Genomic DNA, 57,347 nt, shown 5'->3' with positions numbered 1-57,347 from the left:
ACGTTTAGATAAAAGCTGAAATAAGGGAAGTCATGAAAAAAATTAAAAACGAAGCAGCCCTAAGTAAAAAAGCCATTCAAGTTGGTGAAAATTATGCATTGAAACGAGGTTACGCTGGCTTTTCTGCAACTATGTCTGCCAATGAAAAAGCGGAAGCCATTTATCGTTTATTAGTCTTAGACAAATTGGTTGTGGCGTTACCTGCGGACAAAGAAGATTTGCCGAGTATGAAGCACAAACTTGCCTTATGGATTCAGAAAGTTTTGCCGAAAGACGATCCATTATTGAAGTAGTTATTTGCTTTAAAACAAAGGCATAAGCATACAAAAAAATCACAACAGGTTTTGAAATACGACAACAGTCAAAAAAGCCTTAACAACAATGTAAATAGAAAGGAAAAACCGATGGATAATAAAGCTCTTGCGATAGAAGCTGTGAATCTTGTCAAGCCAGCCATTGAACAATTGTTTACTAAAACATGCCGTGCAGAATTGCATATCGTGATTATGAATCCACATTTAAAACCATGGGAAGCTTCTTTTGATGATGCCATTTTGTATGAGTGTACATTTGGTACGCCAGAAAATTGGCAAGTTCCTTTTGATGAATTGGCTCGAAATAAAACGGCACAAGCATGGCGTAATTCGGTGGCTAATATTAACCACCATACGATGCATCCTTCGTCATTACGTGAAGGCGATGTGTTGTTTTATGGCTCTTTCGTATACGGCGATATCGTCGTGGGTTGTAGCGGTGTTGAACCTTGGTTCGATATGTTGGTTAGTGGTTGGGTGGCGTTGGCTTTTGAACAACTGTGCATTAGTGACTATCAAGCGACAAAAGCAGAAGACCCAACACGACGTTTTAAAGCCTAGTCCTCTTTCTCTAATACTTCTCAAAAATAACCAAGCAATCACCAGTCGATTGCTTGGTTGTTCCAATCTAGAAATGCAGCCTTATTGTTCATTTCTGCTTTATCTAAAATACCCAGAAGTTGAGACGCGACAAAGTCAGGCGTAAATAATTTGCCTTCTGGTACAGAACGCTGGAAAGGTTTGGATAACGGTGTGTCTGTTGTGCCAGGATGAAAAGCGATTAACTTTACGTTTTTAGCTCTTCTGGCGTATTCAATAGCGCTGTTTTGAATCAGCATATTCAAGGCTGCTTTTGATGCTCTATAACTGTACCAACCGCCTGATGTATTATCTGAAATACTGCCGACACGAGCACTCAATAAAGCCACCTGAGTGTCTTGACCACCTTTTAAAATAGACACCAACTTACTCAACCAAAGCATTGGAACTACTGTGTTGGCGTGAAAAACAGCTTCTAATTGCGCTGTATTAATATCCTCAAGTTTTTTCTCTGGCATCATTGTTTCATTATGCAAAAGGCCGTTACATATTAAAACTTTGGTAATGTTCACTGAATAGGATGAGAGCTGTTGGCACACAGCTGCAATATTAGATTCGCTATTATCACAGACTAACCAGTGTACTTTATTCGTTATCGATTGATCGCTCTCTTGCCCAACATCTGCAGGTAAAGAACGACTGACAGCAAACACACCAAGGCAATCTTGGTTGTGTTCGAATTGGTGAATAGCTGCTTGAGCAATTGTACTGCTGGCACCAATGATTAGAGCGTAAAAAGAAGACATATTAAAGATCCTTTTGACATGATGTGCAGCGTGGTTTACCGCTCGGTTTGCCTGTAATAAAAGACGAAATGGAATGGCGATAGTGAGCGAAGAAAAGATAACCAAAGTCAGCGATAATACGAATCACAGGCCAGCGAAGAATTTGCATCCACTTATGTTTACCAACCAGTTTCCATGCTAAGCAAGTGACATCCAAGCCTTTGATGATTTCGCCATTTTGTAATTGACCATGAAGTATTTTATCGGCTTGGTCTGGATTGATATAAGGAAAACGTTCTTTAAAATCGCTCTGGTGAATGTCTTCTAGTATGAGTTGCTTTTGGCTATCTAAGTGTCGTAACTGATTCATTTCAGCTGCGCAAAGTGGACAATGGCCATCGTAGAAAATTGTTAGCATGATCGTCACTCTTCGGTATGTGATATAGGGTTTTGTATTTTATATAGGGTACAGATACGCAAAAGAAGGGGAGTTAGATCACCTTTATATCATGGTGATTGAATTTCAGTATTTGTTTTATTGATGTGGATATAAAACAAGTAAGTGCAATACACAAACCACAATAGTAACGATAAAGCGCAGATTTAAATAACGAGTATTAACGGATTTACTGTGTTTTAGAGCTCTTGCTTCTACCCAAAAAGTGCTGATGAAGCCAAGTAACAACAAACCAATGGACAACACTGGCACGTCGATCAGTAATGAGAACCAGGCACCAATCGCAAGGAAGTTGCTTGAGATAAGTACATAGCGGCTCAATGCGTCAATATTTTTATGAATGAATTGCCCCCACAAGGTGCCACCCATGAAACTTAAAATAATGGCACTGTAGGTGATGAATAAATTAAGCCCTGATTTTTCAAAAAATACTTGGTTTGACCAACTTAAATAGGTCGCGAACACAAAAGGAATAATACCGAGAGCAGCCAGTATCATAGTGAGAAAAGAAGCAGAAGTTCGCATGTTAAAGTGCCTATTTAAAAAATCGAATGTGCAAATAAGGTGTATGAAAAAGAGTTTTATATGAATAGCACGACGAATGCCAGTTATATGGGCTATTCCTCATATTTTTTACATTCCTTTACTCTATCCACTCAATACGAATCGCCATTGAGGGAAATACAGGCAAAGAGTACAATGTACGGCTATAACAATTGCTTGAACGTAAAACCACTTGGTTTTGTGTCTTTATTTAATGAATTTTGCTTAAGGTGTGTTTAGAAATGCCAGCTAAAACAATGGATGAACTCGTCTCCCTATGTAAACGTCGTGGATTTATTTTCCAAGGCAGTGAAATCTACGGTGGTATGCAAGGTGCTTACGATTACGGTCCGCTAGGCGTTGAATTAAAAAACAACATCAAAGCCGCATGGTGGCGTTCGATGGTTTACGAACGTGACGACGTAGAAGGTTTGGATGCTGCCATCATTCAGAACAAAAACGTTTATAAATATTCTGGTCATGAAGATACCTTCACTGACCCAATGGTAGATTGCCACGAATGTAAATCTCGTCTACGTGCCGACCACATGAAAGACATCAAAGTCTGCGACAACTGTGGTTCAACCAATGTGACTGAGCCTCGTGACTTCAATCTGATGTTCAAAACCAACGTTGGCCCAATGGTGGATGAAGAGTCTTACACTTACCTTCGTCCAGAAACGGCTCAAGGTATTTTTACCAACTTTAAAAACGTCGTCGATTCTACGTCTCGTGCTTTGCCTTTCGGTATTGCGCAAATTGGTAAATCTTTCCGTAACGAAATCACACCACGTAACTTCATTTTCCGTGTTCGTGAATTCGAACAAATGGAACTGGAATTTTTCTGTAAGCCAGGCGAAGACGAAAAGTGGCATGACTTCTGGGTTAACACGCGCAAACAGTGGTGGTTGGATCAGGGTCTAGCAGAAGAAAACATTCAATTTGAATATGTAACCGGTGATGACCTTTCTCATTACTCAAAATCGACTGTGGATATCTTGTACAAGTTTCCACATGGTTTTGAGGAATTAGAAGGCGTTGCTAACCGTACGGATTACGACTTGGGTTCTCACACCAAAGCACAAGACGAATTTGGTATCACAGCAAAAGTGAAAAAGAACGAACACTCTACGGCGAAATTAGCCATTCGTGATCTTGAAGCGAATAAGTGGGAAGTACCTTTCTGTATCGAACCTTCTGCTGGTCTTGATCGTGGTTTGCTTGCGATCATGACAGAAGCCTACACAGAAGAAGAACTTGAAAATGGTTCGACTCGTACTGTGCTTAAATTCAAGCCACATCTAGCGCCGATCAAAGTCGCTATCATGCCGCTGAAAAAGAACAAACCTGAAATCGTTGCCCTAGCAAAAGAGCTTAAAAACAAGCTTCAAAAACTGGGTCTAGGTCGTATTCTTTATGAAAACACAGGTAACGTAGGTAAAGGCTACCGTCGTCATGACGAAGTCGGTACACCAATCTGTGTGACAGTCGATTTCGATTCGATTGAACAAGAAGGCGCACCAGTGACGGTTCGTGACCGTGACACAATGGAACAGATCGTTGTCAACGCAGCGGACTTACCAGCTTATGTAGTGAACTACTTTATTAACCAAGATTAGTTTTTTGGATTAATAAAATAGAGATTAGAAATCCCTTTAAGATTAGAGTCTTAAAGGGATTTTTTTGTTTTCGGGGTTTAAGTTTGGTTGGATATGAGTGATTTTAGTTTCATTTAAAGGCTTTGAATGGGGAGCATTTTTAAGCTTTTTAATTCAAGAAAGGCTGGGCGAGTAACACCCATACACACTGGTTCGCAGTGCGTATTTTTCTATTTTATTTCCTCGTCTATAATCGCGCTTAAAAATTTCTGACTGTATGCGTTTATATGTACCGATAAGTGATGGATTTCGCCCTGTGCATCATCAGTATTATCATTAGAAAAAATTAATAATAAAACCTTAGTGAGAAGTGAGTCGATTAACTTTAAATGCTTAGTTAATCGAATATTTTTTTGAGATAAACTAATTAAAATTTTGACTTGAAGTTTTACTTGGTTGTGGAGCTCATACACTTCAATTTTATTTTTTTTGGTGAAGTCTGGATATTGATTTATTGCAATAGAGTTATCTGCTTGTATTTGTTCAGGTTTATACTCATATAACCTTTTGTGAAAGTATGATTCTAATATATTAGAAGTATTTATAAGGTTCTTGGAGGTATCAAGCATAAGATCTATGTGTTTGTTTTTTTTATTTTAGCTATCCATTCACTGCCCTTAATCCCACCAAAAATCAACAGACCAACAGTACCTAGTCCAGAAAGAAGAGAGCCAATCGCTGTGGTAATATCCCAAGCACTTTTCTCCGTTTCAAGTTGAGCTTTAAAGCTTACATTCCAATCAATGGCGAACCCCAAGCCATAGAGAATGCCGATAAGGAAAATAATATAAGGGATGATTTTTTCAGTTGATGAGAGTTTATTTTTCATGAGTTGAGAAGTCCTTATCTGTTGAGTAGGGTAATAGTCACTGATTACGGTGGTGTGCGCAATTTCAATATTTAGAGTTTGCCGTCACCATGACATCACAAGGTTTCTAGATGGTTTTTATAACCATTTTTTTTTATAATATTGATCAGAGCGAAATTAAATTTGATCTTTTTCATCTCTGCTCAGCCAACCCCTTTCCTCACTTTGTGTGAGTTTTGTATCTATGACGTTCAAAACTTTGCAATTTTCAAATTCTCAACCAGACTGAGTTCAGGCAGCTAATAAAAATTCTAAATAGCTGAATGTCGGGAGAATTCTATGAAACGTTTATTTTATAGCACAAATGATCTTGATGATGCCGAATTGATATCTGATGAGGTTCATAAGCAGGGTGTTGATGATCAGCACTTTTTTGTTTTGTCTCGTGATGATAAGGGGATTCTTTCCCATCATCTTCATGGCGGTAATAGCTTTGACAACACAAGTCTACTTGCCACGGGTAAACGCGCTGGTGTATTCGCTTTTTGTATATTGGCTCTGGTGGCTATTATAGGTATTGGGTTAGTCGATATAACGATGCAAAATTTATTGTGGCTGGCTCTGGTCTGTGGCGTTGCTTTCGCTGCGGCAAAAATGTTGGCTTCTATTGTTTGCGCATCTTTTGATTCCTATTTTAAAGATACTTTTGATCGGCACTTAGACAATGGTGAGGTGATTGTCATAATTGATGTTACGCACGATCAAAGTCCAAAAATCATGTCGCAATTAAAGCAGCATTCCGCTGTTAGTTTTATTGCCGAAAGTTCGAATATTGTGTCACCCATTCCTAATTGATTTTTTGTAAATCTCCCTCTAAAAAATATTTATTTAGAGGGAGGTTTGTTTTAATCAATAGTGTATTTATTATCAATTATTTTAATTCTTTGAGAGTGTCTTGTTGATAATTAGAAATTCCATTAACAATATCTAGTTTAAGATTTGTTGTATTTTTTAAGCTTATTAAGTTTTTATCATCATAATCATCTAAGATAGATAAACTGTCTTCAATGTTTGATTTGGCTAAATAAAAGTGTGGGTCAATAGCACCGATAGATATTTCATAACTTGCAAGTCTAAGAGTGTACAGTGCAAGATTTATGCGTGATTTTTTGTCTTCTTTGTTTTTGTAAGCATTGATGCCGCCATAAATGTCTTTTTTAATATGTATTTTATATCCAGTTAGTCCTACTAATTTATCTGTTGGCAGTTTTATGATTCCATCACTAACTAAAAACTCTTTACGCTGGTCAATGGCATGTTCGTATTGCTGAAATGCTTTATAGTGTGTTGATAGTATTGCTTTTGACATACTCGCTCTGTCATCTTCATTGATTTTATTACGAACACTTTCGTAGCGAGCGAGCTTACTTTCAGCGTCTTTTATATTAGAATCAAATAAGCCAGATATAATCGCTGTGGAACCCCAAATATAAGCATTATTATTGTCGTTTTTCGCAATATAAAGATCCATCAGATCCTGGGATATAGCACTTTTAAACTTCCGAGAGTTGTCTTTTGTAGTCGGTGCAAATGCTAATGTTGTAAAGGCATCGATCGCTTTATCTAACTGCTGGCTGTCACGGTACAGGACTGCCAAGTTACGTTGACTGAAGTTACTACCATTAGATAAAGCTTGTAAGTAAAGTTTTTCCGCTTTATCAAAGTCTTGTTCAACACCTCTTCCATGATGGTAAAGAATTCCTAAGTTATCTTGCGCACCTAGATGATTCTTTTCTACCGCCATTTCATAAAAATGAACAGATTCATCATATTTATTTTCCTTCTGATAAATAAGACCTAAATTAAAAGCTGCAGAAGCATCACCACTTTCTGCTGCTAAGCGGTAATATTTAATAGCCATGTCTTTATCTTTGGCTAGGTCTTTTGTGCCATAAAAATAGCTATCTGCTAGTAACAGTTGATTTTCTATGTCGCCCTCATCAGCTTTAGTCTGATATTTTTCTAATGTACTTTGAGAGGCACATGCGCCGAGTAAGGAGATGGCAAAGAGCAGAGATAATATATTTATAACACGTCGTATTTTGTGGCTTTCCATGTAAGTTGACATAAATATCCTATGAGTCAGTTTTTTTAGAGAGACTAGTATAAGAATAATTCGTGTCAGAGTGAAATAAAGTCTGTTTTACTTATTGAGCTAAGGTGAACAAGTTTATAAATTATTTTTGCTTTCTACATTTTTCCATTCTTCGAGTACCATTATATGAGCAGGTTCTATGCCGCAGCAGCCGCCGATTATGTTGGCGCCTGCGTTATACCATTGCTTAGCAAAGACAAGGTATTCTTTTGGCGTGAGATCGCGGGAACTCTGCGTCGTTAAATTGGCTTCATGACCCTGTGATATAGGTTTAAAACTGTTGGCATAAGCGCCTATATTGAGTGTTTTTGAATGCTTTTCTAATACGTTCTTAGTGTCTCGAATGGCTTTTTCCATGACTTCAGGAATGGAGCAGTTAAAGAAAATACCATCAATTCCTTCTACCAATGTCGCTTCTTTTAAGATCGCTTCTATGGCGTGGGTGACAGATTCTCCAGAACGTAATCTTGCCGTTGCTCCTAGTTCATCGCTTAGAGTAAAAGCGTAATAACAGGGTTTGGTTGAATCTTTTAAAACATGGGCAATGGCGCTGGCTTCTTCGATGCTGGCGATGGTTTCTGCGATCCATAGATCTACGTGTTCGTCTTGTGCTTTATACAGTGTCGTTAAAATGTCGAGCGCTTGATGCTTTTCGAATAAGTCTGGACGATAGGAGCCAAGCGGTGGCGGAAGCGAGCCTGCTACTTGTACGGTTTGAGTGGCTTTACTGGCAACGTCTTTGGCAATGATGGCAGCCTGTCGAGCGAGCGCTGCGCCTTGTTGTTGATAACGTGTTTCACCAAGATGAAAAGGCACACAAGCATAGCTGTTTACCGTGATGATCTCGGCACCCGCATCAATAAAATTCTGATGGGCTTGGGTGACATAATGAGGTGCTTCTAGTAAGGCTTGTGCACTCCATAGTGGTTGTGAAAAAGGGGCTCCAATACGTTTCAGCTCGCGGCCAATACCGCCATCTAATATGGTTAAATTTAGTCTGGTTAAATCGCTCATCACAGCCTTTCGTATGCTTAAATTCAGTTAAAGCTATTCAACCATAATGACAGCAGAAAGATAATGAAATTAGGTCATGATCAAGACAGTTCAGGTCATAATAGAATCTGTGAAGTAAAATTAGTTCATGACGCAAAATGCTCTAAAAAGCCGTTATGATGGTGTCGTAGAGTTTTGTTTCGAATATTTGTAGCTTTAAGCATCTAAAAAGGAGGAAAGCGTTTTGAGTGACGGTGATGTAAAACGACTCTCGCGGTTAGCGGCGATTACGACGCAATTACAAGCGAAATCCTTGGTGACGGCGACGGAGTTAGCGGCTCGTTTTTCGGTCGGTGTCAGGACGATTTATCGGGACATTCGAGCACTGGAAAGCTCGGGTATTCCGATTTATACGGAAGAAGGAAAAGGCTATCGCTTGGTAGAAGGTTATCGTTTGCCTCCGATTATGTTTACCGAAAGTGAGGCGAATGCCTTGGTGATGGTTGAGCAGTTGGTACTCAATAATAAAGATTCCTCGTTGGTAAAGGATTACTCAGATGCCATAGATAAAATTAAGTCGTCGCTCAATAGTGAACACAAGGCTAAAGCCAATCTTCTTTCTGAAAGAACTCAATTCAGTAAGATGAAGGAGCAGGAAAAAAACAGCGATCATTTATCGACGCTACAATACGCGCTAACAAACTTTCTTCTCATCGATATTGGTTATACGGATGAAGCGAATCGATTAACGCAAAGACGTATTGAACCCTTCGCTTTATTAAGTACGAGAAACAGCTGGATACTGGTTGCTTGGTGTCGTTTGCGAGAAGAGTTTAGAAATTTCCGTTTAGACAGAATACAAAGCCTCGATTTACTCTCCGAAAAATTCACTCCTCAAGACATGACGTTAGAAGATTATTTTCGTCAGTACGGTTAATTATCACCGTTATTATGAATGATTAGTTCGCTTACTAGATTTAATAGTCACCCCTGACATAGGGCTGTCACTAGGTCGTCATAGAATGTATTGAAACATTCATTCAAAAGCCTTTATTAAGAGGAGTACATTCTAATGCTAAAAGCAAAAGCTCAGTGTTTATGTGGTGCGGTGGTCATAATGGCCAATCAGATTAATCCTAAGTTTACCGTTTGCCATTGCGATTCTTGTCGTGGGTGGGGTGGTGCGCCTTTCTTTGCCGTGCAGTGTGGCTCTGATGTGGTGATTGAAGGCGAAGATAACATCAAAGAATATGATTCTTCAGCTTGGGCGACTCGGGGCTTTTGTTCAGAATGCGGCACGCATTTGTTTTATAAGCTTAAGGGAACGGGTGCTTATAACATGCCTGTAGGAATTTTCTCAGACCTTGATGGTATTGAAATGGACATGCAATATTTTAGTGATCAACGTCCTGATTATTATTGTTTTTCCAATGAAACGAAAGAAATGACCAAAGCAGAAATTATGACGTATTTTGCGTCTGCTGTGGATTCTGCTTCGAACTCTACGACGGATAAGGAATCTTAAAATGAAAATGAATTACTTCGTACTGGGCACAAATGATATGGCGGCCTCAGTTCATTTTTACGATGCCTTGTTTGAACAAACCGGCTTTATTCAAACGTTCGCAACAGAAAGAATGACCTATTGGCAAAATGATGAGATGGCCTTTGCTGTGGCTATTCCTTTTGATGAAGAGCTAGCTACGAATGGTAATGGCACCATGCTGGGGTTTGGTGTCGATTCCGTGGATGAGGTAAAACGCTTGCATAAAAAAGTGGTTGAATTAGGTGGGCGCTGTGAAGGTAAACCTAAATCACGAGGGCCGTTTTTCTCTGCCTACGTGAGAGACTTGGACAACAATAAGTTATGTTTTGGTAGTGCTTGTATATAGAGCTAATCTTGCGTTTCAATATTATTAGATATCATGCTAACAACCCGGTTGCGACCTTGGTGTTTACCTTTATAAAGAGTCGCATCCGCATCTCTAATCAGTTGTTCTGTTCCATTGATGTTTTGACCGTAAGCACTGGTTACACCTAGGGTTAAGGTTACAGGATCGGTATTTTTTGGCCCATAAGGAATATTCTGTTTCAGAATGATTTTTCGTAATTTTTCTGCAATTTCATTCGCTTCATCAATATTTGTATCAGGTAAAATCAGAATAAATTCTTCTCCGCCGAATCGTCCGACAACATCCTCTGGGCGTAAACCATGATCGCCGATTAATTTGGCTATATCCTTAAGACACTTATCTCCCGCTATGTGGCCGTTACTGTCATTATATAATTTAAAGAAATCGACGTCGGCCATGATAATAGACAGCCAGGTATTGGAAAGTTTTGCTTTATCTATCTCTTGTAAAAGTTTGGTTTCAATTCCTCGACGGTTTAGTACGCCTGTGAGGTAGTCAATATTCGATTGTTGTTCAAGTTGCGACAATAATGTTCGGGAGATTGAAGAGAAATGGGATACAACCCAGGTTGATACTAAACAAAGACATGTGAGTACAAGGTAACGACTCATCAAAAGTAATTCGGGGTCTACTGTGTTTTCAGGAACATATCCATAGACGTCAAGCATAAAGACGCCCACTAGAATTAAACAAACTATTCCAAAGGTAATCCATGCTGCGCGAGCACTAATAAGTAGCACAGTCATAATAGGAATCATTGGAGCGAGTAAAACTACTGATGCATCAATTCCTCCAGTATAGAAACTGGAGAAAGCCAGACCAAAGAGCGTAGTTACTATTAGTATCTTTGCTGCGAGATCTATTGATCCACCGCGTTTAATATAAAGCGCATTAAGAACCCCAACTGTTACAACAAAAAAAGCAGGAGTTGGAAGGTCACTTACCCCTAAAATCATAATTTTTATACTTGCTAAGCTAGCGATAAGACTCGTCAGGACGAGATTTGTAGTTTGAACTAAACCGCGTCGCCCTAGGGGCATTGAAGTAAAAACACTCAAAAGTTTTGTCCTTTAGTACAAATTACTTTTTATAGGATTGGCTAATGAAAAAGCCATCACAGCTTACATAAAAGCCTGTTTTCTATACGAAACTCATTCCAAGTGTTTTGTGTAGATAATCGTATTATTGCTAAATGTAGGTAACAAGTAAGATCAGTTAAATTCTTAAGTGATATGGTGATACACGCTATTAAAGTGGTGGAATTTAATAGTACTGAATTCCTAACTGATTAGTTTATATAGCTTATCACGCTAAATGGTTAGATGGTATTTTTAAGACATTTGAGATGATGCGGGTCAGTATAAAATTAATTTATCAAGCTAAATACATAAGAAACCGTTTTGATTAATATCATAACGGTATGTTGCCTCTTTGTTTTATGAGGTTACTCTATTTTTTTAGCAAGGAGGGAAGGTTATTAATGCTTTGCCTTCATTGTTAAATATAGCAGTGGATATTTGTTTTTCTTTGGTACTTATACTTATGGCTGCATTAGTGATTTCAGAGCCAGATACGCGAATATTACCAAGTTCACTTTTTACCAGAGTGTCATCCACATCAATGGTAAAACTGACAGAATCATTTTTTGCAATGTTTTCAATGTTTAATGAAAGTGTTGAATCTCCGTCTTTTACTTCACTTGCAGAAAGTAGTTTCAAATTACCTTTCTTCACTTCGAAGGGTTGGAAAACCTCAACGCCTGGGCCTGCTCCAGCAGTATCAAATATAAGACGACCAACACTGTTTGATAAATCGAGATTCACCATTAAATTTGCTAATGCACATTGGCTGGTATTGTTTAAAATGAACTGGTCTTTGGGGGCACTTTCTATAAATGAGACTTCAATATTTGCATGAGCAAGTTGTCCTGCAAGTAAAAATACAGAAGCTGAGATAGGCAAACGAGTATTGAGCATAATGCTTTTCCTTCGGTGTTAATTTATTGAACCATAGTTAAATTAACGTTAGAGAGGACTATGTGGATCACTTTTAAGGAAAAGGTAGAAAAATAATTACAGTTATTTTATTAAAAGCTAGTTCTGAAACTTAACAGGATTTTATTTCTATAGGAGGAACCTTGATAAAAATAGAAAAAATGACGTCACTGCATTTAGGTGATGTGATTACATTGAGTGTAGAAGGTGAACAGCTTCAATATGTGGAAACTATTGACAGTATTTTGACTAATGCGAATGCTCAGGTTCGACCTCATGTGATTCTTGTAGATGATCAAGTGGTTGGATTCTTCTTGATCGATACTGTCTATGGGAATGACCATAACTTTGCCAAATTAAATAGTCTTGGACTGAGAAGTTTTTTTATTGATCAAAAATATCAAGGTAAGGGTTATGGAAAGCAAGCATTGCAGGTTCTGCCTACCTACCTAATTGCGAATTACCCAAATCATTCTAATGTGTATTTAACTGTGAATTGCAAAAACAATCTTGCCAAAGAGTGTTATTTGAAAGGAGGATTTTATGACACTGAAGATTTTTATCATGGTGGGGAATCAGGGCCACAGCATATTATGCGTTTGGACTTAGAGCATATTTAGCTTTTTAATGAAGCATGAGCTTAAGAATAACAGCATTATTGATCAATAATGCTGTTCGTAGAGTAGTGTTCTTTGTAAAAGTCATTAATTTGTTGTACACATTCATCGTATTGGGAGGTGCCGCGGTTATAAACATCGCAATCATTTTTTGCTATATTTTGGGCCCATTCTGACGAAACTTTCCGCCAATTTTCTTTTACCTGTGTATTAGAACAAGCACTTAACATAATCATGAGCATAAGTAACAAGCTGTATTTTCTAAAAAAATAAAACCTCACTTTGATTACTCCCTTATTAGTTTGTCAACGCCTAGTTAAACGACAAAGCAACTACAAGCATAACCGGTAGCGTGACAATACAGAGAAAATTACTGAATAATACCATCGATGCGACTTTCTCAGGCTCTAAATCAAAACGCTCTGCAAACATATAATTTAGTACAGCAGGTGGGAACATGGTGAAGAGCAGCATCATTTGTAGATGCAGAGTTGATAAAGGAATAAAGAAATAAATTAATGTAAATGCGATGCTGCCGGTAAAAAGCGATAGCCCAGTGCAGAGTAAGCCTGTTTTTATGCCACTTAACTTTATGTTGCACATTTGAGCACCTAAAGATACAAGCATAATAGGGATTGCTGCTTGCCCAAGTAAAGAGGTCGCATTGTGTAATGGCTCCCAAACACCAATCCCCATTAGGTTTAAAGCTAATGCCAGTGCGGCAGCCAAAAAAATGGGCATACGGATAACTTGTAACAAAGGGTTGCCCTTGCTGATAAGTGCCAAGCCAATACTAAAGTGAAGACAAGACGATACGACAAATAATAATACTGCTGGAGCTACTGCTGTCTCACCAAATGAATAGGTGAATAGTGGGATGGCAAGGTTGCCGGCGTTGCGAAACATCTGTGGTGGCGCCCAGACTTTGTATTTAAGTTTGAATAAATAACAAATAGGTAGCATAAGTAACGCAGGAATAAGCACAGCAAGGAATACGGCGCTTAATAAGGGGGTTTGGCCGACATCAAGTGGCATAACAACAAGGGATGAAAAGGTCAATGCTGGTACAAATAGATCCATATTGACTCGGTTAATAGGTCGAAAGTCGGGTCTTATCCATAGTCCAACGCATAAGCCAGCAAATGCTAACCCTAATACTGGAAATAATATGCTGACAACCTGATTAAACATGCGTTTCCTTAAATTATTGCGGACGTGATTTTCATTAACTTAATAGTATTGTTTTTAGTCTCAATGCAACTTGATAGCACGAGTCTCAGTTTTGATATGGTGTGATGATTTACATAAGTTTTTTGAGAACAGAAATGCTCTTTCTTGCTGTGCTGGTATCATTTGTTACATAGGCTGAAGTAATAGCACCATCTTTCATAATGCAAATTGCATCGAGCAAAATTGCAGAGCTGTTTTTCATTGTTCGGGCAATTACTTGTCTTACTTGGTGTTTATGCTTTCTACAAAGAATAGATATACGATGGTTTGAGTTACTAAATTCGGCTGAGCTTTTAATGAAAAAACAACCGTGAAAATCTCCAAGCATAGGTTCTGAATTCAGAAACCAGCTTTCTAATCCAAGAAATAAGCGATTAACAACATCTTCGTTTGAAATGGATCCTTTGAGCTTATCTTCAAGCCAAGTAATAAAGTTATTATGCTTTTGTTCAAGTGCAGCGATGATTAGCTCTTCTTTGCTTTCGAAGTGATTATATAACGTTTTTTTGGCAACTCCTGATACCTGTAAAATTTCATTTATGCCAACAGTATTAATGCCCTTGTTATAAAAGAGCATTAAAGCAGTATCAATGAGTTGCTGTCGTTTCTTATTCATATTTACCTCTATTATTTGCATGTTGACAGAAGTAGACCATTTTGTCTATTTCTGATTTTAGGTGTGCGCGTCAACTGTTTTAAGGCATAAATATGAAAACATACAATGTAGAGGATGGTTGTTATTTAAAAGCTATTTTTTATTCATTTCTCTATACGTTAAATGACGTATGTCACTAGGGCATTTCGCGCATACCTTTGTAGCCGTAATTTTTGAATACTGAAGTCACTGATATGAGGTTTGGAAAAAAATGTTCTCAAAGCTTCATATTTTAACGTTTCTTACTGCAACGTATAACTCATTCAAAATCACAATAGGACGGCTTCAAACATGAAAATCAAAACGCTTGTTTCTGCGATTGCTCTTTCTAGTGTAACTCTCATCGCGCTTCCTTCCATGGCAGCAGACACGATCAAAGTTGGTGTGTTGCATTCTTTGTCCGGCACCATGGCGATTTCTGAAACGACTCTAAAAGACACTGTCTTAATGATGGTAGAAGAGCAAAACAAAAAAGGTGGCTTGCTAGGTAAAAAACTAGAAGCGGTTGTGGTTGACCCTGCGTCAAACTGGCCTTTGTTTGCTGAAAAAGGTCGTGAGCTTTTAACGCAAGAAAAAGTAGATGTTATTTTTGGTAGTTGGACATCCGTATCTCGTAAATCTGTTTTGCCAGTATTAGAAGAGCTAAATGGTTTGATGTTTTACCCAGTTCAATATGAAGGTGAAGAGTCTTCTAAAAACGTTTTCTACACAGGGGCTGCGCCAAACCAACAAGCTATTCCTGCTGTTGATTATTTGATGAATGATCTAGGTGTCGAGCGTTTTGTGCTTGCCGGAACCGATTACGTTTACCCGCGTACAACGAACAAAATCCTTGAAGCGTATTTAAAAGCGAAAGGCGTCGCAGCAAAAGACATCATGATTAACTACACACCATTCGGTCATTCAGATTGGCAGTCTATTGTTTCTGATGTGAAGAAATTCGGTGGTGAAGGTAAGAAAACCGCAGTAGTTTCTACTATCAATGGTGACGCTAACGTTCCTTTTTACAAAGAATTGGGTAACCAAGGTATTTCAGCGGAAGACATTCCAGTGGTTGCCTTCTCTGTCGGTGAAGAAGAATTATCAGGTTTAGACACAACGCCTCTTGTTGGTCACTTGGCTGCTTGGAACTATTTTCAAAGTGTTGAAAGCGATGCGAATGACGAATTCATTACCCAGTGGAAAGCCTTTACGAAAGACGCTAACCGCGTAACGAATGATCCAATGGAAGCGACTTACATCGGTTTCAAAATGTGGGCAAATGCGGTAACCGACGCTGGCACAACCGATGTTGATGCTGTTGAGCAAGCCATGATAGGTCAGAAAACGGAAAACCTAACAGGCGGTATTGCTGTGATGAATAAAAACCATCACTTGAGCAAGCCTGTTCTGATTGGTGAAATCCAAGACGACGGTCAGTTCGAAGTGGTTTGGGAAACAGATGGTGTTGTTGCAGGTGATGCTTGGTCAGACTTTTTACCAGGTTCTAAAGATCTAATCTCTGATTGGACGGCGCCTATCAAGTGCGGTAACTACAACACGAAAACAAAAGCGTGTTCTGGTCAGAATTACTAAGTTATTTACTTCCCAGTAAACATTGGCTCTCTAACCTTATAGGGTCTGAGAGCCTTTTTGTTTCTCTTTTTTTTAATACATGGAGTATGACCTTGAGACATTTAATTGCATTTTGCTGCTGTCTTTTTGGGCTCTTATCCTTTTCAGTACAAGCCGCTGAAGCTAGCCAACAAGATCCTTTGCTTACCGAGCTTGCTGGCGCAAAATTTAAAGACATGGTGCCTATTTTAGATCAGCTTGCCGAGATTAAAGGTGAAACGGTACTGCCACTTTTTCATACATTATTAGGTGGCGATCTTTATTACATAAAAGCCGATAAATCCCTAGTCGGCCAGTTTGATGAACAAGGCAACGCGGTTTATAAAGATGTGTTTAATCAGACTGTTGTGCCGAATTTAAATAAACGAGATGTGAAAAAAATTCGCGTAAACAACACCTTACGGGGTTATCTACGTAACGCGATTGCTCAAATTCAACTGACGGCGAAGTCACCTAAAATACGTGAGTCAGCGGTTCGAGAACTGCTATCAAAACTTGATGCTGACACAGTGACCTTAATCGAATCCTTGTATGCGAAAGAGACGAATAACAAGGTAAAAGAAGCAATGAGTGTGGCTTTGTCTATGCACACAGCTTCTTCTACAGAATTAACGGCATCTAATAGACTGGGTGCTATAGAGCGTTTATCTACCAGTCTTGAAGGTGACGTACGTAACCTTTTAACCAGGCTAACGAAAGACGATAGTCCCGCCATTGTTACCGCAGCGAATAATGCTTTAGAAAAAATCGCCCAACGAGCAAACCGTTTTGCCTTTGTGGATCAGCTCTTTTTTGGTTTGAGTTTGGGCTCCGTACTTTTGCTGGCTTCAATTGGTTTGGCGATTACCTTTGGTGTGATGGGCGTGATTAATATGGCCCATGGCGAGATGATCATGTTGGGTGCTTATACGACGTATGTGGTGCAGCTGCTGATGCCGAACTACATTGATTATTCTATTTGGGTGGCGATTCCTGCCGCCTTTCTTGTGTCTGGCTTGATGGGGGTTTTGATCGAGCGTTTAGTGATTCGACATTTACACGGGCGACCGCTTGAAACTCTGTTGGCAACTTTTGGTATCAGCTTGATTCTGCAGCAGTTGGTGAGAACCATTTTCTCTCCGTTGAATCGCCAAGTTTCCACACCTAGCTGGATGAGTGGTTCATGGGAAATTAATCCAGTGCTGTCTCTGACGTTGAACCGTTTATATATTTTGGCCTTTGCCTTGTTGGTGTTTTTCGCCTTAGTCATCGTGTTGCGAAAAACCTCGTTAGGATTGAATGTTCGAGCGGTGTCGCAGAATCGAAACATGGCAAAAGCCATGGGAGTAAAAACCCATTGGGTCGACGCGATGACCTTTGGCCTTGGGTCTGGTATCGCAGGCATTGCGGGTGTTGCTCTAAGTCAACTAACCAATGTAGGACCAAATTTAGGTCAAGCTTATATCATCGACTCTTTCATGGTGGTTGTGTTTGGCGGTGTAGGTAACTTATTGGGAACATTAGTGGCGGCTTTCTCTTTGGGCATTGCAACTAAGTTCCTAGAGCCAACGACTGGTGCGGTACTCGCTGCGATTATTGTCTTGGTGTTTATTATTCTCTTTATTCAAAAACGTCCTAAAGGACTCTTTCCACAAAAAGGGAGGGCGGCAGAATGACACGTCTTACAGAATGGTTTTCCGCTGGGCGTTCCTCTGGCAAACACACATTGCCTTTTGTGGTGATTCTTTTAGTGGTTTCTTTATTGGCGTCTGGAGCGAATCTATTATTACCAGAAGATTCCGCGCTGTATGTCAGCACTTATACCATCACCTTGTTAGGCAAATATTTATGCTACGCCATGCTGGCTTTGGCAGTAGACATTATCTGGGGCTATTGTGGGATTTTGAGTCTTGGGCATGGTGCATTTTTCGCCTTGGGCGGTTATGCCATGGGCATGTATTTGATGCGTCAAATTGGCGATCGTGGTGTCTATGGCGATCCGCTATTACCTGATTTTATGGTGTTTCTGGATTGGAAAGAATTGCCTTGGTTTTGGTTAGGTATGGACAATTTTGGATTCGCCATGTTGATGGCGGTTGTGGTTCCTGGGTTGCTGGCTTTTATTTTTGGTTGGTTGGCGTTCCGTTCACGAGTCACAGGCGTGTATTTGTCTATCATGACGCAAGCACTAACTTACGCTTTATTATTGGCGTTTTTCCGCAATGAGATGGGCTTTGGTGGTAACAATGGTTTAACGGATTTTAAAGAAATTCTGGGCTTTGATTTACAAGCCGATGCTACGCGAGTCAGCTTATTTATGATTACAGCCTTCTTATTGGCGGTGTTGTTTGTAGTGAGCCAGCGCATTCTTTCTTCTCGGTTTGGTAAAGTGGTGTTAGCGATTCGTGATGCGGAATCCCGTTCGCGTTTTATTGGTTATCGTACGGATCGTTATAAGGTCTGGTTGTTCGTCTATTCCGCTGTTATCGCCGGTATCGCGGGTGCCTTGTATGTGCCGCAAGTTGGCATTATTAACCCAGGTGAATTTTCCCCGATTAACTCCATTGAAATGGTGATCTGGGTTGCAGTTGGTGGTCGAGGTACCTTAATTGGTGCCGTGATTGGCGCGATTCTAGTGAACTACGCGAAAACACGATTTACCGCGATTTTGCCAGATGCTTGGTTGTTTGCACTGGGTGCCATGTTTGTTTTGGTGACCTTGTATTTACCAAAAGGTCTGATGGGCTTGTACGCACAAATGATGGCAAAACGTCGTCCGCTTGCCGTCAAGGAATCTGCCACACAGGAGACTGAAGCATGAATGCGATAGAAAACACAGTAGAAACTCTGCGTGATACTTTTCGACGCGATCAGGTTTGGCCATTTCTTGCGCCGGCTCAAAGCAAGGTGAACGTAGACAACCAGATGATTTTATACGTTGAAGATTTGAACCTAAGCTTTGATGGTTTTAAAGCGCTGAATAATCTAAACCTGTATGTGAATGATGGCGAATTACGTTGTTTGATTGGCGCTAATGGCGCAGGGAAAACGACCTTGATGGATGTGATTACAGGTAAAACACAATGTGATTCAGGAACGGTTTTCTTTGGACAAAATCATAATTTGTTAAATAAAGACGAGGCCGAAATTGCTCAGTTAGGCATAGGCCGTAAATTCCAAAAGCCGACGGTATTTGAAGAACAAACGGTGTTTGATAATTTGGAATTGTCATTAAAAACCGATAAGGGTGTATTGCCCACTTTGTTTTCACGTTTAACGCCAACGCAAATTGATCGCATTGATGAAGTATTAAAAACCGTTGGTTTAGAAAAGCATCGTTTTATGCTGGCAGGGGCTTTGTCCCATGGTCAAAAACAATGGTTGGAAATCGGTATGTTATTAGCCGCTGATCCACGCTTATTATTGATCGATGAACCCGTTGCAGGTATGACAGCGCAAGAAACAGAGCGTACCGCGGAATTACTCACCTCTTTGGCTGGCGAACGCACTGTGATTGTTGTCGAACACGATATGGAGTTTGTCCGTAGTATTGCGAGAACAGTGACTGTATTGCATCAAGGTTCTGTATTGGCAGAAGGGACTATGGATCAAATTCAAAGTAATAAAGATGTGATAGAAGTTTACCTAGGAGAAGATGCAGGGGAAAGTGAAGTTGGAGAAGAAGCGGTAGAAGAGGGAGTCGGCGCATGATTTCAATTAATAAAGTTGACCAGCTTTACGGTGGCACCCAAATCTTATGGGGATTGGATCTAGATATTAAAGAAGGCTCTATTACCTGCATCATGGGACGTAACGGCGTAGGGAAAACCACCTTACTAAAAGCCATTATGGGATTATTACCCATCAAAAGTGGTGCGATTACTATGGAAGGGGCTGAGTTGAATAAGCAAAGCGCAGAAAAACGTGCTTATTCTGGTATTGGCTATGTTCCTCAAGGGCGAGATATTTTTCCTATGTTGACGGTAGAGGAAAACCTACGTATTGGTTTGCCTGTTCGTAGCAAACGCACCGATGACAACCCAAAAGACATTCCTGAAAAAATCTTTGAATTATTTCCCGTGTTAAAAGACATGTTGTACCGTCGCGGTGGGGATTTATCGGGTGGTCAACAGCAGCAACTAGCGATTGGTCGTGCCTTGGTATTGGAACCTAAAGTGTTGATTTTAGATGAGCCAAATGAAGGTATTCAACCCAATATTGTGAAGCAAATTGGTGACGTCATTCTTAAACTAAATAAAGAAGAAGGCCTGACCGTTATCTTGGTCGAGCAAAAATTGGGCTTTGCTCGACGAGTCGGAAAAGAGTTCCGACTGATGGAAAAAGGACGTATTGTGGCATCAGACAGAATGGAAAATTTGAATGATACTCTGATAAAACAATATTTGGCGGTATAACTTTGACTGTTTCCCAATGGCACGCTTTTCTCACATTAGGTTTTAGTAAGACAGCGCGTGGTACGGTATTGAAAACCTGCGATCATAAAGGGCCTTTGTATGTACAAAAGCCCTTTTATCCTGAAGGTGCAGAGACGGCTCATGTCTATTTGTTGCATCCTCCAGGCGGTTTGGTGTCTGGTGATCAATTAACAATCACAGCCAATTTAGCTGAAAACACTCATGTTCTGATTACCACTCCGGGTGCGGGTCGAGTCTACCGAGCCCGAGAAGATAAATCCTTACAGCATCAAATCACACAATTAAATGTGGCTAAAAATAGCCTGATGGAATGGCTTCCACAGGAAACCATTCTTTATCCTAATGCTCACACTCGACTTGAAAACTGTATTGAATTGGCAGAAAACGCCAAATTTATTGGCTGGGAAATAACCTGTTTTGGATTGCCCGCCAATAAAGAAAACTTTGGTGCAGGCCATGCTGAACAAGGTTTTCAGGTTCGTCAAAATGGACGTTTAAAAGTTCGTGAACGTTTGGTGATAGACGGTAATAGCCAAGACATTTTTACCGCTAAAGCGGGATTAAATGGTAATCCAATTAATGGTTTGATGATTGCGGGGCCATTTGATTTGAATGGCAATCAAGATAGTGATCAAAATGAATTGATCGGCAAACTCCGTGTTCATTGTACAAATCATGCCTCCTTAAGTGGAGCAAGCTTGGTAGGTGAGTACATTATGGTACGCAGCGTGCATGATGATTCAGAACAAATGAAACAGTTATTTACCCAATGTTGGCGTGATATTCGTCCAGCATTAATGAACAAAAAGCCTGTGAACCTAGAATTTGGGCCACTTAGCGAAAGAGTACTTTTTAAAGGTGATTGTATGGAACTGCTCCCAAGAGAAAAAGACAAATTATTAGTATTTACCGCGGCTTTATTGGCGGAGAGACGTTTAAATCGCGGTCTTAAATTGAATTATCCAGAAGCCATGGCATTTATCACGATGGAAATTATTGAAGGTGCTCGTGATGGCAAAACCGTGGCGGAATTGATGAGTTACGGCAAAACCTTGTTGAGTGCTGATCAAGTGATGGATGGTGTTGTGGATTTGATTCATGAAGTGCAAGTCGAAGCCACTTTCCCTGACGGCACCAAGCTGGTGACTGTTCATAATCCAATCAACTAATCCTTTTTTATTCATCAAGAGGGAAGGAGAAACATCATGATTCCAGGTGAAATACACGTTGCTGAAGGTGACATTGAACTTAATGTTGGCCGTAAAACACTGAAAGTTCGCGTTGAAAACATAGGTGATCGCCCTGTACAAATTGGCTCTCATTATCATTTTTATGAAGTGAATCCCGCATTGACGTTTGAACGTGAACCAACCAAAGGATTTCGTTTAAACATCGCTTCCGGTACAGCAGTGCGTTTTGAACCCGGTCAAGGTCGAGAAGTGGAATTAGTAGAATATGCGGGTTCGAAAACCATTTACGGTTTCCGTGGTGAAATCATGGGCACGCTGAAAACGGAGGACGAACAATGAGCACAATGGATAGAAAAAGTTATGCGCAAATGTTCGGTCCAACAACTGGTGATCGTGTTCGTTTAGGCGATACGGATGTCTGGATTCAAGTAGAAAAAGATTTTACTACTTATGGTGACGAAGTGAAATTCGGTGGCGGTAAAGTGATTCGCGATGGTATGGGACAAAGCCAAGTCACCAATGAATTTGCCGTAGACTTGGTGATTACCAATGCGTTGGTGTTGGATCATTGGGGCATCGTTAAAGGCGATGTAGGCGTTAAGAATGGTCGTATTACAAAAGTCGGCAAAGCTGGTAATCCTGATGTGCAAGACAATGTCGACATCATCGTTGGCCCAGGGACGGAAGTCATTGCAGGTGAAGGTTGTATTCTGACAGCGGGCGGCATTGATGCGCACATTCACTTTATCTGTCCGCAACAAATTGAAGAAGCACTCACTTCCGGTGTGACCACTATGATTGGTGGCGGAACTGGACCGGCGACGGGAACCAAAGCGACAACCTGTACACCGGGACCTTGGTATCTTGGCAAGATGTTACAAGCCACAGACAGCATGCCGATGAACTTAGGTTTCCTAGGAAAAGGCAACGCCAGCTTGCCTGAAGCGTTAGAAGAGCAACTAGAAGCAGGTGCTTGTGGTTTGAAACTCCACGAAGATTGGGGCACCACGCCAGCTTCGATTGATTGCTGTTTGTCGGTCGCTGAAGCGTACGATGTTCAAGTGGCTATTCATACCGACACTCTTAACGAGTCTGGTTTTGTGGACAGCACTTTAGCGGCTTTCAAAAATCGCGTTATTCATACTTATCACACGGAAGGCGCTGGTGGCGGGCATGCTCCAGATATTATCCGTGCTGCTGGTTTTTCAAATGTTTTGCCTTCTTCTACAAATCCAACGCGACCTTATACACACAACACAGTGGATGAGCATTTAGACATGCTCATGGTGTGTCATCACCTTGATAGCAATATTGCTGAAGATGTGGCATTTGCTGATTCTCGTATTCGTAAGGAAACCATTGCAGCGGAAGATATTTTCCATGATCGCGGTGCATTCTCGATGATTTCGTCTGATTCTCAAGCCATGGGGCGAGTCGGTGAAGTCGTTACACGGACATGGCAAACTGCTCACAAAATGAAGCAACAGTTTGGTTTGTTACCAGAAGACAAAGAGCTTGGTGCGGATAACTTTCGAGCGAAGCGTTACATCGCGAAATACACAATCAACCCTGCGATTACTCACGGAATTAGCCATGAAGTTGGTTCGATTGAGCCGGGAAAATTGGCGGATTTGGTATTGTGGAAACCGGCTTTCTTTGCAGTGAAACCCTCGATGATTATCAAAGGTGGCATGATTGCTAGTGCACCAATGGGCGATCCTAATGCGTCTATTCCAACACCACAGCCTGTGCATTATCGACCTATGTTTGGTTCTTTTGGTAAAGCGGCAGCAGCGACGTCTGTAACCTTCGTTTCTAAGGCAGCATTGAACAATGGCTTGAAAGAAAGCCTTGGTTTAGATCGTACTTTGGTGGAATGTAAAAATACGCGAAATTTGTCTAAGCAAGACATGATTCACAATGCTTGGATGCCGGATATTAGGGTTGACCCACAAACATACGAAGTACGTGCCGATGGTGAGCTATTAACTTGTGAGCCTGCGGAAACCTTGCCGCTTGCTCAGCTTTATACTCTTTTTTAGAAAGACCTTTTATTAAGGTTTTTTGGAGCTTGAAATGCTAGATATATACGAACGATTAGGCACGCATTGCCATGATGCTGTTCATACAACAGTGACGCTAACTCACGAGCAAAGAGACCGAGGTCGTCTTAAGCTAGTGGGTGAAAATAGCGAAGAGGTTCGTGTTTTTTTAAAGCGAGGTAAGCCGCTTTTGGTGGGGGAATTTCTAAAATCTGAATGCGGAAAAATCGTACAGATAAAAGGCGCAGTAGAAGAGGTGGTTCATGCTAGTTGTGAGGATTGGGTCGCGTTTTCTAAGGCTTGTTATCACTTAGGGAATCGACATACCAAAATTCAAGTAGGCGAACGTTGGTTACGAATCAAACCTGACCACGTCTTAGAAGATATGCTGCATTTACTTGGCTTGGTTGTGAGTCATGAAGAAGCGGTGTTTATTCCTGAATCTGGAGCCTATAGCCATGGCCATAGTCACCACTGAAGCCAGTTTATTGCGTTTGTTACAGCTGAGCAGTGTGAGTTTGCCTGTTGGTGGTTATGCATTTTCGCAAGGCATGGAATACGCCATTGATAAAGGCTGGGTTAAGCGCAAAACCGATGTTTCGGATTGGGTGGGTTTGCAAATGCAACAATCGGTTGCACGGGTAGATTTGCCTATTTTACGTCTTTGTATGGTGGCTGCAGAACAGCAAGATTCAGCACTGTTATCAGCAAGATTAATAGAATTAAACGATTTGGCGTTGGCCTGTCGAGAAACCAAAGAGCTGCGTCTTAACGACACGGCGATGGGCGAAGCGCTGTTTCGATTAATGGGAAGTTTAGACATCGAGACGCCTTTTGAACGTGGTGATGTCATGAGCTTTGTCCCTCTGTTTGCGATTGCTGCGACCCATTGGAAGATAGGATTTGATGTGGCAGCGTTGGGTTTTGCTTGGTCTTGGTTAGAAAATCAAATCGCCGCAGCAACCAAGTTAGTGCCATTAGGGCAGACACAAGCACAGGAATTATTAGGTGAATTACAGAGCGATATTAATCAAGCCATTACTCTGTCATTGATGATTAAAGAAGATCGCATTGGCGCTGGATTACCCATGATTGCCATTGCGAGTGCTCAACATGAAACACAGTATTCAAGGTTGTTTCGTTCTTGACCCCCTCCCAACCTCCCCCTTTGCAGGGGGAGGAGTCTAGGGATGTATGTATTCCCTCCCCTTTTTTAAGGGGAGGGTTAGGGTGGGGTTTAAACGTTAGAATGAACATCGAACTCATTAAATAAGTACAAGGTATAGAAATATGAAAAAACAAACCTTACGTATCGGTGTCGGTGGTCCTGTTGGTTCAGGAAAAACCGCCTTGTTGCGTTCTTTATGTTCAGCGCTTCGTGATCATTACAATATTGCGGTTGTGACCAATGATATTTACACCCAAGAAGATGCGAAATTTTTAACAGAGCATCAAGCTTTGGACGCGGATCGTATTTTAGGTGTCGAAACAGGTGGTTGTCCGCATACTGCAATACGTGAAGATGCGTCGATGAACTTGGCGGCGATTGATCAGTTATTAGCACGTCATGGTGAATTGGATATCGTGTTTGTTGAATCGGGCGGTGATAATTTGAGTGCCACTTTTAGCCCTGAATTGTCTGACCTGACTATCTATGTAATTGATGTATCGGCAGGCGACAAGATTCCTCGTAAAGGTGGACCGGGCATCACTAAGTCGGATTTGTTGATTATTAATAAAACCGATTTGGCACCTTTGGTTGGTGCTTCTTTAGAGGTGATGGATCGTGACGCAAAAATGATGCGTGGCGAACGACCGTTCGTATTTTCGAATCTTAAAAAAGCACAAGGCTTGAATGACATTATTCAATTTATTGTGGCTGAAGGCATGCTTGAAGCAAAAGAGCTGCCACCTGCAAAAGCGGTAGTGTAAAGGCTGCTTAAGAAGCTGATGGCTGAAAAACAAGAGCTCAAAGTTTATGGTTCAAAAACAAAAGCTCAAAAAGTTAGGAGAATAACGATGGTTTTATCTATTTTCAAAGGGTTAACTGCGGCGGCATTAGTATTGGTTTCCGGCATGACGTTGGCTCATTCAGGACACGAAGATGTTTCTAGTTTTATAAGTGGTTTGTCTCATCCTTTAGGTGGTTTTGATCATCTATTGGCGATGCTTGCGATTGGTCTTTGGGCATCAAGCATGGGTGGTCGCGCTTTATGGGCTGTGCCTGCGGCATTTGTGTTAGCTATGTTGATTGGTGGTAGTTTGGCGGTTGCTGGTTTGAATGCTCCTTTCGTCGAACAAGGTATTTTGCTCTCTGTTATTGTGTTGGGTGTTTTGGTTTTAGGCGCGAAGCGTTTACCTGTTTTGGCTTGCATGATGATTGCCGGTGGTTTTGCCGTGTTCCACGGAGCGGCTCATGGTTCAGAAATGCCAATGAATGCCAACAGTGTTGAATATGCATTGGGCTTTGTATTTGCCACTACTGGTTTGCATATCCTTGGTCTTGGTTTGGGGCAGTTGATGACTGGTTTTGCTTCACCTTTGATGATGCGTATTAGTGGATTAATGATTGCTGTCGCAGGACTTTTTCTAAGCGTTGCTTAATTGAACTGACAGTTGATTCTTCAGCTTTAACCCGTAACCGCGAGTAAGTATGTCCGCAGCCCAGAAGATCTTTAAAGTCCGACGCCACTATAATAAGTGGGTCGCTGACCAAACTATGGAGGATTACGCTTTACGCTACACCTCCAAGCAAGGCCGCATTATGAGTATCGACCGCGTCGGGCATACGGCTCTTGGCGCAGCGGCGTTTTTGGCGTTAGAAGGTTTGGCGGCGGTTATTACGTTGGGCTATGGTTTTACCAATGCCGTAGCGGCTATTCTTACCGTGCTTGCGGTGTTCTTCATTACAGGTTTTCCGATTGCTTACTATTCTGCTAAACATGGGTTAGATATTGATTTACTGACTCGTGGCGCGGGTTTTGGCTACCTTGGTTCAACCATTACTTCGCTTATTTATGCTTCTTTCACTTTTATCTTTTTTGCCATTGAAGCCGCCATTCTGGCTTCTGCAATGGAAGTGTTACTTGGTATTCCTTTACAGATTGGTTATGCGCTTTCCGCTTTGTTTGTGATTCCGATTGTGACTCACGGTATTCGCGCAATCAGTCGATTCCAAAACGGTTCTCAATGGATTTGGCTCGTGCTGCAATTTGCTGCAGTGGGCGTTGTCATTTCTCAGGTTGTTCAGGAGTATCAGCAATTTGAAGGCTGGACGGAATACACACCAGCACATTTGCCTGTCAATATTGGTTTTGATTGGGTGTTGTTTGGTGCCGCGGCTTCTGTGCTGTTTGCACTAATGGCGCAAATTGGTGAGCAGGTCGATTATCTACGATTCCTTCCTCAAAAAACCAAACAGAATAGAAAACGCTGGTGGTTTTGGTTGATTTTAGCGGGCCCAGGTTGGGTTTTTATTGGCGCGATCAAGATGCTTTTAGGGTCTTTTTTAGCCTATTTGGCGATCTCGGATGGTGCAACAGCGATACAGGCGACAGACCCAACTTATTTATATCAACGAGTCTTTTTCTTTTTGACTAACTCACCGACAACCGCCTTGGTATTAGCGGCAATATTTGTTTTTATCTGCCAGATGAAGATCAATCTAACAAATGCCTATGCAGGCTCGATTGCTTGGTCAAACTTTTTTCCCGTCTGACTCATTCTCACCCTGGTCGAGTAGTGTGGTTAGTGTTCAATGTGACCATCGCTTTGTTGTTGATGGAATTAGGGATTTATCAAGCGCTTGGCGCGATATTAAGTGTGTTTGCCATCAGTGCGGTGAGCTGGTTAGGTAGTTTGTCTGCGGATTTATTGATTAACAAACCGCTGGGTTTAAGCCCAAATTATGTGGAGTTCAAACGAGCGCATTTATACGACATAAACCCTGTTGGCACCGGGTCTATGTTGATTGCGACGACATTAGGTTTAGTGAGTTATTTAGGCATTTTTGGTGAAGTGGCAAAAAGCCTATGTCATTTTATTTCGCTTGGTAGCTGTTTTGTGTTTGTTCCCTTGATCGCTTGGATCACGAAAGGGAAATACTACATTGCTCGTCAAAGTCCTGAATTAGTGCCAATGATAGAGCTGGCACAGCAAAAACAACCGCATTATGTCACCTTGACGTGCGGCATCTGTGAGAATGACTTTGAAACGGAAGACATGAGTTTTTGCCCCGCTTATATGCAACCGATTTGTTCCCTATGTTGTTCGTTGGATGTTCGCTGTTTAGACAGTTGTAAGCCGCAAGCCAGTATTAGCCAGCAAAGTGATTATTTCTTTAAGTTGTTTTTGCCTAAGCGTTTGGTCAAAGCATTGAAATCACGATTCGGGCGCTTCTTATCTCTTTTGACGGTGATTAATATAATTAATGCTGCCTTGATGATGTTGATCTATCGACAAATGGCACCCAGCTCGATTGAAGGTGAAACCTTACTGCAAGACACCATGTTTGCTCTGTTTTTTACTTTGTTGATCGTTTCAGGCGTATTGTCTTGGTTGTTTTTACTTGCCCATGAAAGCCGTCTGGTAGCGCAGAAAGAATCGAACAGACAGACGCGAAAATTGATTCGCGAGATCGACGCTCACCAAGAAACAGACCGGGCATTACAAGGTGCAAAAGAACAAGCCGAGCAAGCAAATGAAGCGAAAAGTCGTTACCTCACCGGTATTAGTCATGAATTACGAACGCCGCTGCAATCTATTATTGGTTATGCGCAATTGTTGTCTGAGAAAGCGAATACCCCTTCTGGGCATCAAAATGGTTTAGACATTATTCATCGCAGTGGTTTGTATTTAGCAGATTTGATTGAAGGTTTGTTAGATATTTCTAAGATCGAAGCTGGGCGTTTTGATCTGTATCGCAATACGGTAGATTTTCCAAAACTAATTGATCAATTAAACAGTATGTTTGCTATGCAGGCACGAGCCAAAGGTGTTCAGTTTCAATCTAAAATCATTGCGCCTTTGCCGCAACATGTCGTGACAGACGAAAAGCGGCTACGACAAATCTTGATTAATTTGCTATCAAATGCGGTGAAATATACACCTCAAGGCTCGATATTATTCGAAGTGAATTATCGTAACCAAGTCGCCGAATTTGTGATTCGCGATACTGGGCTTGGTATTAAGAACGAACATTTACAGCGAATTTTTGATCCATTCGAACGGGTGCGCGATATCAGCACAGGGAATTTACCTGGCACGGGTTTGGGGTTGACGATTGTTAAATTACTGACAGATATCATGGGCGGTGATTTACAAGCCAAATCGGTTGTTGGGGAAGGCAGTGAGTTCCGTGTGAGTTTGATGTTGCCGTGGGTGAGCCAAGGCGATGTGGTAGCTCATGAGTACAAACGCATAGTGAGTTATCGAGGTTATCAACGTACTTTAATGGTGGTCGATGATGACCCTGTGGTGCGTGGTTTGTTGTCCGATATATTAGCACCGCTTGGATTTAACGTGTTGGAAGCCAATGATGCCCAAGTCTGTTTAGAGCAGCTGGATTCTTGTTCGCCAGATTTATTTGTTTTGGATGTTTCCATGCCCGGAATGGATGGTTTAACACTTGCGAAGACACTGCGTGACCGAGGTTTAGGCGTACCGATTGTTATGTTGTCGGCAGATGCACAAGAAAGCCAACGAGAGCCAGATGAACAGGCAGCGTTTAATCAGTATTTGGTGAAACCTGTTAATAACAGCATCCTATTAGAAACAGTTCAAAGTTTGTTGAATCTTGAATGGGGATATCAAGAAACGGAATCCCATGACCTTGCTCATGCACAGATATTAGCTGAAAGCTTACTCAATGATGAAAATGGTAAAGGCAGTAATAACGAGGACCAAGAAATACCCTTAATTCCAGACCATGAAAGTGTGCGTGAATTGATGGCATTTGCTGAAATGGGTTATAAAAAAGGCGTGCGTGGTGTACTGAATCAACTTGATAAAACCGATGTTATTGCGCCAACACATCAACAGCAATTGGAAAGTTTGTATCGGAGCTTTCAGTTCGATGGCATCGTTCAATACTTAAAACAGCATTCCTTGTAATGTGCTTTATAAAATGGAAAACCTCATGATGGAATCCAGCAATAAGAGTGACATAGTATTAGTTGTTGATGACTCGCCCGATGCGTTGAGTTTGATTCACGATACCTTGGAAGCGGCGAATATGGATGTGCTTGTGGCTTTAGAAGGTAAGCAAGCGTTAACCATAGCGAAACGGATTCGTCCTGACATTATTTTGCTTGATGCCATTATGCCAAATATGGATGGCTTCGAGACATGTTGTGAGTTAAAGGCCGATCCAAGTCTGGCCTCCATTCCGGTTATTTTTATGACTGGTTTGAGTGATACTAATGACATAGTTCGAGGTTTGGAAGCGGGAGGCGTGGATTATCTTACTAAGCCGATTCAGCCAAATGAATTGATTGCTCGTATGCGAGTGCATTTGTCGAATGCTCGGTTAAGTAATAATGCTCAATCGGCATTGGACAGTATGGGGCAACATTTAATGACGACAACCCTGACGGGGGCAATCGCCTGGGCGACGCCGCAGACGTATGCCTTGCTCGCTAAAGCGCGGGTGAGTGCTGAATGGCAACGAATTGAACTTGCGTCACAAGTTCGTCTTTGGCTAACTCATGATCCAAAAGTAGGCAATGTTTTGAAGCTTACAGGATTAGATTACCCTTTGGCTTTGAAGATGATGGGGCTTACTGAGCAAAAAGAAGCGCTTTTAAAACTAGAGGACGGTGATAAACCAAAGGGGCCTGTGTTGTTGAAAACGGAGTTGAATTTAACCGATCGAGAATCGGAGGTGTTGCATTGGATTGCGAATGGTAAGACCAATCGTGAAGTGGCTGAGATTCTTGAAATGAGCCCACGTACAGTCAATAAACACTTAGAGCAAATCTTCCCCAAACTGGGTGTTGAGAATCGAACATCTGCAGCAGGCGTTGCATTGCGAATACTTGCCGCAGATCGTTAAAAGTATATTGTTTCCAATATAACCTAAATGACATATTCCTCCTTATAGTCATGAATTTATTCATAAAGGCGTGAACGAGGTAAGAATGGTCATGAGGCTCTTGGTCAATTGTTTTGCTTCATTTTTCTTTTTAATATGGCGCATCTTTTGAGAAGGCTTGTATTGATGAATAACAATGTTGCTGTACCACGTGAGAAATTAGAGTGGAGTTTATTTGGGTTACGTCTAGGTGTATTTATTGTTTTACTTATGTGGACCTTAGACAAATTTTTTAACCCAGAGCATGTCGCCGTTATATTTAAAGCGTTTTATTCTATTTCTGAGTTGAGCTCTGGCGTCTCTTATCTATTGGGAGGCTTGCAGCTGATTCTTGTACTTAGCTTTTTGATTGGTTTTCGAAAACGTTGGGTGACGTTGATTATCTTGATCATGCATTTGAGTTCCACTCTTGTATCTTTTGGGCGTTATATGGACCCTTGGGGGCCATCAAATCTTTTGTTTTTCGCTGCTTGGCCTATGTTAGCCGCAATTTTTATGCTGTACCTTTTTCGCGAGTTTGATAAGAAATTATCACTCGAAAATTAACCTGTGTTTACTCTGTCTTATTGGCAGAGGCAGTAGTCCTTTTTAAGGGCGCCAATGTTTCTTTTAATTATGAAAGACTCATTCTTGTACTTCCCCCTTTTTAGGCGATATCTCAATTGAGGTGTCGCTTTTTTTGACGCTACAAAATAAAAAGAGAGCCTTATACATTCAATGAATAAGGCTCTCTTTTTATTTATGTTCATAGAAGTATATTAATTAACGAGGAGGGATGCCTTTTTTGAATTCTGGCTTCGCATCATTACTTGTGACGCCATCAATTAATACAAAAGCAATCACACAAGGTTCTTTGCCTCGGTTACTCCAAGCGTGGTTTGTGCCACGTTGAACTACCACATCACCCGCTTTTAATAGTACATCTTCTTCATCCATTAACATGTAGATTTCACCAGACATGATGATGGCATAATCTAAAGAGTCTGTTCTATGCATAAATGGATGACGTGCGCCTTCAACAATATTTGCGCCAGCGCCCATTTCAGCAAAAGCTGAAGGGCCATCTAATTTTGCTAAAACTTCTGGGTTTTCAGGTAAAAACTCTACACAACGAAAAGCGCTACCATGGGTTGGCGGATGCAAAATAAATGGACCTTTACAGGTTTCCACATCTCCATCGTACTCAGCCGGTGTACTGTTTGATAACCAGAAGTTAGTCAGTGTTACGCCAGGACGATTTGGTCGTTGTAAAATATGGTCAGCATATTGGTCTGATTCAACACAAGCGACACCATTTTTATCGTGCCCAGTGACTACGCGTCTGAATTTTTGTGTCATGGTAAAACTCCTTATTGTTGTGTTTTTTGAAGTGTTTCTTGGTTGATTGTTTTTTGCTTACTTTTTTCGATAAAGAACAAGATGCATAAAGCAGTTAGCCCAATTGAAGCTGTCATAGCACCTTGGAATAACAACAAGGTACCAGTTACAAAAAAGGCAAATCTCATCAATATATTAAGTGCTTGATATAAGTGACCAATCACTGCGATGGAAATACAAATGATGCCGAGAACTCCAGTAATCGCTGCAACTACACCGCCAAATAAACTGCCACTTAGTAACAGCGCAGGGGAGAAGCAGAAAGCGAAAGGTAAAATGAAACTGTTGATGCCATAAGACGCTGCCGTCCAACCAACTTTGTTAATGTCAGCTCCCGCGATACCGCCAGCTACATAAGAAGCTAGGGCAACTGGTGGTGTAATTGTGGAAATACAACCAAAGTAGAAAACAAAGAAGTGAGCGGTTAATACTGGCACACCTAGGTTAACTAAAGCTGGAGCAATAACGGTTGCTAGAATTAGGTAAGCTGCCGTTGTTGGTAACCCCATTCCTAGTATGATTGAGGTAATCATGGTGAAGAATAAAGCTAAAGGCAAAGAACCATTCGACGCTAAATCGATCAATAAGGCGATTTTTGAACCTAAACCTGTAATCCCTAAAATACCGGAAATAATGCCTGCAGCAGCACATGCTGCAGAAATAGTGATCACGCTTTTTGCTCCATCACTAATGCCTATTGAAAGTTTAGTGAAAAATACTCTATCTATTTTACGACGTTTGAGAATGTCTAATCCTAACAAGACTACCATTGCCCACATGGATGCTTTGAAAGGTGAATATCCAATAAGCATCAATCCGATAAGAGTGACAAAAGTGGCTATAAAAGGTATGCCATCAATCAAAATGGCTGTTATTGGACGCTCATCTTCGTCGTTCGTGATTGATTTCTGCGGCTGAATGCCTGATTTAACAGCTTGCAAATGCACCATGGCAAAAATTGCTACGAAAAACAAAATGGCTGGAAGTAAAGCTGTTGTCATAACTTCTGTATAAGGCACGCCAACAATTTCAGCCATGATGAAGGCGGCAGCGCCCATTACAGGAGGCATTAATTGTCCACCGGTAGAAGCAACGGCTTCAATTGCTCCAGCTTGATGTGGCTGATAGCCTTCACGTTTCATAATAGGAATGGTTACGGTTCCTGTTACGGCTACATTACCCGCTGCTGAGCCTGATACCATACCAATTAGAGTTGAGAAAATAACGGCTGATTTTGCACTTGCTGCGCGTAATCCGCGGGTAAATCTCATGGAAATTTGGAAGAAGAAATCGCCTGCGCCAAAACCAGAAAGTAGAGCACCGAAAATAGTGAAAACGATAATATATGTTGCCGCAACGCCAACTGGAATTCCGTATACGCCCTGAGTATTTGTGGTTAAAAAGGTCACAATACGTTCAAAGCTATAACCACGGCTATTTAATACACCGGGTAAATAACTGCTAATAAATGGATAGCAAAAGAAGACCAGTGTGATGGAGGCTAAAATTGCTCCAACGCCTCGTCTTGCGGCTTCAAACACTAAAGCGATGATGATAATGCCAGCGTAATAATCCATAGGTTCGATCAGCCCACCACTGAAAGCGATAGGCTTCCAACGCATTAACATCCAGTAACCCGATGCTAGCGTGAGGAGGATTAAAATGATTGAAATACTGGTGTTTATTTTTGTGCCTGCAAGCTTTTTAGACAGCGGCTTTAGGGCGAATAAAAGTGATAAAGCAAAGCTTAAATGTATCAGCCTCATGCTCATGGTAGAAATTGAAAAAAGACCAGAAATCACAGCCAAGTGAAACAGGCCAAATAACAGTGCAATCGCAGATAAACTGTATTTATTAAAAGAACCATAAAGGCTATGTTGATTCATTACATCCTCCCTTTGCAGTGTGGCGATAAAACGTCTGCCAAATCACGCTTAACTTGAAGGAAAAGCGGATATGGCATGGTATTGAGACGTTATGTAAATGGTGGTATGAACTATAGTGCTTTACGTGAATCGAAATAACGTTTGGCACCGGGATGTAACGGTATAGAAAGGTCTAAAGACATTTCAGGGATGATTTGTTTAGCATTGGAGTTCTGTGCAGAAAACTCGTCAAGGTGATCGAAAATAGAATGGAGAATATCTTCAACAATTTCGGGAGAAGTGGAATTAGAAACGACTAGCATGTTGTTAACACCAATCGCTACTGCAGCCGACTCTGTATCGTAAATGTCTTTTGGAATTAGAACGCCACTGTAAACAGGATTAGCTTTTAGTGCTTTTTCTAACATACCATCAGAGAAGTTAATAAAAGCTAAATCATTAGACGCGGCTGCTTGCATAACAGCACCAGCAGGGTAACCAGACAAGGCAAAAGCCGCATCGATTGCACCATCAGATAATTGACTAAAACCATCAGAGTAAGATAAGAAACTTGGCGTCATGTCGTCTAATGACATGCCATGAAGTGGCAGTAAAAAATTAAGGAAGCCTAGTGTTCCTCCGCCAGCAGGTCCAACAGCAACACGCTTACCTTTAAGATCTTCAATAGTTTTAATATCACTGCCTTTCATGACAATCATGTGTAACACACTAGGGTGTAATGCTGCGACAGCACTCATATCAATAGGACCTGATTTATAAGGACCTACACCTTTTACTGCAAGAGCAGCGAGATTGTTATTAGTAATGGCAATATCGACTTCACCAGAACCTAATAAACGAGGGTTTTGCACGGACCCGCCAGTAACAATAGGAACCATAGAAGAACCTTGCGTACCGTATTTATTTACTAGGTTGGAAATGGTTTGACCCATCGGGTAAAACGCTCCACCTAAGCTGGCTGTGCCGATTCGTAGCTCTTCGGCTTGGCTAAGAAGTGGGTTAGCTATTATGAGCCATATTGCGGCGGCTTTTATTAACTTAGTCATCGATCTATCCTCTTTAAGCTGATGCTTATTTATTATTGTTTTTTCATAGTGCTTATTTAGCTAGCTGATTTCTATGTGTGCTTTGCTGGTTTTTTCCTTAGAACAAGGTTCATAAGAAAATACATATTTTTCAATATATATCTAAAATAACGTTATTTTGTAAAAAATCAACAAAAAAACTATATTTTGGTTGGGTTATAAGAAGGTTTTCCATGAAAAATAAAGCTGCTGTTCTTAGTCATTTCTTGTATCTAAAAGCGGGAATGCGTTTGTTTCAGTGGTTGAGGGGAAAAATAAGGGCGGGATAAGCTGCAATTTCTAGGGAAAAAACAAAGTGTAAAGTTTTGAAAAGAACTACCACTGGAATGCATTAGATCAAAAAATAATTAAGTGGAAGGTTTGAATGAACGTGGTTGGGATATAGTTACGATACAAAAACGGCACCAGATAAGACTTTATCTAGTGCCGTTTGAAGATTTTGTTCGCGATGTTTAAAGGATTGTGATGATGTCTTTTGTTGCAAGGCGAGACTTAGGTAATGCTGCATTATAGTCTTGAGCTTTATCGTTGTAGCCCATTGCTAGTGCAACATCACACTGATAACCGTCTAATTCTTCAGAGAACAATTCGCTGATTAACTCGTGGTCTACGCCTTCCATTGGAGTAGAGTCAATACCTAGACGAGCTAGTGCGCTCATTGTGTTACCTAAGGCTATGTAGGTTTGAGCCTTTGTCCAAGCTGCATTATTGCCTTTCTCATCTGTATTCATATCAACAAAAGCAAAAGCACCAAAAGCTTGTTCTTTATTTTCTGGCTGAGTACGGCCAACTTGAATGTCTTTATCAATGACTTTTTCATAATCTGCGCGAACGTAGTTTGTTTTATGGGCGAACAATATCGTGTGTGATGCTGTTTTAGCGTGTTTTTGGTTGAATTGAAATTTGTTTTCAAATGTATCATGAAGGCGCTGTTTCGCTTCGTCACTTTCAATCACAATAAACTTCCAAGGTTGAGAGTTTATTGAAGAAGGTGAAAGGCGCAATACTTCGTAGATAACCTCTAAATCTTTCGTTGATATAGTCTTAGAAGCATCATAATGTTTTACAGTGTGGCGGTTTTCTAGATCAGTAATAATTGGGTGTGTCATTTTTTATTCCATATAAAACAAGTTTAAAAGTTGGCTCTTTAAAAAGAGAATGGCGCTATCCTAACGATTCTTTATCAAACAAAAAACATACATTTTATTGAATTATTGTCAAAAAATAATTGATAATAAGGCTGTGATTTTTCATGAAGGTTATAAAAATGCAACTTGAAGATCTCCAAGTCGTTTTAAAAGTGGCTGAATTTCGCAGTATTACTGCAGCAGCAAGACATCTTGATATGCAAATGGCGACAGCCAGCGCGGCTGTAAAGCGTGTTGAGTCTGCATTAGGTGTGGAGTTATTTGTAAGAACAACGCGCCACCTTCGACTCTCTAATGCGGGCGAGCGCTATTTGCCACAATGCGAAGCTGCTTTGTCTATGTTGGATCAAGCAAAACAAACGATGCGAAATGATTTGGATATTATCAGCGGTGAAATTCGTATTGCCGTGTCATCCGATTTAGGCCGAAATTTGGCGATTCCATGGATTAACGAATTTATGGAGCATCATCCAGACGTCACCTTAAGAGCGCATATTAGTGACAGCAACGTCGATTTTTATCGTGATGCGATAGACATGGCACTACGCTACGGTCCGCCTTCAGATTCGAACTTGTATGGTTTCAAAATTTGCAATGTGCCAAGAATTATTGCCGCTAGCCCAGAATATATCGAGCAACATGGAATTCCTTTACACCCAAAAGATCTGGCGAATCATAAAGGTTTGTTTTATCAACTCCAAGGTATATTGAACGATACCTGGTTGCTTTCAGAAGGTGATCAATCCCATAAAGTGAAACCGAAAGCGAACTGTGCAGCAAATGACGGTGACTTAGTTAGGCGTTGGTGTGTTGCAGGAAAAGGTGTCGCCATCAAATCTTGTCTGGATGTCGCCAGTGATTTACTAGACGGTCGAGTTGTACCATTACTCTCGGAGTATGGCATTCAACAAGGGGAACTTTGGTTAGTATGCCCAAGTCGACAATCTATTACGCCAACGGTTCGTCTTTTACGAGATTTGTTTAGAGATAAAACGAGAGTGTTGCTCATGGCCTTGGTGGAAAGAGGCATGTTAGATAAAACTGTATTGGATGACGGGCACATTAACGGTTAGCCTATTTCAGGACGGGACACTAAGCATAAAAAAGGGTAAGTAGCGTTCACTACTTACCCTTTTTTTGTACCGTATTTTCTCGCTACTGTCTGAGAGAGAAAGTACTAGCTAGAAAATATTAACGAGACTTTAGGTAGTTCAGCATAGTATCAGCATCAGACACTTCGAATGGGTCGTTTGGTGCATTGTCTTGAAAGCCATCTTCAATAAACATTTTCTGAATCACGCAATCTTCAACATACATACCATAGCGCCAGCTACGCATGCCAAATCCAAGGTTGTCTTTTTTCACTAACATGCCCATTTGGCGAGTGAAGTCACCGTTGCCATCAGGTAATAGAAAAACGTTTTCAGCATTTTGGCTTTTCCCCCACTGGTACATAACAAAAGCGTCATTTACAGAGATACAAATCACGGCGTCTACGCCTTGTGCTTTGAATTCGCTGTAAAGTTCTTCATAGCGAGGCAAATGAGATGTTGAACAAGTTGGTGTGAAGGCACCAGGTAAAGAGAAAACAACCACTTTTTTGTTTTTGAACAAATCGTTTGTTGTTACGTCTTTCCATTCAAATGGATTTGGACCACCAAGAGCATCGTTACGAACACGTGTTTTAAAGGTGATATTAGGGACGTTAGTTATCATGTTTTTTTCTTCCTATTAAAGGTAAATGAAAAGTAATGTGTGTTTAGTTTTTTAAAAAGCCACGCTGTTGCAAGAAGTCTAGCATATGTTCACGTTTCTTTTTCTGTACGGCGTTTGCCGTTTGTTCTGACCAGTTACTGCTCTTCTGATTATCGCCACGGCTCTGATAATAGTCGTGCATTTGATCGTCATAAGCTCTAACGTCATTTGCGCAACGTGTGTTGTCGTAACTATCCTTATGCAAAATAACATCGACTGGCAAACGTGGCTTCAAATCTGGTTCAGCATCTGGGTAACCAAGGCAAAGTCCAAAGACTGGGTACACTTGATTTGGTAGATTTAATAGTTTTGCTACCTGTGCCGGGTCATTACGAATACCACCAATAAAAACAGCACCTAATCCAACAGATTCAGCTCCCAGCATAAGGTTTTGTGCCATTAATGTCGCGTCTGTTGTTGCGGCAATAAAATGTTCCGTGTTGCCTTCTAGTTTGCCTAAGCCTTGTTGCAAACTGCAATGTTCTACGCGCGTTAAGTCTGCACAAATGACTAAAAATTCAGCGGCAGATTCAATCCATTTTTGCCCGCCTGCTAACGTGGCGATCTTTTTTCGATTCTCTTGGTTAGTTACCTGTATCAATGAGTAGGCTTGGATAAAACTAGAAGAGGCCGCACCTTGAGCGCATCGAATAAGTTGCTTGAGTAACGATTCATCAATGGTTTGGTCTGTGTATTGGCGAATGGATTTATGGGCTGTTTGGGCTTGTAAAATAGGGTTCATAATAAGCGCCTGTTAAAAATGAAGTATGCAAAACTAAGATGTATAGCAGTGGTATAGATAGTAGAGAGTTCGTACTAAAGGGTCAAAGCGCTATTGTGGAATATTTGAGGATGACGGTTATCAAATAGAAAAAAGAGAAGACTTTCTGAAGGTAGAAAGTCTTCTTAATGGGAGTCATTATAAGGAAATAATTTAAATCAGAAGCCGACTTATTGACGATGCTAGAAACGGTATTCAGCTCCCACACTTGCTTGGTTGAAGTCAGTTTCAAATTTTGTATTAGAAGATACGTTATCCGCTTCTAAATCCACGTCATACCAAGTGTACTGAGCATTTAGCAAGAAATTTTCAGTAATTTTGAAATTAACACCAGCGCCTAAAAATAAGCTTTTATCGTCTGAACTGCCGGAAAAAGAGGTTACTTGGTAATCTGTTTTATGCCAAAGCTGTCCTGCTTTCGCAAAAACTTCTACGGTTTGGTTTAGTGGAATCGTGCCTTTAATTGCTGCGGTATAACCTGTAGTTTCGGCACTGGCTAAACTGTTGCCATAATGACCAAAATTGATATAGCTGCCTTCTAATGCAATGAAAGTATTTAATCGATAACCTATCACACCTTGTGATACGTCGTTGGTATCATCAAATTCGTCATCGCTTTCTACTTTGAGGTAACCATAGTTACCTCCTACATAAAACCCGCTGTTATTCTCGGTTGAACTGTCTGCTTGTACTGCTGCGCTGAAAGAGGCTAAAGCAATACTACCTGCGATGACGGGAATGAAAAACTTCATGTTATTACTCCTTTTAGTTACTTGTTTGAGAATGTCTTGGAACGAGCTATTACTGTGGAGTATGGTATTTTGAATGGCTAGGTTTTGAGAGGGAGTTGCAGATTAACTTCATCTTCTATTCATTTAATCTAGATAAAAAGCACTTTGTTGATAGTCGTATTTAGAAAATGGCTGAAATATGAAGACTCTAAATTGGAAAGGGTCACTAGAAATACGCGTGAACATATAGGAAAGAAAAAAGCATCAGAGAAAGAAATAAACAGATGCCTTTGGTATTTTTGATCATTAATTTGTTTAGAAACTCTTTAATGAAAGTTTTTGCTTGCGACATTGCCCCATAGGCTTTCAATTTTACGATCTCGTCCACAGCTTAAACGGTAAAAACCATATCGTGCAGGGTTTTTTGTGTAATAGCTCTGGTGATATTCCTCGGCAATATAAAATTCACTGGCGGGAAGGATTTCCGTCACAATTTCATCTGTGAAAGGTTTTGTCTCTTCAACATTTTGTAGTGATGCGTTGAATACGGCTTTTTGTTCTTCATTTCGATAAAACATTGCGGTTTTATAAGGTGCGCCCTTATCACAAAATTGTCCGTATGCATCCGTCGGATCAATGGTTTTCCAAAAGTAATCGGCTAATGTTTTTAGTGAAACCACTTCATCATCAAAGGTGATTTCTACAGCTTCAAAATGACCTGTCCCTTTTGCCGCAACTAGTCGGTAGGTTGGATTTTTTACATGCCCTCCAGTGTAGCCTGACACTACACTAGTTACCCCATCAACGGCTTCGAAATCGGATTCTACACACCAGAAACAGCCTCCGGCAACGATCATGGTTTGTGGCGCAGCAAGTATTGTATTTGTAAATAAGCTAGCGCTTACAATAGTTGTTAACCCTAAAGTACGTTTTAGTAAGGTGCTCTTTGTCATGTTTAGTGCCTTTTTATATGCCATGTTTAGAGGTTTATTCTTTAACTCCACGCTTTAAATGCCGTCTATTACCTTAGATATTAATTATAGAAGAATAGGGTGTTGGCGAATGCTTTTATCCTTATGATATTGTGAACGACATAGATGGTCTTATATAAGATAAATATCGTCATTTGATCTTTAGACGTACTTTGTCTTAGATTTCTTACAATGAATTTTACAAGAGTAAAAAATAATGAATTCCGATACGAATCCAGACGAAAACTACATTCCACCAAAGGTGTGGAAGTGGAATCCTGAAAATGTTGGTAATCTGTCGGTTGTTAATCGTCCTTTTTCTGGTGCGACTCATGAAAAAGTTTTACCTGTTGGTGAATGCTCATTACAGCTTTATTCAATGTCGACACCAAATGGTCAGAAAGTGGCAATCATGCTGGAAGAGCTTTTAGATCAAGGTGTTAGTAATGCTGGGTACGATGCTCATCTGATTAATATAAGAAAAGGCGAGCAATTTTCTTCTGGTTTTGTCGAGATCAATCCTAACTCGAAAACTCCAGCCTTGATGGATTATGATACAACACCACCAACACGAGTATTTGAGTCTGGTTCTATCTTGCAATATCTTGCAGATAAGTTTGATGCGTTGGTACCCAAAGACCATGCAGGTAAAACAGAGTGTCGTAATTGGTTGTTTTGGCAAATGGGGTGCGCCCCTTATCTCGGTGGTGGTTTTGGACATTTTTATTTTTATTCATCGGTGAGGATGAAGTACCCAGTTGATCGTTTCACAATAGAAGTGAAGCGTGAATTAGATGTGCTGGATAAGCATTTGGCAAAGAATCTTTATATGGCAGGTGGTGAATACTCAATTGCTGATATCGCGATTTGGCCTTGGTACGGAAACCTTGTACTGGGTAATTTGTACGGCGCGTCGGAATTCCTTGATGTAGCAAGTTACAAGCATCTAGTGCGCTGGGCGAAAAGTATTGAACAGCGTCCAGCGGTTCAGCGTGGTATTGAAGTTAATCGTATTTGAAGCGATGCTACTTTTAAAGTAGCTGGCCGTTCTGATTTGTGTGAACTGGATTTATCTTAGTAGCCACATAATTTCTTTGTTGTTGAAAAAGGGATGACTAATAACGATAGTCATCCCTTTTTTGTTGAGTTTGGTCATAAGAAATAGTTATTTATGATTCAGACCATCATATTGGTCCAAGTTCGGTTTATAATTTGGATTAATACTACAAATAGATTAAGGGTAAATTAATGGCATTTGTTGGCACGTTTATTTCGGCCTTTCCAATTCTTTTGCTTATTTGGTTAATGACTAAAAAACAAGCAATTCCATCTCATATTGCATTGCCTATTTCAGCCTTGTTGGTTGGCGCTATTCAACTGTTTTATTTTCAGGCTGATGGGCGATTATTGAGTGCAAACATTATCTCTGGAGTGTTATCTGTCATTACACCTATTTCAATTATTGCTGGAGCAATTTTACTAAATAGAGTCTTGGCTATCTCAGGAGCTGAAGGTGTTATTGCTCGATGGTTGGAATCTATTAGTACAAATGCCATTGCGCAGTTAATGATTATTGGTTGGGCGTTTGCTTTTATGCTGGAAGGAGCCTCAGGTTTCGGTACGCCTGCAGCGATTGCTGCGCCTATGTTGGTTGGTTTAGGGTTTAACCCTTTAAAAGTCGCTATTCTTGCTCTTGTGATGAATTCTGTTCCTGTGTCGTTTGGTGCTGTAGGTACACCTATTTGGTTTGGCTTGGATGCACTGAATTTAGGTCAGGAACAGACTCTTGAAGTCGCAACGCAAACGGCATTAATCAATCTAATGGCTGCGTTTGTTATTCCTGTTTTAGCCTTAAATTTTCTCGTGAGTTGGCAGATGATCCGCCAAAATATAACATTCATTTTTCTAAGTATTTTATCTTGTACGGTTCCATATTATTGGATTGCAACTTGGAATTATGAATTTCCGTCTCTCATTGGAGGGGCAATCGGGTTGATGGTCAGCATTGTTTTAGCTAAGCAAAATGTTGGTTTGAAAGCAGGAGAGAATGACCTTCCTAAAGGGAGTGGCGTGCCATTTGAAAAGCTTATTCTTGCTTTGTTTCCATTAATATTATTGATTGCGATTTTGATTGTGACTCGCATTGGTCAGCTTGGTATAAAAGATTTATTAACAGACATGAACCTATGGTTTGGCTTTGATTTTGGTGGTACGTATTTTAGTGTTAGTCAGGCTCTTGTGTTGTCCGCGGAAAACATTTTACAAACACCAGTTAGTTGGTCGTATAAAACACTCTATGTACCTGCTTTGATCCCATTCTTATTAGTTGTTCTTATTTCTATTCCTCTTTTGAAAATGTCACGAGGTAATGTTCTAGAGGCATTTTCTGATACTGGTCGCCGAATAAAATTGCCACTGGTTTCTTTGGCTTCAGCGCTCATTATGGTGAATTTTATGATGTTGGGTGGCGAACATTCACCTATCTTTTTTATCGCTAATGCATTTTCTGGTGTGACTGGTGATAATTGGTCTTATTTCTCTGCTTTTCTAGGTGCATTAGGTAGTTTCTTTTCGGGTTCAGCAACGGTTTCTAATTTAACCTTTGGCGCTATTCAACAGAGTATTGCAGTACAGGTGGGTTTGCCTGTGTCTGTTATCTTAGCTTTACAGTCAGCAGGTGCTGCTATGGGAAATATGGTTTGTATTAACAATATTATTGCTGTTTCAACTATCTTAGGCATTGCTAATAAAGAAGGCTATATTATTAAACAAACTATTGTTCCTATGATGGCTTATGGTTTGATTGCAGCAATAGTTGGTGCATTTTTGATAACCTTCTAACATAGCTTTCTATGTTTTATTGGGTATATTTAATGTAATGAGTTGGATAGCTTACTAACATTGATCGGTTATGTTTTGTATCGATATTAAATAGGATTCTCCCAATATGTTGTTATGGCAATGGGCACTTATCGCGTCAAGCGTGTTGTTTTTTTTGATTTTTGTATTTGTTTTCTTTCGCTATTTATCGGTAAGAAAAGCGGCGACCGATCTGGGGGTTACTTTAAAAAGCGATAATAGCGGTGGTGATGAATCCCAAAGTGTGTCTTCTGAAGAAAAAGAACAATGGCTACTTTTATTAAGACAGCAAAAAAAATATGCGTTGAATTACTTGCAGGGCTGCCTAATTCTGATTTTCAAGGAAAGGCATCATTGTCCTGTTGGTCGATTTTCTTAGATATTGAAATACATATTATTGAGCATTCTGTGCCTGATTCAAAGGTCATTGGGTTGTTAGAAGTCTTTAAGCAAATTCTAGCTAAGATAGATCGCGCTCAAGAAATTGATGATCTATTTAAATCGTTAAAAGTAAATCAATCCTTATTGAGTGAGCTGAATAAAGTTATTCAAAAAGCTGAAGAGAAAGTTTCATCTCAAGTTGATATTACATCAGAGCTAAATAAACGCCTCAATCAAATCCAAAAGCAACTTGCACAAGAAGCTGAGTTGGATGCATCACTTGCATCCTTACGAGCAGAAATAGCCAGTATGTGTGAGCTTGCGGAAAGACTTAAGTTACACCTAGCAGAGATAAAAGAAGAGGGTGAAAATAACGCCTATGTTGATGCCTTAGAAGCGTTTTTAAATGAAGCTGATCAATCTGTGTTTTTAGATGCGATGCGTTCGGAATTGGATGATAAAATCGCTGATTTGAAGCAGTTCGCAGCTTATCAAAAAAATATTATTGCGGAGTTAAAGGAACAGGTTCGTAAAGCTAAACATAGTCAAGATGGTGATAAACATGTTGGTATTTATGATGTTTCTATTGCTAGGTTAGAAAAGTCTCTTTTAGATAGCAGTCGAGTCGTGAAGCACCTAGAGGCAAAACTAGAAAGTCTACAAACTATTAAATACAACCTTAATATTGATATTATTAAACGAGACGAAGCCCTAAAGCAGAAAGAAAGCTTACTTGAGGAGAAAGGGAAAAAAGAGCCTCAAGGCATAGACATATATGACGTGTTTAATGAAGAGCGCAGTACGATGAAAAATATGGAGGATTCACTTCATCGAGAGTCATATACTGAAGAATCAGATGCTTTTGCTAGCGAACAGGCATCTAAAATTAGTTCTTTGAGGTTAATGGTAAATGAGTCGGAGCTCTATGTAGAAATGTTAGAAAGGGATTTAGACAAGGCACATCTTTTACGAGAGAGCTTAGAGCATAAGTTGCTTCATCCAAATAGTCCATCAGATACTTTAACAGACGGCGTGGATGATCTTGATGTAGTTGAACAGCAAGACCTAGAAGAAATCGAAAACCTTAAAGAAGTGAATGACGAATTAGAATCTGAACGAAAACGTTTAGAGGCAGAGCTGCGTAGTAGTGGCGCTCAGTCTGATGAATTCATTAAATTACAGGGAAGAGTTGAAGAGTTAGACGGTAAAATTGCCACAGTTCAGGAAAAGTACGTTGAGATGGAGGAGCGTTATTTAGCTGCTCTTATGGCAAAGGAGGATGAATAAAAAATTAATATTCATCCTTTGGTGATATAGCGTATTTAATTTCATCAAAACTAAACCCCCTGTATTGAAGGTAACGAGACTGTTTACTTTTCTCTCTAAAATCTTTGGTCGTTTCTTCACCAAACCTTCTTTCTTTTAATTGTTTGGCGAGTTCAAACCAATCTACTTCAGCGTTGTCTACAGCCTCTTTTGCTAATGTGTTGTTCACTCCTTTTTGTATTAATTCTTGCAGTATGCGATTAGCTCCAAGAGGTTTGCTTATTCTACTTCTGACAAAAATTTCTGCGAAGCGTTCGTCGTTTAGATAGTTGATTTCTTTAAGTCTTTCTATTGTTGATGCTATTTCCTCTTCTGTATGCCCTTTGGTTTTTAACTTAGTGGCGAGTTCTTTAGATGCATGTTCTCTATGGCTTAATAATGATAAAGCCTGGTCGAAGACAGAGAGTGTTTGACCCTTCATATTTTATCTCATGATATTTTTTTGATGTTGTTATTTTAGCAAGTGAATTTGATACTTACATTTATTTTATATTAATCTTCATATTTTTTAATTTATGGTTTTTTATTCTTTAATATGTATATAAATAAGATGATAAAACTAAATATCTTGTGTAAATATAGCTGATATGACTTTTATGTGAATTTGGAGCGTTGTTATGCGTATTTGTGTACTCGGGGCTGGTGTTGTTGGTCTTACTTCTGCGTACTATTTGACGAAAAAAGGGTATCAAGTGACGGTAATTGACCGTCAAGCAGATGTGGCTCTGGAGACTAGTTTTGCTAATGCTGGACAAATTTCTCCAGGTTACTCTGCTCCTTGGGCGGCTCCTGGAATTCCATTAAAGGCGATCAAGTGGCTAATGCAGAAGCATGCTCCATTAAGAATCAGTGCCGAGCCTGAGTTTAAGAAAATAGAATGGATGATTAAGATGTTGGGGCAGTGTACAAACAGTGCCTACAATACAAATAAGTCCAGAATGATGATGTTGGCGGAATACAGTCGAGATCAATTTATTGAGCTGAGAAAAGACATTGGTATTGAATATCAAGATGGTCAAGGTGGCACTTTACAATTATTCAGAAAGACAGAGCAAGTTGACGCTGCTCAAAAAGACATTAAGGTGCTTAAAGCATTAGGTGTACCTCATGAGTTATTAACTCCTGAGCAGATTGCATTGATTGAGCCAGGGTTAAGTTCGGTGATTGATAAGTTTCAAGGTGGCTTGCGTCTTACCGGTGATGAAACAGGCGACTGTTATTTGTTTTGCAAGTCGCTTAAAACTACTTGTGAAGAGTTGGGTGTTACCTTCCAATTTAATTCAGATATTAAGTCATTAAGTGTCAAATCTAACAAGATTGATGGCGTTGTTACTCAATTAGGCCTGCAAGAATTTGACAAGGTTTTAGTTTGTTTAGGCAGCTATTCAAAAGAATTGCTGAAAGCCTGTGATATTGATATTCCCGTATATCCAGTAAAAGGTTATTCATTGACTGTTCCTATCTCCGATACTAGCTATGCACCAATTTCTACTGTTATGGATGAAACCTACAAAGTAGCCGTTACTCGTCTTGGTGATCGTATTCGTGCTGCTGGAACGGCTGAATTGGCAGGTTATAATTTAGATCTTCCTAAGTCTAGAACGGAAACCATTAGCCATGTTGTAGGCGATTTATTTGGTAAAGGCTGTGACTTAGCTGAGGCGGAGTATTGGACCGGTTTACGCCCAATGACGCCTGATGGGACACCAGTTGTTGGTGCAAGTGGTATTGGTGGTTTGTACTTAAATACAGGTCATGGAACATTAGGTTGGACAATGAGTTGTGGTTCTGCAGCTGTGATTGCAGATATCATAGCCGGAGACAAAACAGATATCGATTCTCAAGATCTATCTGTTGAACGTTATAAGAAATAAGGATTAGAAATGGCAAGACCACTAACCGCAACGATAGACCTAAACGCAATTCTACAAAACTATCGTTATGCGAAAAAACTTCAGCCAACCTGTAAGGCGTTTGCTGTTGTTAAAAGTAATGCTTATGGTCATGGTGCTATTCAAGTTGCGCAACATCTTGATGACGAGGTTGATGCTTTCGCTGTCGCGGCTATTGAAGAGGCTATGGCCCTTCGAGATGCAGGCGTAAAGTCTCCTGTTATGTTACTTGAGGGAGTTTTTGAGGCCAATGAGTGGGCCTTATGCGAGCAGCATGGTTTTTGGGCAGCAATAGAAAATGAATTTCAGCTTGAATGGTTGTTTGCGAGTAAAGTGCAAATCGGAAAAATCTTTGTCAAGCTTGATACGGGTATGCGTCGTTTAGGTGTGGATAAAGATAATGCTCAAGTGCTGGTGGAAAGATTAAAAGCAAGCGGTCAGGTAGATGAGGTGTTATTGATGACCCATTTTGCCTGTGCTGATGATTTGTCTGACATCACGACAATGGAGCAGCTAACGTACTTCGAAAAAACACGCCATGAAATAGGTCATATTGAAGCAAGTGTTGCGAACTCTGCTGCAATCATGAAATGGTCTGTTCCTGAAGGTGGGTGGATTCGCCCGGGGATCATGCTTTATGGTATTTCACCGTTTGCAGGGTTGACTGGTCAGCAATTAGGTTTGGCTCCGGCAATGACCTTGTCCTCGAAGGTTATCTCTGTGCGTTTTTTAAAGCAGGGTGATAAAGTTGGTTACGGTTTATCCTATGAAGCAACAGATGATCATCAATTGGCAACAGTAGCTGTTGGTTATGGTGATGGTTACCCTCGCCATGCGCAAGGCGGTGCACCATTGAAAATAAATGGTATGCCTGCTGTGTTAGCTGGGCGAGTTTCGATGGACATGATTACGGTTAAATTAGCGAATTCCGATCAACCGCTTGAAATTGGCCAAGATGTCGTTTTATGGGGAGAGGAGGTTCCTGTCGAAGAGGTAGCTGATTTCGCCGATACAATTGGTTATGAGTTGGTGACTAGAATGACTTCTCGTCCTCATTATCGTTATCAAGCTCTTAACGAAATCAAATAACAACCCCTTAAATAATTCCCTATAAAGCCTCGATTCATCTGGAAAAGAGGCTTTAGTTTAAGAATTGTACAAAATAACCTTAAAATTCTACGGTTTCTTTTGAAAATACCTATCCTTTGAGTGTACTATTTTGTGCTTTTCGTTGCACGGAATCGGTTCTTGTTAATATACCATTCACGCAATCCAATTCGTCCTGACAAACAGAGATAGAGACGCACCTTATTATGAAGAGTTCTGAGTTACGCCAATCATTTTTATCGTATTTCGAAAGTAAGCAGCATCAGATTGTAGAATCTAGCTCTCTGATTCCTGGTAATGATCCAACCTTGCTGTTTACAAACGCAGGTATGGTTCAGTTTAAGGATGTATTTTTGGGTGAAGATCAACGCCCATATACACGTGCAACAACGTCTCAGCGTTGTGTTCGTGCTGGTGGCAAACATAATGATCTTGAAAACGTTGGTTATACTGCGCGCCATCATACTTTCTTCGAAATGTTAGGTAACTTCAGCTTCGGTGATTATTTCAAAAAAGAAGCTATTTCATATGCTTGGGAATTTCTAACGGATGTTCTGAAGTTACCAAAAGAAAAGCTTCTAGTGACGGTTTACGCAGACGATGATGAAGCTTTCGATTTTTGGCATGAAATGATTGGTGTGCCGAAAGAGAAAATTATTCGTATTGGTGATAATAAAGGTGGTCGCTATCAGTCTGATAATTTCTGGGCGATGGGCGATACAGGTCCTTGTGGTCCTTGTTCTGAAGTGTTTTACGATCATGGTGAACACATCTGGGGCGGGCCTCCAGGGTCACCGGAAGAGGATGGCGATCGCTTTATAGAGATCTGGAACGTCGTTTTTATGCAGTTTAATCGTTCTGCTGATGGTTCTATGGCGCCTTTGCCTAAGCCTTCTGTTGATACTGGTATGGGGCTTGAGCGAATTGCCGCCATTCTGCAAGGCGTACACAGTAACTACGAAATTGATTTGTTTCAAAACCTGATTACAGCGTCCGCAAAAGCAGTTGGCACTAATGATCTAGCTTCTCAGTCATTAAAAGTTATTGCAGATCACATCCGTTCTTGTTCGTTCATGATTGTGGATGGTGTGATTCCGTCGAATGAAGGTCGAGGTTATGTATTGCGTCGCATTATTCGTCGAGCTGTACGTCACGGTAACAAGTTAGGTCAAAAAGATGTTTTCTTCCATAAATTGGTAGAAGCGCTTGATATCGAAATGGGCGATGCATACCCAGAACTACGTAAGCTTAAAGATCGTGTGACATCTATTCTTCTAAAAGAAGAAGAGCAATTTGCTAAGACGCTTGATCAAGGTATGAAAATTCTTGAAGAGGCAATTTCTCAGTTAGGTGAGAAAAAAATCATACCTGGCGAAACTGTTTTTAAGCTATATGACACTTTTGGGTTTCCAGCAGATTTGACTAATGATGTTGCTCGTGAGAATGGCCTGGAAATAGATGAGGTTGGTTTTGATAAGGCGATGGACGAGCAACGCAATAGAGCCCGTTCAGCTAGTAATTTTTCAATGGACATGTCTGGCGGTGTAACAATTGACAGTGTTACTGAGTTCACAGGTTATGATAATTTGCATGCTCAGTGTGAAGTTGAATCTATTTTGGTGGATGGTGTTGCTGTTGATTCAATCGAAGCGGGTCAATTTGCTGCTGTTGTTTTGAAAAGTACGCCTTTTTATGGTGAATCAGGTGGTCAAGTCGGCGACAAAGGTTGGTTGCGCGGCCCTGGTGCTTTTAAAGTGTCGAATACAACGAAGCAGGCGAAAGCACATCTGCATCAAGGTGAGTTAAAAGAAGGTCGTCTTACTGTTGGTGATCTGGTAACCGGGGAAGTCGATCGTTCTTTGCGTATGGCAACAACTTTAAATCATTCTGCAACACATCTAATGCACGAAGCGCTTCGTCGTATTCTAGGTGACCATGTTACTCAGAAAGGTTCTTTGGTAGATCCTGAGCGTTTGCGTTTTGATTTCTCTCATTTTGAAGGTGTAACGCCAGCTGAGATTGAGCAGATTGAAGATATGGTAAATGAGCAAATTCGTTTGAACCGCCCTGTAGAAACTGACCTTATGGATGTTGAGTCCGCAAAAGCCAAAGGTGCGATGGCATTATTTGGTGAGAAGTACGACAGTGAGGTACGTGTCTTAACAATGGGTGCGGATTATTCCATCGAACTTTGTGGTGGTACGCATGTTGAGCGTACAGGTGATATCGGTTTGTTCAAGATAGTTGCTGAAAGTGGTATTGCTGCTGGCGTACGTCGAATTGAAGCGTTAACGGGTAAAGCGGCAATTGACAATACCCGTCATATTGAATCTTTACTTGGCAGTGTTGCGGGCTTGGTTAAAGGCAATAAAGAAAACGCTTTCGATAAAGTGGTTGCTTTGAATGATCATGCTCGTAGTTTGCAAAAAGAGTTAGAGGTTCTTAAAGGTAAAATGGCTGCTCTGGCGGGTGCGGACCTAGCATCTCAAGCTGTTGCTATTGAAGGTGGTAAGTTGTTGGTTGCTCAAGTTGATGTGGCAGATCTAAAAGAATTGCGTGATTTGCTTGATGAGTTGAAAAGTAAATTAGAGTCTGCTGTTGTTTTATTAGCCTCAGTTAATGATGGCAAAGTGAGCCTTATTGCAGGCGTTACAAAAGAGTTAACGAAGAAAGTAAAAGCAGGCGACCTTATTAAGATGGTTGCGCCTTTGGTTGATGGTAAAGGCGGTGGCCGACCAGATATGGCTCAAGCGGGTGGTAATAATCCAGATGGTTTACCAGAGGCTCTTGCTTTAGTCCCAGGTTGGGTTGCTGAAAGAGTTTAACTTGACCAGCTCTAATTGAGCTTTGATGTAGGTAATAGATAGATTATGGCGTTGTTAGTTCAAAAATATGGTGGCACTTCTGTTGGTACGGTTGAGCGTATTGAAGCGGTTGCAGATAGGGTCTATAAGCACAAGCAGAAAGGCGATGATATTGTTGTCGTTGTTTCTGCTATGAGTGGTGAGACAAACAGACTAATCGACCTTGCGAAAAGTGTGACGCCTTCACCAAGTGCTCGAGAGATGGATGTTTTGCTTTCGACAGGTGAGCAAGTAACTATTGCGCTTTTATCTATGGCTTTAATGAGGCGCGGACTTGATGCTCGCTCTTATACCGGCTCGCAGATTCGTATTACGACTGACAATGCTCATGGTAAAGCTCGGATTCAAAAAATTGATACTGAAGCAATGAGAGCTGACTTGGATGCTGGTCGAGTTGTTGTGGCTGCAGGTTTTCAGGGAGCAGATGAGTTCGGCAATATTACAACGTTAGGGCGAGGTGGTTCTGATACGACAGGTGTTGCTTTAGCTGCGGCTTTAAAGGCAGATGAATGTCAGATTTATACAGACGTTGATGGTGTTTATACAACAGATCCTCGTGTTGTGGACAGTGCACGGCGCTTAGATAAAATTACTTTTGAAGAAATGTTGGAAATGGCGAGTTTGGGTTCAAAAATATTACAGATTCGCTCTGTTGAATTTGCTGGAAAATATCAAGTGCCTTTGAGGGTGTTGTCTAGTTTTGTCGAAGGCAAAGGTACGTTAATTACAACTGAGGGGAATAAGAGTATGGAGCAGCCGGCTGTTTCTGGTATAGCATTCAATAGAGATGAAGCGAAACTAACTTTGAAAGGTGTTCCTGATATTCCGGGAATTGCTTCACGTATTCTTGGTCCTATTAGTGATGCCAACATTGAAGTGGATATGATTGTTCAGAATGTATCTGTGGACGGTACAACAGACTTTACCTTTACCGTGCATCGTAATGAATATGATCAGGCTTTATCTACTCTCAACGTTATTGCAGAAGAGTTGGGAGCTAAAAGTGTATTGTCTGATGCGAAAATAGCTAAAGTGTCTATTGTAGGTGTTGGTATGCGATCTCATGCTGGCGTAGCAAGTTCTATGTTTAGAGCGTTGGCTGCAGAGTCTATTAATATTCAGTTGATTTCAACATCAGAAATTAAAGTATCGGTGATTATCGATGAAAAATATATGGAATTGGCCGTTCGTGCATTACATTCAGCCTTTAAATTGGGTGATTGTGCAAATGGTGTGAGTGAAACGTAACAATTGGATACATAAAAGCTTACTACCAGAGATGGTTTAATATATACCCAGAAGCTATAATTTGTTTTGTAGGAATTGCCCTACACAGTGTGTAACGGCAATTCATCTAGACAAATTTGGAAGTTATTTCAGGGAAAATATTATTATGCTTATTTTAACTCGTCGTGTTGGTGAAACCCTAATGGTTGGTGATGAGGTATCAGTCACAGTGTTGGGTGTAAAAGGGAATCAAGTCCGTATCGGTATTAACGCACCTAAAGACGTTTCTGTTCACCGTGAAGAGATTTATCTCCGTATTCAGAAAGAGCAAGACGGACAAGATACCGAAGAGTAATTTTTTAAAAAAAATTCTCAAAAAGTCTTTACATGTTTTTTTTGCAGTATATACTACGCCGCACTTGTTTGGAGAGTTGGCCGAGTGGCCGAAGGCGCTCCCCTGCTAAGGGAGTATGGGGTGAAACTCATCGAGGGTTCGAATCCCTCACTCTCCGCCATCAAGTGTGTCTTTTCAGAGACTATCCTCTTTGAATAAAAAAGACAGGAATTGTGGTTACGCACCCGTAGCTCAGCTGGATAGAGTACTCGGCTACGAACCGAGCGGTCAGAGGTTCGAATCCTCTCGGGTGCACCATTCCAAAAAAAGTATTTGAAGCTATCCTCTTTAAATTACTTTCGTAAATAAAGTATTGCTATGCACCCGTAGCTCAGCTGGATAGAGTACTCGGCTACGAACCGAGCGGTCAGAGGTTCGAATCCTCTCGGGTGCACCATTACTAAAAAGCATTTCAAGTTATTTTCTTTAAGTGTTGCATTAAAAAAAATTATTGAGCACCCGTAGCTCAGCTGGATAGAGTACTCGGCTACGAACCGAGCGGTCAGAGGTTCGAATCCTCTCGGGTGCACCATTAATTTCCTTCCATTTGGTTGATCTTTTTTTATTTCCTTAGTGTTAACTTAATATTTTCTGAAAATTCAATGATGCTCTTGCTTCGTCTTAATGAATCTAGGTTATCTTTTATACTTGCATATTCAAAGCGTAAATGACCGCACCATTGCTTTAGCCTTCCTAGTGTCGCTACTTCATCGTACTCTTCCTGTAGTTGAGTTGTATAATCAGCAAATAATTCGATGAGATTGTTTTGATGGTCATTTTTTTCTTTACCTTGAAGTTCTTCTCGTAAGTCTTGAAAAAGGAAAGGGTTGTTGAGTGAGCCTCTGCCGATCATGAAGTGATTGCACCCTGAAATCGATTGGCATTTTAGTAATGATTCCTTGTTTGTAATGTCACCATTCGCTACGACCAGCATATTGGTTCTATCTTGTATTTCACCGATTTTTTCCCAGCGTGCAGGTGGCTTGTAGCCATCTTTTTTGGTTCTGCCGTGAATGGTTAGTTTGTTTGTGCCTGCGGCTTCTATTGCTGCCACGTTATCAAAAAGCAAGTCTTCGTTTTCGTATCCTAATCGTATTTTTGCTGAGACAATAATGTTTTGGGGGAGTTTTCTGCGTACTGCTTTCATAATGTCATAAAGTGAGTCTGGATTTTGTAATAAGACAGAGCCTCCGCCGTGCCCGTTTACTCGTTTTGCGGGGCAGCCAAAGTTAATGTCAATATGGCTTGCTCCAGCTTCTATTGCATTAAGTGCACTTTCTGCCATGAGTTCTGCATTACTACCAAGTAATTGGGTGTGTACTGGGTGGTTGTATTTTGTGTGAGCGTTATTCTTATTTTCAGGAACCAGTCTCTTGAATGTTGAGGCTGGAATTGGGTATTGGGTTACTCGTATGAATTCAGATACTAGGTAGTTCATTCCACCTATTTTTGAGAGGAGGGATCGCATTGTATGATCCATGACGCCTTCCATTGGTGCGACAGCCAATACTATTGAGTTTTTGGTGTTTGTTTTTTTCAAAATTGAGGGTGCTTTTGATGAATTGTTCACGAAATAAGTCTAACTGTTATGCAAAAAAATATGAAACTGTTCTGGTTTGTGGTAAAAAATAAAACACAAAAAAGAAACAACGCTAATGAGGGTGCATCTGAGCACATTCATCGCTTACAAACAAGGCAAGTGTAAAAAGGTATCAATACTATGAGTGGATTGCTTGAAGACGGAATTGGGTTAATGGTTTTGGGGATGGGGTTCGTGTTTTTGTTCCTGATTATCTTAATTTTCGTAACGGGGTATATGTCTCGTCTGTTGAATCATTTTTTTCCTGAAGTGCAAGTGGCTACTCCTGCAACATCTGCTACACATTCTGTAAATCAATCTTCTATTGATGCTCAAATGGCGGCGGTAATTACTGCGGCGGTGCATCAACATAGAAAAAATAACAATACTAACTAACAGTTTTTACTGAGGCTGAAATATGACAACTACTAAGCAACCTCTGGGTATAACAGACGTCGTTCTGCGTGATGCGCATCAATCCTTATTTGCAACCCGTATGCGTATCGACGATATGCTTCCTATCGCTGAAAAGCTGGATAAGGTTGGATTCTGGTCACTTGAATCTTGGGGGGCGCTACGTTTGATTCTTGTATTCGTTTCATTGGGGAAGATCCATGGGAACGTATCCGAGAGCTTAAGAAGGCTATGCCGAACACGCCTCAGCAAATGTTATTGCGTGGTCAAAATCTTCTTGGCTATCGCCATTATGCTGATGATGTTGTTAATAAGTTTGTTGAGCGTGCAGCATTTAATGGCGTTGATGTGTTCCGTATTTTTGATGCGATGAATGATCCTCGTAATCTAGAGACGGCAATTAAAGCTGTTAAGCAGCAAAATAAACATGCTCAAGGTACGATTTCTTATACAAAGAGCCGCGTTCATACTACGCAGAATTGGGTCGATTATGCGAAGAAGCTAGAAGATATGGGTGCAGACTCTATCGCTATTAAAGATATGTCTGGCATTCTTACTCCGTATGATGCATTTGAATTAGTTGGTTTATTAAAGGCTCAGACTCAGTTAGAAGTTCAATTACATGCCCATGCGACATCTGGTTTGTCAGATATGACGATTCTGAAGGCGATTGAGGCGGGTGTTGATCGTGTTGATACAGCTATTTCATCCATGTCGATGACGTATGGCCACAGTGCAACAGAATCGGTTGTTGCGGCTTTGCAGGGAACTGATCGAGATACTGGTCTAGATTTGACTCTATTAGAAGAAATTGCATCTTACTTTAGAGAAGTCAGAAAAAAATACTCTAAATTTGAAGGGTCACTGCGTGGCACGGATTCACGTATTCTTATTGCCCAAGTTCCTGGTGGTATGTTGACGAATATGGAGAGTCAGCTAAGAGAGCAGGGTGCAGCGGATAAGTTTGATGAGGTTTTGAAAGAGATTCCTAAGGTGCGTGAGGATCTTGGTCTGATTCCTTTGGTTACGCCAACATCGCAAATTGTTGGTACTCAGGCTGTATTGAATGTATTGACGGGTGAGCGATATAAGTCAATCTCTAAAGAGACTGCTGGTATTCTAAAAGGTGAATATGGTGCGGCGCCTGCAGAATTTAATAAAGATTTACAGTCCCGCGTTCTGGATGGGGCGGAAGCCATTACATGTCGCCCAGCAGATCTACTGACTCCTGAGATGGATAAGTTAACAGAAGAGCTGTCTGGATTATCTAAAGAAAAAGGTATCCGTTTAGCGGATGATCAAATTGATGATGTATTGACGTATGCGCTTTTCCCTCAGATTGGTTTGAAGTTTTTACAAAACCGTGGTGATGCGAGTGCTTTTGAGCCTGTGCCTACTATTGATGATGTGCTTGATGCCTCTGCGACGCCTGCTTCTTCTCCGGGTGGTGCAAATGTTTATACAGTTGCGGTTTCTGGCCAGGAGTTTGTAGTGCAAGTGTCAGAAGGTGGTGAAGTGAGTGATATACAGCCAGCAGCGACGTCGTCAGCTCCAGCAACATCCGCCCCCGTTACAGTCTCTTCTGGTGAGGATGTTCCGTCACCATTGGCTGGTAACATTTTCAAAGTTTTGGTGGCTCCGGGGCAGCAAGTATCTGAAGGTGATACTGTGATGATTCTTGAGGCGATGAAGATGGAGACTGAGATATCAGCGCCAAAAACAGGTGTTGTTGGTTCCATTAACGTAAAAGAGGGTGACTCTGTTCAAGTGGGTCAGTCGCTTCTTACTCTGTAGTTATAAGGCAGTTTTAAATAATGGAAAGTAAATTATTAAATCTTTTTCATGATACTGGTTTTTATCAGCTTGAGCTGGGCCAGTTTGTGATGATCTGTGTGGGCTTACTCTTGGTCTTTCTTGCAATTAAGAAAGGCTTTGAGCCTCTTCTATTGTTACCAATTGGTATTGGTGCTGTGTTGGTGAATATTCCAGGAGCTGGTTTTATGGCTGCTCCCGTCTATGATGCTGCTGGTCATATGGTCTCTCCAGGTGGTTTGCAGTATTACATTTACCATGGTGGTATCGAAACGGGGTTGTTTCCTCTGATTATTTTTATGGGGGTCGGTGCCATGACGGATTTTGGTCCTATGTTGGCCAACCCTAAAACATTGTTGCTTGGTGCTGCGGCTCAATTTGGTATCTTTGCTACTGTGATTGGTGCTGTTTTGTTGGGTGCTTCTGGCATTATGGACTTTACTTTAGCTGATGCTGCAGCTATCGGTATTATTGGTGGTGCAGATGGTCCGACTGCAATTTTTGTTGCGAGTCGTCTTGCTCCAGATTTACTTGGTGCTATTGCGGTTGCTGCATACTCTTACATGGCTTTGGTTCCTTTGATTCAGCCACCGATTATGCGTGCATTAACAACACCAGCTGAGCGCTCTATTAAAATGGTTCAGTTACGTGAAGTTTCGAAGCGTGAAAAAATTATCTTTCCGGTTGTTGTAACTGTTTTGGTTGCTATGTTCTTGCCATCAGCGGCGCCATTATTGGGTATGTT

The 57,347-nt window shown here is 40.7% G+C and carries 53 protein-coding genes, 4 tRNA genes and 3 pseudogenes (1 of these 60 only partly in view); 40 read left to right on the top strand and 20 right to left on the bottom strand.

The features are described from left to right. Positions 1–32 precede the first annotated feature (32 nt). Together AC0L3Y_RS01585 and AC0L3Y_RS01580 are read left to right on the top strand one after the other, a co-directional pair. Complete coding sequence (locus AC0L3Y_RS01585; RefSeq protein WP_473467937.1) at positions 33–293, top strand: DUF5062 family protein; 261 nt, start codon at positions 33–35, stop codon at positions 291–293. Positions 294–404: 111 nt separating this feature from the next. Further along, positions 405–875 (top strand): hypothetical protein, encoded by a 471-nt coding sequence (locus AC0L3Y_RS01580; protein ID WP_473467935.1) that lies wholly within the window; start codon positions 405–407, stop codon positions 873–875. Between the two features lie 38 nt (positions 876–913). Here the strand turns inward: AC0L3Y_RS01580 and AC0L3Y_RS01575 are convergent, their stop codons facing one another. The 3 genes from AC0L3Y_RS01575 to AC0L3Y_RS01565 form a co-directional block, all read right to left on the bottom strand. Next, a complete protein-coding gene (locus tag AC0L3Y_RS01575) occupies positions 914–1,660 on the bottom strand; it encodes an SDR family NAD(P)-dependent oxidoreductase (RefSeq protein ID WP_473467934.1) in 747 nt (248 codons plus the stop codon). Position 1,661: 1 nt separating this feature from the next. Continuing rightward, complete coding sequence (locus AC0L3Y_RS01570) at positions 1,662–2,057, bottom strand: thiol-disulfide oxidoreductase DCC family protein (RefSeq protein ID WP_473467932.1); 396 nt, start codon at positions 2,055–2,057, stop codon at positions 1,662–1,664. Positions 2,058–2,174: 117 nt separating this feature from the next. Further along, entirely contained in the window at positions 2,175–2,621 is a 447-nt protein-coding gene (locus AC0L3Y_RS01565) for a DUF3429 domain-containing protein (protein WP_473467930.1), read from the bottom strand. Positions 2,622–2,881: 260 nt separating this feature from the next. On the opposite strand from AC0L3Y_RS01565, the gene AC0L3Y_RS01560 reads away from it, so the two are divergent. Further along, entirely contained in the window at positions 2,882–4,258 is a 1,377-nt protein-coding gene (locus AC0L3Y_RS01560; RefSeq protein WP_473467928.1) for a glycine--tRNA ligase, read from the top strand. 613 nt (positions 4,259–4,871) lie between these two features. Here the strand turns inward: AC0L3Y_RS01560 and AC0L3Y_RS01555 are convergent. Then, positions 4,872–5,126, bottom strand: a complete 255-nt coding sequence (locus tag AC0L3Y_RS01555) for a hypothetical protein (protein WP_473467926.1) — start codon at positions 5,124–5,126, stop codon at positions 4,872–4,874. 318 nt (positions 5,127–5,444) lie between these two features. Here AC0L3Y_RS01555 and AC0L3Y_RS01550 point away from each other — a divergent pair, with 318 nt between their 5' ends. Further along, positions 5,445–5,960, top strand: coding sequence for a hypothetical protein (locus AC0L3Y_RS01550; protein ID WP_473467924.1), 516 nt, complete (start codon positions 5,445–5,447; stop codon positions 5,958–5,960). A 76-nt stretch (positions 5,961–6,036) separates the two neighbouring features. On the opposite strand, the gene AC0L3Y_RS01545 is transcribed toward AC0L3Y_RS01550, so the two are convergent. Then, complete coding sequence (locus AC0L3Y_RS01545) at positions 6,037–7,233, bottom strand: tetratricopeptide repeat protein (RefSeq protein ID WP_473467922.1); 1,197 nt, start codon at positions 7,231–7,233, stop codon at positions 6,037–6,039. A 102-nt stretch (positions 7,234–7,335) separates the two neighbouring features. Next, positions 7,336–8,274 (bottom strand): homocysteine S-methyltransferase family protein, encoded by a 939-nt coding sequence (locus tag AC0L3Y_RS01540; protein ID WP_473467920.1) that lies wholly within the window; start codon positions 8,272–8,274, stop codon positions 7,336–7,338. 223 nt (positions 8,275–8,497) lie between these two features. On the opposite strand from AC0L3Y_RS01540, the gene AC0L3Y_RS01535 reads away from it, so the two are divergent. The 3 genes from AC0L3Y_RS01535 (at position 8,498) to AC0L3Y_RS01525 (ending at position 10,145) form a co-directional block, all read left to right on the top strand. Continuing rightward, positions 8,498–9,190 carry a helix-turn-helix transcriptional regulator gene (locus AC0L3Y_RS01535; protein ID WP_473467916.1) on the top strand — a complete coding sequence of 231 codons (693 nt, stop codon included), beginning with the start codon at positions 8,498–8,500 and terminating at the stop codon, positions 9,188–9,190. 135 nt (positions 9,191–9,325) lie between these two features. Continuing rightward, entirely contained in the window at positions 9,326–9,778 is a 453-nt protein-coding gene (locus tag AC0L3Y_RS01530) for a GFA family protein (RefSeq protein ID WP_473467913.1), read from the top strand. Between the two features lies 1 nt (position 9,779). Next, positions 9,780–10,145: a VOC family protein gene (locus tag AC0L3Y_RS01525; RefSeq protein ID WP_473467909.1), complete on the top strand. Its 366-nt coding sequence runs from the start codon at positions 9,780–9,782 to the stop codon at positions 10,143–10,145. Positions 10,146–10,147: 2 nt separating this feature from the next. Here AC0L3Y_RS01525 and AC0L3Y_RS01520 read toward each other — a convergent pair whose 3' ends face one another. After that, positions 10,148–11,224: a GGDEF domain-containing protein gene (locus tag AC0L3Y_RS01520; protein WP_473467906.1), complete on the bottom strand. Its 1,077-nt coding sequence runs from the start codon at positions 11,222–11,224 to the stop codon at positions 10,148–10,150. A 399-nt stretch (positions 11,225–11,623) separates the two neighbouring features. Continuing rightward, a complete protein-coding gene (locus tag AC0L3Y_RS01515; protein WP_473467904.1) occupies positions 11,624–12,142 on the bottom strand; it encodes a hypothetical protein in 519 nt (172 codons plus the stop codon). A 161-nt stretch (positions 12,143–12,303) separates the two neighbouring features. Here AC0L3Y_RS01515 and AC0L3Y_RS01510 point away from each other — a divergent pair, with 161 nt between their 5' ends. Further along, on the top strand, positions 12,304–12,780 hold the full coding sequence (locus AC0L3Y_RS01510; RefSeq protein ID WP_473467902.1) for a GNAT family N-acetyltransferase: 477 nt from the start codon (positions 12,304–12,306) through the stop codon (positions 12,778–12,780). Between the two features lie 309 nt (positions 12,781–13,089). Here the strand turns inward: AC0L3Y_RS01510 and AC0L3Y_RS01505 are convergent, their stop codons facing one another. Both AC0L3Y_RS01505 and AC0L3Y_RS01500 read right to left on the bottom strand, forming a co-directional pair. Continuing rightward, positions 13,090–13,968 carry an AEC family transporter gene (locus AC0L3Y_RS01505; RefSeq protein WP_473467900.1) on the bottom strand — a complete coding sequence of 293 codons (879 nt, stop codon included), beginning with the start codon at positions 13,966–13,968 and terminating at the stop codon, positions 13,090–13,092. 109 nt (positions 13,969–14,077) lie between these two features. Beyond that, positions 14,078–14,623 (bottom strand): TetR/AcrR family transcriptional regulator, encoded by a 546-nt coding sequence (locus tag AC0L3Y_RS01500; protein WP_473467898.1) that lies wholly within the window; start codon positions 14,621–14,623, stop codon positions 14,078–14,080. 330 nt (positions 14,624–14,953) lie between these two features. Between AC0L3Y_RS01500 and urtA the strand changes: the two genes are divergently transcribed. The 16 genes and pseudogenes from urtA to AC0L3Y_RS01420 all read left to right on the top strand — a co-directional run bounded on the left by urtA (position 14,954) and on the right by AC0L3Y_RS01420 (position 31,559). Continuing rightward, complete coding sequence (gene urtA, locus AC0L3Y_RS01495) at positions 14,954–16,237, top strand: urea ABC transporter substrate-binding protein (RefSeq protein WP_473467896.1); 1,284 nt, start codon at positions 14,954–14,956, stop codon at positions 16,235–16,237. Between the two features lie 86 nt (positions 16,238–16,323). Continuing rightward, positions 16,324–17,931 (top strand): urea ABC transporter permease subunit UrtB, encoded by a 1,608-nt coding sequence (gene urtB / locus AC0L3Y_RS01490; RefSeq protein ID WP_473467893.1) that lies wholly within the window; start codon positions 16,324–16,326, stop codon positions 17,929–17,931. Continuing rightward, a complete protein-coding gene (urtC, locus tag AC0L3Y_RS01485) occupies positions 17,928–19,076 on the top strand; it encodes an urea ABC transporter permease subunit UrtC (protein WP_473467889.1) in 1,149 nt (382 codons plus the stop codon). The genes urtB and urtC overlap by 4 nt, the downstream gene beginning before the upstream one ends. Further along, entirely contained in the window at positions 19,073–19,966 is an 894-nt protein-coding gene (gene urtD, locus AC0L3Y_RS01480) for an urea ABC transporter ATP-binding protein UrtD (protein WP_473467885.1), read from the top strand. Before urtC ends, urtD begins: the two co-directional genes overlap by 4 nt. After that, on the top strand, positions 19,963–20,670 hold the full coding sequence (urtE, locus tag AC0L3Y_RS01475) for an urea ABC transporter ATP-binding subunit UrtE (protein ID WP_473467880.1): 708 nt from the start codon (positions 19,963–19,965) through the stop codon (positions 20,668–20,670). Before urtD ends, urtE begins: the two co-directional genes overlap by 4 nt. Positions 20,671–20,843: 173 nt before the next feature. Further along, positions 20,844–21,377: pseudogene (locus AC0L3Y_RS01470) on the top strand (urease accessory protein UreD); the annotation flags it as partial. Positions 21,378–21,557: 180 nt separating this feature from the next. Beyond that, positions 21,558–21,860 carry an urease subunit gamma gene (locus tag AC0L3Y_RS01465; RefSeq protein WP_036163021.1) on the top strand — a complete coding sequence of 101 codons (303 nt, stop codon included), beginning with the start codon at positions 21,558–21,560 and terminating at the stop codon, positions 21,858–21,860. Between the two features lie 36 nt (positions 21,861–21,896). Continuing rightward, on the top strand, positions 21,897–22,220 hold the full coding sequence (locus tag AC0L3Y_RS01460; RefSeq protein WP_473467876.1) for an urease subunit beta: 324 nt from the start codon (positions 21,897–21,899) through the stop codon (positions 22,218–22,220). Then, positions 22,217–23,923 (top strand): urease subunit alpha, encoded by a 1,707-nt coding sequence (gene ureC / locus AC0L3Y_RS01455; RefSeq protein ID WP_473467873.1) that lies wholly within the window; start codon positions 22,217–22,219, stop codon positions 23,921–23,923. The genes AC0L3Y_RS01460 and ureC overlap by 4 nt, the downstream gene beginning before the upstream one ends. A 34-nt stretch (positions 23,924–23,957) precedes the next feature. Continuing rightward, entirely contained in the window at positions 23,958–24,401 is a 444-nt protein-coding gene (ureE, locus tag AC0L3Y_RS01450; protein ID WP_473467869.1) for an urease accessory protein UreE, read from the top strand. Next, positions 24,382–25,071, top strand: coding sequence for an urease accessory protein UreF (locus AC0L3Y_RS01445; protein ID WP_473467866.1), 690 nt, complete (start codon positions 24,382–24,384; stop codon positions 25,069–25,071). The genes ureE and AC0L3Y_RS01445 overlap by 20 nt, the downstream gene beginning before the upstream one ends. A gap of 142 nt (positions 25,072–25,213) precedes the next feature. Continuing rightward, positions 25,214–25,855, top strand: coding sequence for an urease accessory protein UreG (gene ureG, locus AC0L3Y_RS01440; protein WP_473467863.1), 642 nt, complete (start codon positions 25,214–25,216; stop codon positions 25,853–25,855). Between the two features lie 87 nt (positions 25,856–25,942). Further along, positions 25,943–26,527 carry a HupE/UreJ family protein gene (locus AC0L3Y_RS01435; RefSeq protein WP_473467860.1) on the top strand — a complete coding sequence of 195 codons (585 nt, stop codon included), beginning with the start codon at positions 25,943–25,945 and terminating at the stop codon, positions 26,525–26,527. A 49-nt stretch (positions 26,528–26,576) separates the two neighbouring features. Next, positions 26,577–30,034 (top strand): annotated as a pseudogene (locus AC0L3Y_RS01430) (hybrid sensor histidine kinase/response regulator). Positions 30,035–30,059: 25 nt separating this feature from the next. Beyond that, on the top strand, positions 30,060–30,974 hold the full coding sequence (locus tag AC0L3Y_RS01425) for a response regulator (protein WP_473467856.1): 915 nt from the start codon (positions 30,060–30,062) through the stop codon (positions 30,972–30,974). Positions 30,975–31,139: 165 nt separating this feature from the next. After that, a complete protein-coding gene (locus AC0L3Y_RS01420; protein ID WP_473467853.1) occupies positions 31,140–31,559 on the top strand; it encodes a hypothetical protein in 420 nt (139 codons plus the stop codon). A gap of 216 nt (positions 31,560–31,775) precedes the next feature. Here AC0L3Y_RS01420 and AC0L3Y_RS01415 read toward each other — a convergent pair whose 3' ends face one another. The 4 genes from AC0L3Y_RS01415 to AC0L3Y_RS01400 form a co-directional block, all read right to left on the bottom strand. After that, entirely contained in the window at positions 31,776–32,351 is a 576-nt protein-coding gene (locus tag AC0L3Y_RS01415) for a cupin domain-containing protein (protein ID WP_473467851.1), read from the bottom strand. An 11-nt stretch (positions 32,352–32,362) separates the two neighbouring features. After that, on the bottom strand, positions 32,363–34,276 hold the full coding sequence (locus AC0L3Y_RS01410; protein ID WP_473467848.1) for a TRAP transporter permease: 1,914 nt from the start codon (positions 34,274–34,276) through the stop codon (positions 32,363–32,365). Between the two features lie 110 nt (positions 34,277–34,386). Continuing rightward, positions 34,387–35,322: a TAXI family TRAP transporter solute-binding subunit gene (locus AC0L3Y_RS01405; RefSeq protein ID WP_473467845.1), complete on the bottom strand. Its 936-nt coding sequence runs from the start codon at positions 35,320–35,322 to the stop codon at positions 34,387–34,389. Between the two features lie 491 nt (positions 35,323–35,813). Then, on the bottom strand, positions 35,814–36,470 hold the full coding sequence (locus tag AC0L3Y_RS01400; protein WP_473467841.1) for a nitroreductase family protein: 657 nt from the start codon (positions 36,468–36,470) through the stop codon (positions 35,814–35,816). 158 nt (positions 36,471–36,628) lie between these two features. Between AC0L3Y_RS01400 and AC0L3Y_RS01395 the strand changes: the two genes are divergently transcribed. Next, positions 36,629–37,582 (top strand): LysR family transcriptional regulator, encoded by a 954-nt coding sequence (locus tag AC0L3Y_RS01395; RefSeq protein ID WP_473467838.1) that lies wholly within the window; start codon positions 36,629–36,631, stop codon positions 37,580–37,582. A gap of 118 nt (positions 37,583–37,700) precedes the next feature. On the opposite strand, the gene AC0L3Y_RS01390 is transcribed toward AC0L3Y_RS01395, so the two are convergent. The 4 genes from AC0L3Y_RS01390 to msrA all read right to left on the bottom strand — a co-directional run bounded on the left by AC0L3Y_RS01390 (position 37,701) and on the right by msrA (position 40,729). After that, positions 37,701–38,225, bottom strand: coding sequence for a redoxin family protein (locus AC0L3Y_RS01390; protein WP_473467834.1), 525 nt, complete (start codon positions 38,223–38,225; stop codon positions 37,701–37,703). Between the two features lie 43 nt (positions 38,226–38,268). After that, entirely contained in the window at positions 38,269–39,006 is a 738-nt protein-coding gene (nfsA, locus tag AC0L3Y_RS01385) for an oxygen-insensitive NADPH nitroreductase (RefSeq protein WP_473467830.1), read from the bottom strand. Between the two features lie 221 nt (positions 39,007–39,227). Next, positions 39,228–39,797 carry a porin family protein gene (locus AC0L3Y_RS01380; protein ID WP_473467826.1) on the bottom strand — a complete coding sequence of 190 codons (570 nt, stop codon included), beginning with the start codon at positions 39,795–39,797 and terminating at the stop codon, positions 39,228–39,230. Positions 39,798–40,102: 305 nt separating this feature from the next. Continuing rightward, the gene (gene msrA, locus AC0L3Y_RS01375) at positions 40,103–40,729 is read right to left on the bottom strand and encodes a peptide-methionine (S)-S-oxide reductase MsrA (RefSeq protein WP_473467824.1); all 627 of its coding nucleotides are present in this window, start codon (positions 40,727–40,729) and stop codon (positions 40,103–40,105) included. A 235-nt stretch (positions 40,730–40,964) separates the two neighbouring features. Here msrA and yghU point away from each other — a divergent pair, with 235 nt between their 5' ends. The 3 genes from yghU (at position 40,965) to AC0L3Y_RS01360 (ending at position 45,274) form a co-directional block, all read left to right on the top strand. Then, positions 40,965–41,765, top strand: a complete 801-nt coding sequence (gene yghU, locus AC0L3Y_RS01370; protein ID WP_473467822.1) for a glutathione-dependent disulfide-bond oxidoreductase — start codon at positions 40,965–40,967, stop codon at positions 41,763–41,765. Between the two features lie 230 nt (positions 41,766–41,995). Next, complete coding sequence (locus AC0L3Y_RS01365) at positions 41,996–43,588, top strand: L-lactate permease (protein WP_473467820.1); 1,593 nt, start codon at positions 41,996–41,998, stop codon at positions 43,586–43,588. A gap of 285 nt (positions 43,589–43,873) precedes the next feature. Further along, positions 43,874–45,274, top strand: a complete 1,401-nt coding sequence (locus AC0L3Y_RS01360; protein ID WP_473467818.1) for a hypothetical protein — start codon at positions 43,874–43,876, stop codon at positions 45,272–45,274. Positions 45,275–45,278: 4 nt separating this feature from the next. On the opposite strand, the gene AC0L3Y_RS01355 is transcribed toward AC0L3Y_RS01360, so the two are convergent. Continuing rightward, positions 45,279–45,734 carry a regulatory protein RecX gene (locus AC0L3Y_RS01355; protein ID WP_473467816.1) on the bottom strand — a complete coding sequence of 152 codons (456 nt, stop codon included), beginning with the start codon at positions 45,732–45,734 and terminating at the stop codon, positions 45,279–45,281. Between the two features lie 196 nt (positions 45,735–45,930). Here AC0L3Y_RS01355 and AC0L3Y_RS01350 point away from each other — a divergent pair, with 196 nt between their 5' ends. From AC0L3Y_RS01350 to AC0L3Y_RS01310, 9 genes are all read left to right on the top strand, one after another. Then, positions 45,931–47,187, top strand: coding sequence for a D-amino acid dehydrogenase (locus AC0L3Y_RS01350; RefSeq protein ID WP_473467814.1), 1,257 nt, complete (start codon positions 45,931–45,933; stop codon positions 47,185–47,187). Positions 47,188–47,196: 9 nt separating this feature from the next. Next, positions 47,197–48,294, top strand: a complete 1,098-nt coding sequence (gene alr, locus AC0L3Y_RS01345) for an alanine racemase (protein ID WP_473467811.1) — start codon at positions 47,197–47,199, stop codon at positions 48,292–48,294. A gap of 224 nt (positions 48,295–48,518) precedes the next feature. After that, complete coding sequence (gene alaS, locus AC0L3Y_RS01340; RefSeq protein WP_473467809.1) at positions 48,519–51,137, top strand: alanine--tRNA ligase; 2,619 nt, start codon at positions 48,519–48,521, stop codon at positions 51,135–51,137. 45 nt (positions 51,138–51,182) lie between these two features. Further along, positions 51,183–52,424 (top strand): aspartate kinase, encoded by a 1,242-nt coding sequence (locus AC0L3Y_RS01335; protein ID WP_473467805.1) that lies wholly within the window; start codon positions 51,183–51,185, stop codon positions 52,422–52,424. A 145-nt stretch (positions 52,425–52,569) separates the two neighbouring features. Further along, complete coding sequence (csrA, locus tag AC0L3Y_RS01330; protein WP_036163053.1) at positions 52,570–52,758, top strand: carbon storage regulator CsrA; 189 nt, start codon at positions 52,570–52,572, stop codon at positions 52,756–52,758. A 70-nt stretch (positions 52,759–52,828) separates the two neighbouring features. Beyond that, positions 52,829–52,918 (top strand) — tRNA-Ser (locus AC0L3Y_RS01325). A gap of 60 nt (positions 52,919–52,978) precedes the next feature. Further along, a tRNA-Arg gene (locus tag AC0L3Y_RS01320) sits at positions 52,979–53,055 on the top strand. 62 nt (positions 53,056–53,117) lie between these two features. Further along, positions 53,118–53,194, top strand: a tRNA-Arg gene (locus AC0L3Y_RS01315). A gap of 58 nt (positions 53,195–53,252) precedes the next feature. Further along, positions 53,253–53,329 (top strand) — tRNA-Arg (locus tag AC0L3Y_RS01310). Between the two features lie 30 nt (positions 53,330–53,359). On the opposite strand, the gene AC0L3Y_RS01305 is transcribed toward AC0L3Y_RS01310, so the two are convergent. Next, a complete protein-coding gene (locus AC0L3Y_RS01305; protein WP_473470574.1) occupies positions 53,360–54,289 on the bottom strand; it encodes a tRNA dihydrouridine synthase in 930 nt (309 codons plus the stop codon). Positions 54,290–54,517: 228 nt separating this feature from the next. Here AC0L3Y_RS01305 and AC0L3Y_RS01300 point away from each other — a divergent pair, with 228 nt between their 5' ends. The 3 genes and pseudogenes from AC0L3Y_RS01300 to AC0L3Y_RS01290 form a co-directional block, all read left to right on the top strand. After that, entirely contained in the window at positions 54,518–54,772 is a 255-nt protein-coding gene (locus AC0L3Y_RS01300; RefSeq protein WP_473467802.1) for an OadG family protein, read from the top strand. A gap of 22 nt (positions 54,773–54,794) precedes the next feature. Beyond that, positions 54,795–56,584 (top strand): annotated as a pseudogene (oadA, locus tag AC0L3Y_RS01295) (sodium-extruding oxaloacetate decarboxylase subunit alpha). Between the two features lie 20 nt (positions 56,585–56,604). Continuing rightward, a protein-coding gene (locus AC0L3Y_RS01290) for a sodium ion-translocating decarboxylase subunit beta (protein ID WP_473467799.1) crosses the window boundary here: on the top strand, positions 56,605–57,347 show its 5' portion. The gene runs 430 nt beyond the window's last position; the window shows 743 of its 1,173 coding nt (coding positions 1–743); its start codon is at positions 56,605–56,607; the stop codon falls past the right edge of the window.

This window comes from Marinomonas sp. GJ51-14, from assembly GCF_055808695.1.
The sequence above is the reverse complement of the archived record's forward strand: the minus strand, read 5'-3'. Positions and strand labels throughout refer to the sequence as shown.

Excerpts from the sequence above, each read along its gene's own strand:
- AC0L3Y_RS01425 (WP_473467856.1), top strand. The coding sequence starts at position 30,060 with ATGATGGAATCCAGCAATAAGAGTGACATAGTATTAGTTGTTGATGAC.
- yghU (WP_473467822.1), top strand. The coding sequence starts at position 40,965 with ATGAATTCCGATACGAATCCAGACGAAAACTACATTCCACCAAAGGTG.
- urtB (WP_473467893.1), top strand. The coding sequence starts at position 16,324 with ATGACCTTGAGACATTTAATTGCATTTTGCTGCTGTCTTTTTGGGCTC.
- urtE (WP_473467880.1), top strand. The coding sequence starts at position 19,963 with ATGATTTCAATTAATAAAGTTGACCAGCTTTACGGTGGCACCCAAATC.
- AC0L3Y_RS01460 (WP_473467876.1), top strand. The coding sequence starts at position 21,897 with ATGATTCCAGGTGAAATACACGTTGCTGAAGGTGACATTGAACTTAAT.
- AC0L3Y_RS01435 (WP_473467860.1), top strand. The coding sequence starts at position 25,943 with ATGGTTTTATCTATTTTCAAAGGGTTAACTGCGGCGGCATTAGTATTG.
- AC0L3Y_RS01405 (WP_473467845.1), bottom strand. The coding sequence starts at position 35,322 with ATGACTAAGTTAATAAAAGCCGCCGCAATATGGCTCATAATAGCTAAC.
- AC0L3Y_RS01395 (WP_473467838.1), top strand. The coding sequence starts at position 36,629 with ATGCAACTTGAAGATCTCCAAGTCGTTTTAAAAGTGGCTGAATTTCGC.
- AC0L3Y_RS01390 (WP_473467834.1), bottom strand. The coding sequence starts at position 38,225 with ATGATAACTAACGTCCCTAATATCACCTTTAAAACACGTGTTCGTAAC.
- AC0L3Y_RS01380 (WP_473467826.1), bottom strand. The coding sequence starts at position 39,797 with ATGAAGTTTTTCATTCCCGTCATCGCAGGTAGTATTGCTTTAGCCTCT.
- AC0L3Y_RS01500 (WP_473467898.1), bottom strand. The coding sequence starts at position 14,623 with ATGAATAAGAAACGACAGCAACTCATTGATACTGCTTTAATGCTCTTT.
- urtC (WP_473467889.1), top strand. The coding sequence starts at position 17,928 with ATGACACGTCTTACAGAATGGTTTTCCGCTGGGCGTTCCTCTGGCAAA.
- alr (WP_473467811.1), top strand. The coding sequence starts at position 47,197 with ATGGCAAGACCACTAACCGCAACGATAGACCTAAACGCAATTCTACAA.
- AC0L3Y_RS01410 (WP_473467848.1), bottom strand. The coding sequence starts at position 34,276 with ATGAATCAACATAGCCTTTATGGTTCTTTTAATAAATACAGTTTATCT.
- AC0L3Y_RS01565 (WP_473467930.1), bottom strand. The coding sequence starts at position 2,621 with ATGCGAACTTCTGCTTCTTTTCTCACTATGATACTGGCTGCTCTCGGT.
- msrA (WP_473467824.1), bottom strand. The coding sequence starts at position 40,729 with ATGACAAAGAGCACCTTACTAAAACGTACTTTAGGGTTAACAACTATT.
- AC0L3Y_RS01465 (WP_036163021.1), top strand. The coding sequence starts at position 21,558 with ATGGAACTGCTCCCAAGAGAAAAAGACAAATTATTAGTATTTACCGCG.
- AC0L3Y_RS01365 (WP_473467820.1), top strand. The coding sequence starts at position 41,996 with ATGGCATTTGTTGGCACGTTTATTTCGGCCTTTCCAATTCTTTTGCTT.
- AC0L3Y_RS01350 (WP_473467814.1), top strand. The coding sequence starts at position 45,931 with ATGCGTATTTGTGTACTCGGGGCTGGTGTTGTTGGTCTTACTTCTGCG.
- AC0L3Y_RS01570 (WP_473467932.1), bottom strand. The coding sequence starts at position 2,057 with ATGCTAACAATTTTCTACGATGGCCATTGTCCACTTTGCGCAGCTGAA.
- ureE (WP_473467869.1), top strand. The coding sequence starts at position 23,958 with ATGCTAGATATATACGAACGATTAGGCACGCATTGCCATGATGCTGTT.
- AC0L3Y_RS01305 (WP_473470574.1), bottom strand. The coding sequence starts at position 54,289 with ATGGAAGGCGTCATGGATCATACAATGCGATCCCTCCTCTCAAAAATA.
- ureC (WP_473467873.1), top strand. The coding sequence starts at position 22,217 with ATGAGCACAATGGATAGAAAAAGTTATGCGCAAATGTTCGGTCCAACA.
- AC0L3Y_RS01300 (WP_473467802.1), top strand. The coding sequence starts at position 54,518 with ATGAGTGGATTGCTTGAAGACGGAATTGGGTTAATGGTTTTGGGGATG.
- AC0L3Y_RS01560 (WP_473467928.1), top strand. The coding sequence starts at position 2,882 with ATGCCAGCTAAAACAATGGATGAACTCGTCTCCCTATGTAAACGTCGT.
- AC0L3Y_RS01335 (WP_473467805.1), top strand. The coding sequence starts at position 51,183 with ATGGCGTTGTTAGTTCAAAAATATGGTGGCACTTCTGTTGGTACGGTT.
- AC0L3Y_RS01400 (WP_473467841.1), bottom strand. The coding sequence starts at position 36,470 with ATGACACACCCAATTATTACTGATCTAGAAAACCGCCACACTGTAAAA.
- csrA (WP_036163053.1), top strand. The coding sequence starts at position 52,570 with ATGCTTATTTTAACTCGTCGTGTTGGTGAAACCCTAATGGTTGGTGAT.
- AC0L3Y_RS01530 (WP_473467913.1), top strand. The coding sequence starts at position 9,326 with ATGCTAAAAGCAAAAGCTCAGTGTTTATGTGGTGCGGTGGTCATAATG.
- AC0L3Y_RS01360 (WP_473467818.1), top strand. The coding sequence starts at position 43,874 with ATGGCTACTTTTATTAAGACAGCAAAAAAAATATGCGTTGAATTACTT.
- AC0L3Y_RS01575 (WP_473467934.1), bottom strand. The coding sequence starts at position 1,660 with ATGTCTTCTTTTTACGCTCTAATCATTGGTGCCAGCAGTACAATTGCT.
- ureG (WP_473467863.1), top strand. The coding sequence starts at position 25,214 with ATGAAAAAACAAACCTTACGTATCGGTGTCGGTGGTCCTGTTGGTTCA.
- AC0L3Y_RS01515 (WP_473467904.1), bottom strand. The coding sequence starts at position 12,142 with ATGCTCAATACTCGTTTGCCTATCTCAGCTTCTGTATTTTTACTTGCA.
- AC0L3Y_RS01445 (WP_473467866.1), top strand. The coding sequence starts at position 24,382 with ATGGCCATAGTCACCACTGAAGCCAGTTTATTGCGTTTGTTACAGCTG.
- nfsA (WP_473467830.1), bottom strand. The coding sequence starts at position 39,006 with ATGAACCCTATTTTACAAGCCCAAACAGCCCATAAATCCATTCGCCAA.
- AC0L3Y_RS01355 (WP_473467816.1), bottom strand. The coding sequence starts at position 45,734 with ATGAAGGGTCAAACACTCTCTGTCTTCGACCAGGCTTTATCATTATTA.
- AC0L3Y_RS01420 (WP_473467853.1), top strand. The coding sequence starts at position 31,140 with ATGAATAACAATGTTGCTGTACCACGTGAGAAATTAGAGTGGAGTTTA.
- AC0L3Y_RS01550 (WP_473467924.1), top strand. The coding sequence starts at position 5,445 with ATGAAACGTTTATTTTATAGCACAAATGATCTTGATGATGCCGAATTG.
- AC0L3Y_RS01540 (WP_473467920.1), bottom strand. The coding sequence starts at position 8,274 with ATGAGCGATTTAACCAGACTAAATTTAACCATATTAGATGGCGGTATT.
- urtA (WP_473467896.1), top strand. The coding sequence starts at position 14,954 with ATGAAAATCAAAACGCTTGTTTCTGCGATTGCTCTTTCTAGTGTAACT.
- urtD (WP_473467885.1), top strand. The coding sequence starts at position 19,073 with ATGAATGCGATAGAAAACACAGTAGAAACTCTGCGTGATACTTTTCGA.
- AC0L3Y_RS01580 (WP_473467935.1), top strand. The coding sequence starts at position 405 with ATGGATAATAAAGCTCTTGCGATAGAAGCTGTGAATCTTGTCAAGCCA.
- AC0L3Y_RS01415 (WP_473467851.1), bottom strand. The coding sequence starts at position 32,351 with ATGACACAAAAATTCAGACGCGTAGTCACTGGGCACGATAAAAATGGT.
- AC0L3Y_RS01585 (WP_473467937.1), top strand. The coding sequence starts at position 33 with ATGAAAAAAATTAAAAACGAAGCAGCCCTAAGTAAAAAAGCCATTCAA.
- AC0L3Y_RS01545 (WP_473467922.1), bottom strand. The coding sequence starts at position 7,233 with ATGTCAACTTACATGGAAAGCCACAAAATACGACGTGTTATAAATATA.
- alaS (WP_473467809.1), top strand. The coding sequence starts at position 48,519 with ATGAAGAGTTCTGAGTTACGCCAATCATTTTTATCGTATTTCGAAAGT.
- AC0L3Y_RS01525 (WP_473467909.1), top strand. The coding sequence starts at position 9,780 with ATGAAAATGAATTACTTCGTACTGGGCACAAATGATATGGCGGCCTCA.
- AC0L3Y_RS01555 (WP_473467926.1), bottom strand. The coding sequence starts at position 5,126 with ATGAAAAATAAACTCTCATCAACTGAAAAAATCATCCCTTATATTATT.
- AC0L3Y_RS01505 (WP_473467900.1), bottom strand. The coding sequence starts at position 13,968 with ATGTTTAATCAGGTTGTCAGCATATTATTTCCAGTATTAGGGTTAGCA.